The sequence below is a fragment of the Actinacidiphila sp. bgisy160 genome, assembly GCF_057707815.1.
Window position 1 is genome coordinate 1 of the sequence record NZ_JBYIQW010000007.1, and the last position, 56152, is coordinate 56152.

The following is a 56152-nucleotide window of genomic DNA, read 5'->3' on the forward strand; positions in this document are numbered from 1 at the left end:
CGTCAAGACCTCCTAGCGGGCACCCGGGCCGGGCCGGCCGGCCCGGACCACGTCCGGACGAGAACGCCCCGGGGGGCTACTGCGCCCCGGGGCGCACCAGTCCACTCTCGTACGCGTATACCGCCGCCTGCACCCGGTCGCGCAGCGCCAGCTTCGTCAGCACATGCCCCACATGGGTCTTCACCGTCGTCTCACTCACGAACAGCTCCGCGGCGATCTCCGCGTTCGACAGCCCCCGCGCCACCAGCTTCAGCACCTCGACCTCCCGTTCGGTGAGAGTGTGCAGCGCCTGCGGCACCGGCTCCTCCCCCGACGGCAGCCGCCCCGCGTACTTGTCCAGCAGCCGCCGCGTGATGCTCGGTGCGAGCATCGCCTCACCCGCCGCGACCACCCGGATCGCCTGCACCAGCTCGTGCGCCGGAGCGTCCTTCAGCAGGAAACCGCTCGCACCCGCACGCAGCGCCTCCACCACGTACTCGTCGAGATCGAACGTGGTCAGCACCAGCACCTTCGCCGGACCGTCCCGGCCCGGCCCGGTGATCTGCCGGGTCGCCTCCACCCCGTCCATCCGCGGCATGCGGATGTCCATCAGCACCACATCGGGCTGCAGCGCCCGCACCTGCTCCAGGGCCTGCTGGCCGTCCCCCGCCTCGCCGACCACCGCCAGATCGCCCTCGGCCTCCAGGATCATCCGGAAGCCCGTGCGCAGCAGCGGCTGGTCGTCCACCAACAGGACGCGAATAGCCACAAGATCTCCTTCGCCCTCAGGACTCCCCATTCTTCCCCACGACGGGCAGCGGATACGGTGGGGGAGTCCCCCCGAAAGAGGGGCACACCGCCTGGTGGTCGCACCAGTCGCACAAACGGCTCGGCCGCGGCCGCCAGTCACCCGACTCCGTCGCCCGCGTGATCGCCTCCCACAGCGCCTCCAGCTTCCGGGCCACCGCCCGCAGCTCACCCTCCGACGGGTCGTACGTCAGCACCTCACCGCTGCCCAGGTAGACCAGCTGCAGCCGGCGCGGCACCACGCCCCGCAGCCGCCACAGCACCAGCGCGTAGAACTTCATCTGGAACAGCGCCTCGTCCGCGTACTCCGGGCGCGGCGCCTTGCCGGTCTTGTAGTCCACCACGCGCAGGTCGCCCGAGGCCGGCGCGACGTCCAGACGGTCGATGTAACCGCGCAACGTCAGCCCGGACTCCAGCTCCGTCTCCACGTACAGCTCGCGCTCGGCCGGCTCCAGCCGCGTCGGGTCCTCCAGCGAGAACCACCGCTCGACCAGCCGGGCCGCCTCCTCCAGCCACTCCGCGAGCCCCGGCCCGTCAGCCGCGGTGAACAGCTCCGACAGCTCCGGACGCTCCTCCAGCAGCCGCTGCCACTGTCCCGGCACCATCCCCCGGGCCCGGTCTGCCGTCCGCTCCGCCGCCGGCACGTCGAAGAGACGCTCCAGCACCGCGTGCACCACGGTGCCCCGGGTGGCGGCCTGGCTCGGCTTCTCCGGCAACTTGTCGATCACCCGCAGCCGGTACAGCAGCGGGCAGCGCATGAAGTCGGCGGCGCGCGACGGCGAGAGGGATGACGGCGGCCTCGGAGGAACGGCTTCGGTGGTGGTGCCCATGGCAGGACCCTACGGGGTGGCACCGACAGCCGGTGTCGGGTCCCCGCAACCGGGCAATACCATCGACGTCGGAGCGTCAGCGACATGAGGGGAACCAGTGAGCGAGAGCCAGCAGCCGCCGCCGGGCGGCGCGAGGACTCCCGGACCCGACGACGGGCCCGCCAAACGTCCCCCGGGTCCCGGCGGCGGCATCCTCATGGGCCGCTTCTTCGGCGTGCCCGTCTACGTCGCGCCCAGCTGGTTCCTCGTCGCGGCCCTCATCACCTGGGTGTTCGGCGGGCAGCTCGACCGCGTCCTGCCCGGGCTCGGCGGCGCCCGCTACCTCGTCTCGCTCTTCTTCGCGGTCGCCTTCTACGCCTCCGTGCTCGTCCACGAACTCGCCCACACCGTCGCGGCACTCCGCTTCGACCTGCCCGTGCGCCGCATCCAGCTGCAGTTCTTCGGCGGCGTCTCCGAGATCGAGAAGGAGTCCGAGACCCCCGGGCGTGAATTCGTCCTCGCCTTCGTCGGCCCGCTGCTCTCCCTCGTCCTCGCGGGCGTCTTCTACCTCGGCATGTACGGCGTCGACCCCGACACCGTGCCCGGCGTCCTGCTCGCCGGACTCATGATCAGCAACCTGCTCGTGGCCGTCTTCAACCTGCTCCCCGGCCTCCCGCTCGACGGCGGCCGGATGCTCCGCGCCGTCATCTGGAAGCTCAGCGGCAAGGCCATGACCGGCACCATCGCCGCCGCCTGGACCGGCCGCGCCCTGGCCATCGCCGTCCTCGTCGGCCTGCCCCTGCTGTCCTACGCGGGCGGCATGAGCGACGGCGGCGAGGGCGCCACGGGCTTCGACTCCCTCACCGACGCGCTGCTCGCGGCCATCCTCGCCGCCATCATCTGGACCGGCGCCGGCAACAGCCTGCGCATGGCGCGCCTGCGCGAGCACCTGCCCGAACTGCAGGCCCGTACCCTCACCCGGCGCGCCCTCCCGGTGACCTCCGACACCCCGCTGTCCGAGGCCCTGCGCCGGGCCAACGAGGCCGGCGCCCGCGCCCTCGTCGTCGTCGACGGCCAGGGCGCCCCCACCGCGGTCGTCCGCGAGGCCGCCATCGTCGGCGTCCCCGAGCACCGCCGACCCTGGGTCGCCGTCTCCGGCCTCGCCCAGGACATCAAGCCCGGCATGAAGGTCTCCGCGGAACTCGCCGGCGAGGACCTCCTCGACACCCTGCGTGCCACCCCCGCCACGGAGTACCTCGTCATCGAGAACTCCGGCGAGGTCTACGGCGTCCTGTCCACCGCCGACGTCGAGAAGGCCTTCCTCGCAGCCATGGCCAGGCCTTCTTAAGGGCTCGGTTCGCCTCCGGGGCGCCCCTTTTTTCAAAGGCTCGGTTCGCCTCCGGGGCGCTCAAGACGGTGTCGACGGTCGACCGTGCTCGGTCACTCGTTCCTCGCGACCTCCGCGCTCCCCCGGCTACCGCCGGGCGGTGCCCCCACCCTTTCGACACCGTCCGCGCCCCTTCGGCTCACTCGCCGAGCAGCAACCGGATGTGCACCGGCGCGAATCGTTGGCGTCCGCGCTCGCCCGGTAGGCATGGACGGCGCCCACGCACGCCCCGCGAGTGAGCCGAAGGGGCGCGCGCCTGTCGAAAGGGAGAGCACGCGGACGCTCCGAGGGACGAGGAGCCGAGCATGGTCGACCTCCTCCCAGCCTGGCGGCTGGGAGGTGCCCCCGCAGGTGCAAGGGGCGCCCCGGAGACGAACCGAGCCCCTGAAAATGAACGGTAGGCTTAACGGCATGTCCGAACCGACCGGTGCCGCCCGCCGTCGCGGGCCCTTCAAGGTCGGGGACCAGGTCCAGCTCACCGATCCCAAGGGACGCCACTACACGTTCACGCTCGAGGCCGGGAAGAACTTCCACACCCACAAGGGTTCCTTCCCCCACGACGAGCTGATCGGCGCCCCCGAGGGCAGTGTGGTCCGTACCACGGGAAACGTCGCCTACCTCGCGCTGCGCCCCCTGCTCCCCGACTACGTCCTGTCCATGCCCCGCGGCGCCGCCGTGGTCTACCCCAAGGACGCCGGGCAGATCCTGTCGATGGCCGACATCTTCCCCGGCGCACGCGTCGTGGAGGCGGGCGTCGGCTCCGGCTCGCTCAGCATGTTCCTGCTGCGCGCCGTCGGCGACCAGGGGATGCTGCACTCCTACGAGCGCCGCGCCGACTTCGCCGAGATCGCCACCCAGAACGTGGAGCGGTACTTCGGCGGCCCGCACCCCGCGTGGCAGCTCACCGTCGGCGACCTGCAGGACAACCTCAGCGACACCGACGTCGACCGCGTCATCCTCGACATGCTCGCCCCCTGGGAATGCCTGGAGGCCGTCTCCAAGGCGCTGGTCCCCGGCGGCATCCTCTGCGCCTACGTGGCAACCACCACCCAGCTCGCCCGCACCGTCGAGGCGATCCGCGAGCACGGCACGTTCAACGAGCCGTCCGCCTGGGAGACCATGGTCCGCACCTGGCACATCGAGGGCCTGGCCGTACGCCCCGACCACCGCATGATCGGGCACACCGGCTTCCTGCTCACCGCCCGCCGTCTCGCCGACGGCGTCGAGCCCCCCGTGCGGCGCAGGCGCCCCGCGCCCGGCGCGTACGGCGAGGACTACACCGGCCCGGGCGGCGGAAAGCCGACCAACGGCGGAGCGTAACCACCCGACCCCGAAGCGCCGCCGCCGGACACACCGGCGGCGGCGCTTCGCCACACCCCGCGGACATCTCCCGAAACACGGGCCCCGGTCGTACCAACCGACCGTGACCTGTGGCACGATGCTGGCCACCCCGCTCGACCAACTCCACAGGAGACAGGCGCGTGCAGCCATCCGCAGGGCCGGCCCTCCCGCACACCCGAGCCCGCTCGGTGCACTGGATCACGACCGCCGCGGTGATCGCCGCCGTCATAGGCAGCGCCGCACTCGTGCAGCCCGCCGGAGCCTCCACGGGCAGGCCCGCCGCCGACGCCAAGGCCGGCAAGCCCACGCCCGCCGTCACGCCGCCCCCGGACGCCCGCGCCGCCCACTACCCTCTGGCATGCGCCGGGGCCCCCGTGGACGTCGTGGACCAGGCGTCGGGAGACCTCGACGGGGACGGCCGCCCCGAGACCGTCGCCGTCGTCCGCTGCCACTCCGAGACCGGCACCCCGCCCAGTGGCCTGTACGTGCTGTCCGCGGACCCGGGGGCCGCCGCCCCGCGCATCGTCGAGACGCTCGTCGACCCCAAGGAGCAGCGCAGTTTCAAGGGACTGCGGATCGACGGCCGCACCGTGCGGGCCACCGTCCTCGGCTACTCCACCGACGACGTCCCCCGGTGCTGCCCCGACCAGCAGCGTGACTACAGCTGGGAATGGCGGTCCGGCACCTACTACGAGATCCCCGGAGCGCTCGCGAACAGCGTGTGACAGATCACTCCGCGTCGGGTCCGTACAGCTCTACACTGTCCGAAACCCGACGCACATGAATACAGTCGCCAGGGCAGTCCCTGGCCGAATCCACCACATCGGTCAACAACGGCAGGGGAACCGGGACCGTGGCCCCGGGTTCCTGACGGAGTTCGGCGTCGTCGCCCTTCACGTAGGCGAGGCCGTCGATGTCCAGCTCGAAGACCTCGGGCGCGTACTGCACACAGATGCCGTCCCCGGTGCACAGGTCCTGATCGATCCAGACCTCAAGCGCCTCGACGACTTCCTCGCTCACCGGTACCTCGCCTGCCGTTCATCGTTCGGGAAGGGACAGCCCATGACGGGCGTTGACCGAACCGACGATACAACCGGCCGCTTTCGGATGGTGATGGCTGGGTATCTCCCTGGCGGGAGGACGTGCGCAAGGGTGAAGATCGGACACACCCAGGACGTCTTTGTGATCTAGGGGTTTCAACCCCTACTGGCCCAGGTAGGGTCTGGAAGCGTCCAGCTCCCCTTGGAGGAGGTGAGGACCGTGGCGGCCCACGACGACGACATCAACCGTGGCGGCCGACCCGCTCGTGGATCGGAAGACCCCATGAGCCAGGTCGCCTTTCTTGAGCAGGAGATCGCCGTCCTGCGACGTAAGCTCGCCGACTCTCCGCGGCACACGAGGATTCTCGAGGAGCGGATCGTCGAGCTGCAGACCAACCTGGCAGGCGTGTCCGCTCAGAACGAGCGGCTGGCGAACACCCTCCGCGAGGCCCGCGACCAGATCGTGGCCCTCAAGGAGGAGGTGGACCGCCTCGCGCAGCCCCCTGCCGGATTCGGTGTGTTCCTGCAGGCGAACGACGACGGAACGGCCGACATCTTCACCGGCGGCCGCAAGCTGCGGGTGAACGTCAGCCCGTCCGTCGAGCTGGACGACCTCCGGCGCGGCCAGGAAGTCATGCTCAACGAGGCGCTCAACGTGGTCGAGGCCATGGAGTTCGAGCGCATCGGAGACATCGTCACCCTCAAGGAGATCCTCGAGGACGGCGAGCGGGCCCTGGTCATCGGGCACACGGACGAGGAGCGGGTGGTGCGGCTCGCCGAGCCGCTGCTGGACGGCACCCTCCGCGCCGGCGACGCGCTGCTGCTCGAACCGCGCTCCGGATACGTCTACGAACGGGTCCCCAAGAGCGAGGTCGAAGAGCTCGTCCTCGAAGAGGTCCCCGACATCGACTACCGCCAGATCGGCGGCCTCAGCAACCAGATCGAGCAGATCCGCGACGCCGTCGAACTGCCCTACCTGCACGCCGAGCTGTTCAAGGAGTACGAGCTCCGCCCGCCCAAGGGCGTGCTCCTCTACGGCCCCCCCGGCTGCGGCAAGACGCTCATCGCCAAGGCCGTCGCCAACTCCCTTGCCAAGAAGGTCGCCGAAGTCACCGGACAGCCCCAGGGAAAAAGCTACTTCCTGAACATCAAGGGTCCCGAGCTGCTCAACAAGTACGTCGGCGAAACCGAGCGGCAGATCCGGCTGGTCTTCCAGCGCGCACGCGAGAAGGCCGGGGAGGGCACCCCCGTCATCGTCTTCTTCGACGAGATGGAATCCCTCTTCCGGACCCGCGGCTCCGGCGTCAGCTCGGACGTGGAGAACACCATCGTCCCCCAGCTGCTCGCCGAGATCGACGGCGTCGAAGGCCTGGAGAACGTCATCGTCATCGGCGCCTCCAACCGCGAGGACATGATCGACCCCGCGATCCTGCGGCCCGGCCGCCTGGACGTGAAGATCAAGATCGAGCGGCCGGACGCAGAGGCGGCCAAGGACATCTTCTCCAAGTACCTCGTGGACACCCTGCCGCTGCACGGCGAGGACCTCTCCGAGCACGGCGGATCGGCGGCGGCCACCGTCGACGCCATGATCCAGTCGGTCGTGGAGCGGATGTACTCGGAATCCGAGGAGAACCGCTTCCTGGAGGTCACCTACGCCAACGGTGACAAGGAAGTCCTCTACTTCAAGGACTTCAACTCCGGCGCCATGATCCAGAACATCGTGGACCGGGCCAAGAAGATGGCGATCAAGGCCTTCCTCGACCACAACCAGCGGGGCTTGCGCGTCTCCCACCTGCTCGCCGCCTGCGTGGACGAGTTCAAGGAGAACGAGGACCTGCCCAACACCACCAACCCGGACGACTGGGCCCGCATCTCCGGCAAGAAGGGCGAGCGGATCGTCTTCATCCGCACCCTCGTCACCGGCAAGCAGGGCGCCGACACCGGTCGCTCCATCGACACCGTCGCCAACACGGGCCAGTACCTGTAACACGCGACCACCCTCCGGCTGCGGGTGCCCACGCAGGGGCACCCGCAGCCGGAGCATTTCACCCCGGCACCACCCAGGAAACCGCGTAATGATCTCCCCACCACCGCCATCGCGTTCTAGGCTCAGCGGTATCGCACGAGGGCCAATCGCGAAGCGGTACTTGAGCGACCGGCCCAGCACGGGCCGCAGCCGGGCAAGGAGGGCCGCATGACCGTACGGCGAGTAATGGGCATCGAGACGGAGTACGGGATCTCCGTTCCGGGCCACCCGAACGCCAATGCCATGCTCACCTCGTCCCAGGTCGTCAACGCCTACGCGGCGGCGATGCACCGGGCGCGCCGCGCCCGCTGGGACTTCGAGGAGGAGAACCCACTGCGGGACGCCCGCGGCTTCGACCTCGCCCGAGAAGCCGCGGACTCCAGCCAGCTCACCGACGAGGACATCGGCCTGGCCAATGTCATCCTCACCAACGGAGCCAGGCTCTACGTCGACCACGCCCACCCCGAGTACAGCGCCCCGGAGGTCACCAACCCCCGCGACGCCGTCCTGTGGGACAAGGCCGGCGAGCGCATCATGGCCGAGGCCGCCGAGCGCGCCGCCCAGCTCCCCGGCGCCCAGCCCATCCACCTCTACAAGAACAACACCGACAACAAGGGCGCGTCCTACGGCACCCACGAGAACTACCTGATGAAGCGGGAGACCCCCTTCTCGGACATCGTGCGCCACCTCACGCCCTTCTTCGTCTCCCGCCAGGTCGTCACCGGCGCCGGCCGCGTCGGAATCGGCCAGGACGGCCACGAACACGGCTTCCAGATCAGCCAGCGCGCCGACTACTTCGAGGTCGAGGTCGGACTCGAGACCACCCTCAAACGGCCCATCATCAACACCCGCGACGAGCCCCACGCCGACGCCGAGAAGTACCGCCGGCTGCACGTGATCATCGGCGACGCGAACCTCTCCGAGATCTCCACCTACCTCAAGCTCGGCACCACCGCCCTGGTCCTGTCGATGATCGAGGACGGGTTCATCAACGTCGACCTCGCCGTCGACCAGCCCGTACGCACCCTCCACCAGGTCAGCCACGACCCCACGCTGCGCAGGCTGATCACCCTGCGCAGCGGCCGGACACTGACCGCCGTCCAGCTCCAGATGGAGTACTGCGAGCTGGCCCGCAAGTACGTCGAGGACCGCTTCGGCACCGACGCCGACGAGCAGACCAAGGACGTCCTCGGACGCTGGGAGGACGTACTCAACCGCCTCGAGAGCGACCCCATGAGCCTCGCCCGCGAACTGGACTGGATCGCCAAGCGCGAACTCCTCGAGGGCTACCGGCGCCGCGACTGCCTGGACTGGGACGCCGCGCGGCTCCACCTCGTCGACCTCCAGTACGCCGACGTGCGCCCCGAGAAGGGCCTCTACAACCGTCTGGAGGCCCGCGGCCGCATCCAGCGCCTGGTGACCGAGGACGAGGTCGTACGGGCCATGAGCAAGCCCCCGGAGGACACCCGGGCCTACTTCCGCGGCCGCTGCCTGGAGCAGTACGCGGACGACGTCGCGGCGGCCTCCTGGGACTCCGTGATCTTCGACCTCCCCGGCCGGGACTCCCTGCAGCGCGTCCCCACGCTGGAGCCGCTGCGGGGCACCCGCAACCACGTCAAGGAGCTGCTGGACCGCTGCCGCAGCGCGGAGGAGCTGGTGCGGATCCTGTCGGGCGGCTGATCAGGGCTGAAATCCGTCCGAACCGGGAATCATCGGGGTGGCCCCCGGACGTTGGGCAATACCGGGGGCCGAAGTCAGACCCTCCTTGTAGGGTCTGATCTTGTAGGACATGGACACCGAGCGGGGTGAGGGACACATGGCTACCAAGGACACCGGCGGCGGGCAGCAGAAGGCCACGCGTTCGACCGAGGAGGTCGAGGAGACCGCGCAGGACGCGCAGGAGGCCTCGGACCTCAAGGAGCGGCACGAGAAGCTGTCGGACGACGTGGACTCCGTGCTGGACGAGATCGACGACGTCCTCGAAGAGAATGCCGAGGATTTCGTCCGAAGCTTTGTTCAAAAAGGCGGCGAGTAGTCTCTAAATGTCCGAATTGCATCAAGCGAAAAAGTGCTCGCGATGCAAGCGGATGTTGCCGAGGGAAGCCTTCGCCGGCAATAAGTCCATGCGGGACGGGCTCCAGGCGTACTGCCGGGAGTGCTCAGCGGAGTACTACCGGCAGCGCCAGGAGGCCCTGGGGCGCACTGTTCGCGAGAAGCATGACGTGCCGTTGGGTCACAAGCGTTGTCCACGGTGCGGAGAGATCAAGCCGCACTCCGAGTGGACTCGCAATAGCAGTGCGGCTGACGGCTTGACCACGTACTGCAAGGCATGCCGGGCGGTGGAGGGCAGGGCGCGGCACCTCAGAAACAAGTACGGGATGACCGAGGCCCAGCGGGACGCCATGGTCAGTGAGCAGTTCGGTATCTGCTGTATTTGTCTGGACGCCCCGGCCGAACATGTGGATCACGACCACGGGACGGGTAGGGTCCGTGGCGTACTGTGCTTCAGCTGCAACGCCGCGCTGGGGCAGTTCAAGGATCGGCCCGACGTCATACGGCGGGCGGCCGCATACGTGGAAGGAAACGTGTGGAAGCCAACACTCGTAGCACCGGGCGTCTACCAGCTGCCTTCCTGACGCCTGGCTCGTCCTCGTTCGTGGACTTCCTGGGGGCGCACGCGCCGGAGATGCTCCCGGGCAATCGCACCCTGCCCGCCGTGAAGGGGGCCGTCGAGCTGCCGCACGGTACGACCATCGTGGCCGCTGCCTTCCCCGGCGGCGTGGTGCTCGCCGGTGACCGGCGGGCCACGATGGGCAATGTCATCGCGCAGCGGGACATCGAGAAGGTCTTCCCGGCCGACGAGTACTCGGCGGTCGGCATCGCGGGCACGGCGGGCCTGGCGGTGGAGATGGTGAAGCTGTTCCAGCTGGAGCTGGAGCACTACGAGAAGATCGAGGGCGCGACGCTCTCGCTGGAGGGCAAGGCGAACCGCCTGTCGACCATGATCCGGGGGAACCTGGGGATGGCGCTGCAGGGGCTGGCGGTGGTGCCGCTGTTCGCCGGCTACGACACGGACCGGGAGAAGGGGCGGATCTTCTCGTACGACGTGACGGGCGGCCGTTCCGAGGAGCACGGTTTCGCGGCGACCGGTTCGGGCTCGGTGTTCGCGCGGGGTTCGATGAAGAAGCTGTACAAGCCGGACCTCACGGAGTCGCAGACGGTGACCCTGGTGATCCAGGCGCTGTACGACGCGGCGGACGACGACTCGGCGACCGGTGGCCCGGATCTGGGGCGGCGGATCTACCCGATCGTGACGGTGATCACCGACGAGGGCTTCCGCAAGCTGACCGAGGCCGAGACGTCGGAGATCGTCCGGGCCGTCCACGAGCGGCGGCTGGAGCTGCCGGACGGCCCGCGGGCCGAGCTGCTGTGACACGGTCGTCCGAGATGCACTCGCTACTGACAGAAAGGGACGGATAGCCGGTGTCGACGCCGTTCTATGTCTCACCCCAGCAGGCCATGGCCGACCGTGCCGAGTTCGCCCGCAAGGGCATCGCGCGCGGGCGCAGCGTCGTCGTGCTGCAGTACACCGACGGCATCGTCTTCATCGCCGAGAACCCGTCCCGTGCCCTGCACAAGGTCAGTGAGATCTACGACCGGATCGCCTTCGCGGCGGTGGGGAAGTACAACGAGTTCGAGAATCTGCGGATCGGCGGGGTGCGCTATGCCGATCTGCGGGGTTACACCTATGACCGGGACGATGTGACGGCGCGCGGACTGGCGAACGTGTACGCGCAGACGCTCGGCACGATCTTCTCGAGTGTGGGGGAGAAGCCCTACGAGGTGGAGTTGATCGTCGCGGAGGTGGGTGCGGACTCCTCGGAGGACCAGATCTACCGGCTGCCGCACGATGGTTCGATCGTCGACGAGCATGGTGCGGTGGCGGTCGGTGGCAACTCGGATCAGATCGGCAGTTATCTGGATCAGCGGCATCGTGACGGTATGACGCTGGCGGAGGCGCTGAAGCTGGCGGTGGAGTCGTTGAGCCGCGACACCAACGGTGGTGACCGGCAGCTCACGGCGGAGCAGCTGGAGGTCGCGGTGCTGGACCGCACGCGGCCGCAGCAGCGTAAGTTCAAGCGGATCCTGGGCCGGCAGTTGTCGCGGTTGCTGGAGGCGGAGGGGGCTCCGCCCTCGGTGGAGAAGGCGGAGAAGCCGGCTTCGCCGGCTGCCGCGGCCGAGGGGGATGACGATCTTCCGGAGCTTGACGAGGACGTGTGACGGGTTCCGGCCCGTTCCCGACGCCTCGGTCGCCTTTCCGGCGGCCGGGGCGTCGGTTTTTTCAGGGGTGGCGTGGTGGGGCGGTGGAGCCGCGTACGACGAGGCGGACGGGGAGTTCGGTGCCGGTGGCGGGGTGGCCGGCGAGGGTGTCGAGGAGTGCGGTCATGCCGTGGGCGCCGACGGCGTCGGCGGGGAGGGCGACGGTGGTGAGTTCGGGTTCGACGGCGGTGGCGAGGGCGGAGTCGTCGTAGCCGGTGACGGAGATGTCGGTGGGGACGCGTAGTCCGTGGCGGCGCAGTGCCTTGCAGGCGCCGACGGCGAGGACGTCGTCGTCGCAGACGATGGCGGTGGGTGGGGTCCCGGGGCGGGCGAGGAGGCGTTCGGTGGCGTGGCGGGCGTCCTCGTAGGTGAGTGGGGAGCGTTCGGCGGGCGGGGTGGTGCCGAGGGTGCCGGTGAGGGACTGGGCGCGTTCGCGGAAGGTCCAGGTGTCGATGTCGGCGGCGAGGTGGGCGATGTCGCGGGGGTGGTGGCCGAGGCCGAGGAGGTGCCGGGCGATCTGGCGCATGCCGTCGGCGATGGCGAGGTTGACGGTGGCGGCGGGGCCCGGTTCCGCGGGGTCGGCGTCGAGCATGACGAGGGGGAGGCCGCCGTCGCCGATGGCGGCGAGGGCGTCGGCGGCCATGGAGGAGGCGATGATGCCGTCGAGGGCGGCGCGGGCGGAGCCGAAGGGGTCGCGGGCGGGGCCGACGCCTTCGGGGGAGGGGTAGAGGACGACGCCGAAGCCGTGGGCGTCGGCGACGCGGGCGGCGCCGGTGTAGACGCGGGCGAAGTATTCGTTGGTGATGGTCGGGACGACCAGGAGCGCGGTGCGGGTGCGGCCGAGGCGGAGGTTGCGGGCGGCGAGGTTGGGCCGGTAGCCGAGGGCGCGGGCGGCGGTGCGGACGGTGTCGGCGGTGCGTTCGGAGACGCGGCCGCGCCATTTGTCGCCGAGGACGAGGGAGACGGTGGCCTGGGAGACGCCGGCGGCGCGTGCGACGTCGCGTGAGGTCGGGCGCGCTGTGTCGGTCACCGTGGGCCTCTTTTCGGGTGGCTGGGCGGGTGGCGGCGCGGGGTGCGCGGCTGGACCGGTGGGCTGGGCTCATGGTACGTATGACCCACGACGTTATACGTACAACTGGCGAAGGGGCGGCCATGGGGACCGGTTACGGCGACCTGTTGCGGGCCCGGCACGCGGTGCGGCTGCTGTCCGGCACTCTGATCGGCCGGCTGCCGAACGCCACGGCGGCCCTGGGCATCGTGCTGCTCACCCGGGCGCAGGGCGGCGACTTCGCGCTCGCGGGGGCGCTGTCGGCCGTCTACGGCCTCGCCAACGCCGTGGGGCAGCCGCTGCTGGGCCGGGCGGTGGACCGCCTGGGGCAGCCGAGGGTGATGTTCCCGGCGGCGGTGGTCTCGGCCGCGGGCATGGCAGTCTTCGCCCTCTCCGGGCCCCGTCCGCTGCCGTTGGCGTACGCCGCGATGCTCGTGGCGGGTTTCTTCACCCCGCCGCTGGAGGGCGGGCTGCGGGCGCTGTGGCCGAGCGTGCTCAAGGGTGAGGACCGGATCCACGCCGCCTACGCGCTGGACGCGGCCGCGCAGGAGGTCATGTTCGCGGTCGGGCCGCTGCTGGTGACGCTGCTGGTGGCGGCGTTCTCGGAGTCGGCGGCGTTGCTGTGGATCGCGGCGGTGGGTGTGGCGGGCGCGCTGAGCGTGGTCACGGCGCCGCCGTCGAGGGCGTGGCGCACGCGGCCGCGTACTCCGGACTGGCTGGGGCCGCTGCGCGCGCCGGGCCTGCGGGCGCTGGTCGGTTCGTTCTTCTTCGTGGGGCTGGCGCTGGGCTCGATCGCGGTGGCGGCGGTGGCGTACGCCGACGAGTACGGCGGCGGGATGGTGTCCAGTTATGTGCTGTCGGGGATCGGCGCCGGGGCGCTGGCGGGCGGGGTGGTCTACGGGGCGCGGCAGTGGGGCGGGGTGCCGGAGCGGCGGCTGCGGCTGCTGATGGCGGGACTGGCCGTGTGCTACCTGCCGCTGGCGCTGGCGCCGGGTGTCGCGTTGATGTCCGGCCTCGCGGTGCTGGCGGGGCTGTTCCTCGCGCCCTCGCTGGCCTGCGCGTTCGTGGTGGTCGACCGGCACGCCCCGGTGGGCACGGTGACGGAGGCGTTCTCATGGATCGTCACGACGTTCGGGGTGGGCGCGGCGGTGGGGACGGCGGCCGCGGGGCCGGCCGCGCAGTACGGTGGGGCGGCGGCGGCCTTCGGCGTGGCGGGGGCCGGCGGGGTGGTGGCGCTGGTGGTCCTGCTGGCCAGTGGGCGCTACCTCACGCCACCGGAGCCGGCAACCGGGACGGAAAAAGATCGAATCGCCGTGGTCGAACCCGGTTTGAGGTCCACGCATCAGGCGTAAGGTCTCATCATGGACCGCCGCATTTTCGGGCTGGAGAACGAGTACGGTGTCACGTGCACGTTCAGGGGACAGCGGCGTCTGTCCCCTGACGAGGTGGCGCGGTACCTCTTCCGCCGTGTCGTGTCATGGGGTCGCAGCAGCAACGTCTTCCTCCGCAACGGCGCCCGTCTCTACCTCGACGTGGGTTCGCACCCGGAGTACGCCACTCCCGAGTGCGACAACGTGACGGAACTGGTCACCCACGACAAGGCGGGGGAGCGCATCCTCGAGGGCCTCCTGGTGGACGCCGAACGGCGCCTGCACGAGGAGGGCATCGCGGGCGACGTCTACCTCTTCAAGAACAACACCGACTCCGCCGGGAACTCCTACGGGTGCCACGAGAACTACCTCGTCGCCCGGCACGGGGAGTTCTCCCGCCTCGCGGACATCCTCATCCCGTTCCTGGTCACCCGGCAGCTGCTGTGCGGCGCCGGAAAGGTGCTGCAGACCCCGCGTGGCGCGGTCTACTGCGTCAGCCAGCGCGCGGAGCACATCTGGGAGGGCGTCAGTTCCGCGACGACCCGTTCCCGGCCGATCATCAACACCCGGGACGAGCCGCACGCGGACGCCGAGCGCTACCGGCGGCTGCACGTCATCGTGGGTGACTCCAACATGTCCGAGACGACCATGCTGCTGAAGGTCGGCGCGACCGACCTGGTGCTGCGCATGATCGAGGCGGGCACCGTGATGCGGGACCTGACGCTGGAGAACCCGATCCGGGCGATCCGCGAGGTGTCGCACGACATAACGGGCCAGCGCAAGGTCCGTCTCGCCTCGGGCCGGGAGGCCTCGGCCCTGGAGATCCAGGAGGAGTACTACTCCAAGGCGGTGGACTTCTGCGACCGGCGCGGCATCCGCAGCGGTGTCATCGAGCAGGTCCTCGAACTGTGGGGCCGGGCCCTGGAGTCGATCGCCAGCGGTGACCTGGACAAGATCGGCACCGAGATCGACTGGGTGATGAAGTACCGCCTGATCGAGCGTTACCGGGCGCGGGACAACATCACGATGTCGCACCCGCGCATCGCGCAGATAGACCTCGCGTACCACGACATCCACCGCCGCCGCGGGTTGTACTACCTGCTGGAGAAGCGGGGTCAGGCCAAGCGGATCTGCAACGACCTGAAGATCTTCGAGGCCAAGTCCGTGCCCCCGCAGACGACGCGGGCGCGGCTGCGCGGCGACTTCATCCGCCGCGCCCAGGAGCAGCGGCGCGACTTCACCGTCGACTGGGTGCACCTGAAGCTCAACGACCAGGCGCAGCGCACCGTGCTGTGCAAGGACCCGTTCCGGTCGGTGGACGACCGGGTGGAGAAGCTCATCGCCGGCATGTAGCGGCGGTGGCGTGGACGACGCGGGGGCCCCGTAGGTGTTCGTACCGGGCCCCGCGCACGCCGTAGAGTGGCGCGCACGCCCGACAACGCAAGATCGACCTGATGGGGATCCCCGTGCGCCGACGCTCTCTTCTCTTCGCCGTCCCTGCCGGCCTGCTCACCCTCGCCGGCTGCGGTGACGACAAGTCCGGCAAGTCCGCGACCAGCGTCAGCCCGTCGGGTTCCGCGTCCGCGTCGGTGAAGATCGTGGAGGGTCCGCTTCCGGACGTCACGGCCGGTACGAAGTTCGGCGAGAAGCCGACCGTCGCCAAGGGTCCGGGTCGGCCGAGCAAGGACCTGGCGGTCAAGACGCTGATCCAGGGCAACGGCGCCACCGTCGCCGCGGGTGACTACCTCCAGGCGAACTACCTCGGCCAGATCTGGGACACGGCCAAGGTCTTCGACAACTCCTGGGACCGGGGTGCGCCGGCCATCTTCCCGATCGGCGTCGGACGAGTCATCCCGGGCTGGGACAAGGCCCTGGTGGGCAAGAAGGTCGGCGACCGGGTCGAGCTGGCGATCCCCCCGAACCTGGGCTACGGCGAGCAGGGCCAGCCGGACGCCGGCATCAAGGGCACCGACACGCTGGTGTTCGTCGTCGACGTGGTCGACACCTTCAGCGCCAAGAGCTCCGCCAAGGGCAAGGCGGTCCCGCAGAACGACGCCAAGCTGCCCAAGGTCGGCACCAACACCGACGGCAAGGCGCCCTCCATCGAGGTGCCCAGGACGGCCGCCCCGGCGAAGCTGGTCGCCAACTACGTGCTGGAGGGCGACGGCGCGGCGGTCAAGCCCACCGACACCCTGCTGCTGCAGTACAAGGGCGTGGTGTGGGACGGCGGCAAGGAGTTCGACTCCAGCTACAAGAACGGCCAGTTGGCCCAGTTCCCGCTGCAGCAGCTGATCAAGGGCTGGCAGGAGGGACTCGTGGGCAAGAAGGTCGGCAGCCGCGTGATGCTCGTGGTGCCGCCGGACCTCGGCTACGGCGACAAGGCGCAGCCGGGCATCCCGGCCAAGTCCACGCTGGTGTTCAGCCTCGACATCCTCGCGGTGATGTAAGACTAGGCAGGTTGTCCGCACCTCTTTAGGAGCACGTACGTGAGCATCGAGAAGCCCGAGATCGACTTCCCCGGCGGCGAGCCGCCTGCCGAACTGGTGATCAGGGACATCTGGGAGGGCGAGGGCGCCGAGGCGAAGGCGGGCCAGAACGTCACCGTCCACTACGTCGGTGTCGCCTTCAGCACCGGCGAGGAGTTCGACGCGAGCTGGAACCGCAACTCGCCCTTCACCTTCCCGCTGGGTGGTGGCCGGGTCATCAAGGGCTGGGACCAGGGCGTGCAGGGCATGAGGGTCGGCGGTCGTCGCGAGCTGACCATCCCCGCGCACCTCGCCTACGGCAACCAGAGCCCGAGCCCGCTCATCAAGCCGGGCGAGACGCTGATCTTCGTGGTGGACCTGCTGTCCGTCTGACCGGCCCGTCCGGCCCGACCACGCCCCGGAGCCCCCGCCGACCGGCACCGCCGGCCCGGCGGGGGCTCCGTCGTGCCCGGGCCCGCGGGGGACCGGCACCGGAACCGGCCTTCGCTTCAGCCGCGCGGCCCGGCCGCGATAGGGTCTCGACGGAGAGCTGAACACGGAAGAAGGTTGCTTCGAGTGGCGATTGCCAAGGCCGAGCGGCTGATGAACCTGGCGCTGTGCCTGATGAACACCCGGCGCCCGGTCAGCAAGCGGGAGCTGCGCGCGTCCATCGAGGCGTACCACGAGATCGGCTCCGACGAGGCCTTCAACCGCATGTTCGAGCGGGACAAGGACGATCTGCGCGAGCTCGGCATGGTCATCGAGACGGTGGAGAGCCTCGACGGTGAGATCGGCTATCTCGCCCGCCGCGACCGCAACCGACTTCCCGAGATCGCCCTGGACGCCGAGGAGGCCGCGGCGCTGAGTCTGGCCGCGAAGGTGTGGCAGCAGGCGCGCTTCGCCGAGGCCGCCAGCGGCGCACTGCAGAAACTACGGGCCGCCGGCGTGCCCTTCCACGACGAGGGTGACGACGGCGTGCGGGAGGCGGCGGGGCACAGCGCCCTGGAGCCCCGCATCCCCACCCCCGAGCCGGCGTTCGAGCCGCTGATGGTCGCCGCCCGCGAGCGCCGCCCCGTCTCCTTCGACTACCGCAAGGCCAACGCGGTGCGCCCCGAGCCCCGCCAGGTCGAGCCCTGGGCGCTGGAGTGCTGGCGCGGCCACTGGTACCTGGCCGGCTGGGACCGCGACCGGTCCGCCGTGCGGGTCTTCCGGCTCTCCCGGATCACCGGCCGGGTCCGCAGCCGCGGCGGCGCCTTCACCACCGAGGTGCCCGACCACGTCGACGTGCGCGCCGCCGTCGCCAGCTGGGCCGGCGAGGGCGCGACCGCGACCGCCAGGATCCGGCTGCGCCGCGATTCGGGGTACCCGCTGCGGGCCCGGGCGGTGGAGACACTTCCGGTCGACGCCGACTGGGACGAGCTGGAGATCCCGTACGGGCACGGACTGGACGCCTGGCTGGTGGAGTTCGGCCCGGACGTGGTCGTACTGGGGCCCGACGAGCTGCGGGCCGACGTCGTGGACCGGCTGCGCGCCGTCGCCAAGGGCTGAGCGGGGGAGTACGGAGAGATGGCCAACGCGATCGACCAGACGCGCCGGATGCTGTCCCTGGTGACGTATCTGCGCGAGCGCCCCGGCGCCCGCGTGAGCGATGTGGCCCGCGCCTTCGGGGTGACCGAGGCCGAGCTGATCGGCGACCTGAACGTGCTGCCGTTGTGCGGCACGAGCTTCCGGGGCGGCGACCTGCTCGACATCGACACCGACGGCGAGCGGATCTGGTGGCACAACGTGGACGACGTCGCGCAGCCGCTGCGGCTGGCGGCCGACGAGGCCGCCGCGCTGCTGGTCGCCGCCCGCGCCGTCGCCAACCTGCCCGGGCTGCGGGACAGCGACCGGCAGGCGCTGCTGCGCGCCACCGCGAAGATCGAGGGCGCGGCCGGAGAGGCCGCCGGCGCCTCGTCCCGGCTGTCGGTCACCTTCGAGTCCGAGGGCAGCGTCTTCGCCGACGTCGACCGCGCCATCGCGGAGCGGCGCCGGCTGTGGATCCGCTACTACTCGCCGTCCCGGGACGAGCTCACCGAACGCGAGGTCGACCCGATCCGCCTGTTCGCGGTCGGCCACACCTACTTCGAGGGCTGGTGCTACCTGTCGGAGGACCGGCGCACCTTCCGGCTGGACCGGGTCGCCGAGATCCGGCTGCTGGACACGCCCAGCGACCCGCCGCGCGTCGAGCCGCGCGACCTGTCCCAGGGGCTGGTGCAGCCGGCCGGCGACGACCCCGAGGTCGTGATCGAGGTCGGCCCCGGCGGCCGCTGGGTGGCCGAGTACTACCCGCACGACCTCGCCGAGGAACTCCCCGACGGCGGGCTTCGGATCACTTTGCGCACCCCCGACCCCGGTTCGCTGCGCCGTCTCGCGCTGCGGCTCGGCCGCGACGGGCGGATCGTGTCCCCGGCCGATCTGGCCGGCAGCGCCCGCGACGCCGCCGCCCAGGCCCTCTCGGCCTACGGCGAGTGAGGGGAGCGCCGCCTTGGACGACCTCGACACCCTGGACAACCTGGACACCGTGGACACCTTTGGCACCGGCGGCGGCCCCGGCGCCCCGGCGACACCGCCCGAGGTGATCTTCAGGGCCTCCTGCCCGGAGTGCCGGACCAGCTTCGAGCTGTCGGCCGACGCCCTGAGGCTGGCCATCGGCGGCAGCCACCGGACGACCTTCTACTCCTTCACCTGCCCCGACTGTGGCTCCTCCGTCCGCAAGCCGGCCGGTGACCGCATCGTGGAGTTGCTCACCGACGGCGGGGTCCGCACGATGCGGCTGCACATCGGCTGAGCCGCTACGCTCGGCTGCCATGTGGTGGCTCTACCTGTACGTCGGCCTCGCGACCGCCGGCCTGCTCGTCCTTGGTGTCCTCGCCGTCCGCGTGTACGCCGAGGTGCGCGGCCTCGCCCGGCAGGTCGGGCGCAGCGGCGACCGGCTGCGGCAGGCTTCGCAGGAGCTGCGGCGCGCCGCGGAGCCACTGGCGCGCGGCGCCGGCGAGCTGTCGCGCTGAGGGCGCCGTCCCGCCGGCGGTGCCCCAAAACGCCGGGTAGGCGCCCTTCGGCGCACCCTCGTCCTCACCCGTCCGGGAAGGTACGCTGCTGACGCGGCCCCAGGAGAGCGCGGCGGGGGCGGCAACGGCAAGGACGCCGGGGGATTGCCAGGCGTTTACCCCCGCAGGTTACGATCGCTGGCAGAGCGGACACCGTGTCCACGGACCCGGAGCCCGCTGCTCAAGAACCCATGCCGCCTCGGTGAGAAGGTAAAGCTTATGTTCGGCAGGCTCGGCGCCCCTGAGATCATCCTCATCCTTGTCGTCGTTCTGCTGCTGTTCGGGGCCAAGCGTCTTCCGGACATGGCCCGCGGCCTTGGGAAGTCGATGCGCATCCTGAAGAGCGAGGCGAAGGCCATGAAGTCGGACGACGCGGCGGCCCCGCAGGCGCCGGCCGACGCGCCCGCCGACGCCCAGACCGCGCCGAAGACCATCCAGGCCGCGCCCGGTGACGTCAACAGCGCCCGCCCGGTCTCCGAGACCCAGCAGCCCCGCCAGACGCAGAGCTGACACGACGGCACAGGTACGGGCCGCCGGCGGGGACGCCGGCCACCGCGTGAGATGAGGACCTGGGTTGCTCAAGTCTGCCCGCAGTAAGCCGTCGAAGGACCCCGAGGGGCGTATGCCCCTCGTGGAGCACCTGCGCGAGCTGCGCAACCGGCTCGCCAAGAGTGTGCTCGCCATCGTCGTCGTGGCGATAGTGGCCGCCTTCTACAGCCAGCAACTCCTGGAGTTCCTGGCCTCCCCGGTACCCAAGTGCGGTCCGGGGGTCGTCAGCAGCGGCGGCAACTGCGCCATCGTCACGTTCGACTCGCTGACGGCGCCGTTCGCGCTCACGATGCAGGTCTGCTTCATGGCCGGCGTCATCGGCGCCAGCCCGGTCTGGCTGTACCAGCTGTGGGCCTTCATCGCCCCCGGCCTGCACCGGCACGAGCGCAAGTACACCTACATGTTCGTGGGCGCGGCGCTCCCGCTCTTCCTGGGCGGCGCCTTCCTCGCGTACAAGATCATGCCGGTCAGCATCAAGGTGCTGATCAGCTTCACGCCCGAGGGCTCCTCCAACCTCCTGAAGCTCGACGGGGTGCTGGACTTCACCATCCGCATGGTGCTGGTCTTCGGCCTCGCCTTCGAACTGCCACTGCTCCTGGTGATGCTCAACCTGGTCGGCATGGTCAGCGGCCGCCGCATGGCGGGCTGGTGGCGGGGCGTGGTCATGGGCGTCTTCGTCTTCGGCGCCGTCGCGACGCCGACCACCGACCCGGTCAGCATGATCGCCCTGTCCGGTCCCATCGTCGTCCTCTACTTCGGCGCGGTCGCCTTCTCCCTGGTCAACGACCGGCGCCGGCGCTGGCGCAACCCCGACGCCGACCTTTCCGACGACGAGGCCTCCGAGCTGGACCTCACCCCGGAATCGATCGACCCCGGCGAGCGCGTCTCGGCCTCCGTGCCCGAGCAGGCAGGACCCGTCGAGGACGGACGCCGCTCCGGCGACTTCGACGACGCGACCTGACGCCGCGGAACCCCGCCGCGGCCCCGCCCGGACCATCCGGGCGGGGCCCCGGCGTCATGGGGCGCAGGCGGCCGTCAGCCGTCGGAAACCCGTCCCGGGCCGGGATCCTTCCTGGCCGGGACGTGCCCTTCCGTAGGCCCGCAGGATGATCAGGACCCCTCGGGAAGAGGCGGTGCCGGTGATCTCGACGGCTCGGCTACCGCGCGGTAGGGTCCGCCCGTGACCAGCGAGATCACCCTCGTCGCCAACCCCACCGCGGGCCGCGGACGGGGCGCGCGCGCCGCGGGACCGGCCGCGGACGCGCTGCGCCGCGCGGGCTTCGGCGTGCGCACCGTCGTCGGCACCGACGCGGCGGACGCCCTCGCGCGGGCCCGCGAGGCCGTGGCGGACGGCACCGACGCGCTGGTCGCGGTCGGCGGCGACGGCATGGTGTCGCTGGCCCTGCAGGCCGTGGCCGGCACCGGCACGCCGCTCGGCGTCGTCGCCGTCGGGACGGGCAACGACTTCGCGCGGGCGACCGGACTGCCGATCCGCGAGCCAGCCGCGGCCGGGGAGGCCGTCGCGCGGGCACTGAAGGAGGGGCGCGTCCGCGAGATCGACCTCGGCCGCGTCGGCGGACGCTGGTTCGGCACGGTCCTCGCCTCCGGCTTCGACTCCCGGGTCAACGACCGCGGCAACCGGCTGCGCTGGCCCAGCGGGCGGCTCCGCTACGACGTGGCGATGCTGGCGGAACTGGCCGCCCTGCGCCCCATCCCGTACCGGATCACCCTCGACGACGGCGCCGAGACGGAGATCGAGGCGACCCTCGTCGCCGTCGGCAACGGCACCTCGTACGGCGGTGGCATGCGGATCTGCGCCGGAGCCGAACTCGACGACGGGCGCTTCGACGTCTGCGTGGTCGGCCCGTGCAGCCGCAGCACGCTGCTGCGCGTCTTCCCCCGGGTCTACCGCGGCACCCACCTCGGACACCCGGTGGTGACCGTGCACCGCGCCGCCGCGATCACCCTCGCCGCCGACGGCATCACCGGGTACGCCGACGGGGAGCCCCTCGGCCCCCTGCCCCTGACCGCGCGGACCGTACCGCGGGCGCTGCGGCTGCTCGTGCCGCGGTAGCGAGCGTCGAGCGCGTCGCGCCCACGCCGTCGCGCGCGGCGCGGCAGGCCGCCTCGGCCCCGGCGCACCGGGCAGGCGCGGTCGGCGGGCGGCCGGTCACCGGTTCGCAGCGGCTCTCCGCCCGCGCCCGGTGAGCCCCTCGATCGCGGCCGGTCGCCTGGCCCGGCACGACCCGCTCCCTGACGCCCGGGGATTCCCGCGGGCCCGCACTCCGGTGGTCGCGCTGGTCGGGGGGCCGTGGCGCGTCGGCCCAGGCCGGCCCGGCGGCGACCGTCCGCCTCCCTCACGCCCGGGGTACGCGTGGCACCCGCACCCCGGCGCGCGCAGCCGCGGGGTACGCACCCCGCTCGGCGGAGGCCGCCGGCATCGGTGACGGGGGGAGCCGAGGGGGGGGCTCAGGCGGCCCCGGCGGAGCGGAGGGCGTCGACGGCGAGGGCGAGGTCGACCAGCTCGCGCGGGTGCGTGAGGCGGCGGCCGGTGAGCAGTTCGAGGCGGCGCAGGCGGTTGAGGACCGTGTTGCGGTGGCAGCCCAAGCGCGCGGCGGCGGCGCGCGGGGAGCCGTCGCACCCCATCCACGTGGCGAAAGTACCCAGCAGGGACTCGCGTTCCTCGTCGGGCAGCCCCCGCAGCGGGCCGAGGACGCGCTCGGCCAGCTCGTCGGCGAGCTGCCGGTCAGCGGCGGCCACGACCGCCGGCATCCGCTCCTCCCACAGCGCCACCTCGCCGTCGCGAGAGCACGCGGGCAGCGCGAGTTCGGCCAGGGTCAGGGCCCGGTGAAGTCCGGCCAGGCCGTGTACGACCGGGCTGACGCCCGCCCGCAGTCCGGGCACGGCGCCCAGCAGCGCGGCGAGCGCCCCGGGGGAGCGGTCGCCGAGCAGGACGACCAGGACCTCGCCGACGCCGCGGGGCACCCGCAGCACCCGGCTGCCGACGCCCACCGGGAAGGCGTCGTCGCCGGGCGTGCCGCAGACCGAGGCGCGCACGCTGGTCACCGCGACGACGAAGCGGCCGTCGCCCGGCACGCCCAGGGCCTGGGCGGCGGCGCGTACGCCGAGGCTGTCGGTGCGTCCGTCGAGCAGCGCGTCCAGCACGCGGGCCGCCCGCCTGCCGTCGCCGGCCACGCCCTCGCCCAGCGTCGCGCGGTAGGCGTCGGCCAGGATCGCCGCCGTACGCTCGCGGAACCCCCACATCCGCGGGGCGATCCGCACCATGAGAGGGATGTCGCCGGGGCGGTGCGCGGCGACGGTGTCGACGAGCTCCTGCCACACGACCGCGCCACCGACGGCGAAGACGTGCGTCAGCAGTTCCAGCGGCATGCCCTGCCCGGCCTGGCGGCGGCCGGCCTCGCGCAGGTACCGGGCCGCGTCCGCGTCGCGCTCCGGGGCGACGAGCCGGTCCAGGTGCATGGTGATCATGGTCGCGAAGCCGTCGAGGGACCAGTCGGGGTCGTCGACGTGGTCCACGAAGCCGGGCGCCTCGGTGTGCAGCCGGGCCATGACCCGCTCCGACAGCTCGCCGACCCGGTCCTTCATCCGCAGCGCCGTGGTGCGCAGCAGTTCGCGGGTGGCTTCGTCCCGTGGCAGCGCCCGGTCCGTCATCGGGGAGTCCCGGGGATGTGTGCCGCGGTGACGCGTTCAGCGTCCAGGGCCAGTGCCAGGTGCACGACGTCGCGTGGTCGCGACGTGGAGCGGCCGGTGACTTCCTCCAGCCGGCGCAGTCGCCTGCGCACGGTGTTGGGGTGGCAGAACAGGGCGGCGGAGGCCTTCTCGGCGGAGCCGCTGGCGTCCAGCCAGGCCTCCAGGGTCTCCAGGAGCACGGCGGCCTCCGCGGCCTCCACGTCCCGCAGTGCGCCCAGGACGCCGGCGGCGACCTCGGTCGCGACGTCCGGACGGCGGGTGAGCAGCCCGGCCGGGTAGCGGCGGTCGAGGACGGCCACCTCGCCGTCGCGGGTGCAGGTGCGCAGCGCGAGCTCGGCGCGTTCCCTGGCGTGCCCGACCGCGCCCAGCCGGTCCACCTCCGGGCTCAGGCCCGCCCGTGTCCCGGCGGGCACCTCCAGCGCGGCGGCGAAGTCGCCGAGCGCCAGGTCGCCCAGGTCGGCCAGGAGCACCTCGCAGCCGACCGGGAAGGCCCGGTGCACCCGCACCCCGGCGGGCACCCCGGTCCGCCGCCGTACCGGCAGCGGGGACCCTGTCGCGCCGCGTACGACGGCGACCGCGAAGCGGCCGTACTCGGGCAGGCCGAGGGCGTCCGCCGCCTCCGCGAGGCCGGGTGTGTCCACTCGTCCGGCGAGCAGCCCCTCCAGTGCCCTGCGGCCGCGCTGCTGGTGGAACGTCACCTCGCCCCGGGCCCGCAGATAGGCGTCGGCCATCAGCCGGCTGTCCCGCTCGAACAGGTCCCAGACCTCCGCGGCGGCGCGGGCGATCAGTTGTGTCCCCCCGGGCCTCTGGGCCTCCCAGGCCCGGACCAGCGCCAGCCACAGCACGTCCCCGGCCGTACGGCAGGCGCCCATCATCGGCTCCAGCGGGAAGCCCTGCCACGCCCGGCGTTCCCCGACCCACGACAGGTACTCGGCGGACACCGCGGAACGCCCGGGGTCGGCGAGCGAGTCGAGGACGGCGGCAACGGACCCCTCGGTCTCCGCCAGGAACCCGGACGGAGCCAGCGCGGGCTCCCGGTAGGCCGGGTGCCGGTCCCGGATCCGCTCGACGATGTGCGCCGCCACCGGCGCCACCTGCCCGCGCACCTGCAGCGCGGCTGCCCTGAGCACCTCGCCGTGCTCTCGCCCGGTGGCGCCCGCGATGCCCGCGGTGCGCACCGCACGCGTCGTCGCGGGGGTGGCCATCGGTGTTCCTCTCGGCTCTCCGGGCGCCAAGCCCGGTGTGGGCACCGGTACGGGCATTCCTACCGGCTGGTAGCCCGGCCTTGGAAGACAGTTGACGTAAACGTGACCGCAATCCGGACAGAACCCACACATCACCGAACACGCGACCGTGCGGGAGGTGCCGGCGGTGCCACCGCACAGCCGGGGCCGGCGGCCGTTGGGAGCCGCGACCAGAAACGCCCCCGCCCCTCGCAGGACCGCCCGTCATCTCTTCCCATGGAGCTCCGCACCGCCGGCCCCGGACGGTGTGCCCCGGACGACGGCCCCCGGCCGACGCCCACGGCGGCCCCCCGCGGTCCCACCCCTCCAGGAGCAAGCACACCGTGACCCCGAAACAGCGCCTCAGGTCCGCCGTCGTCCTCACCGCCGCCCTGGCCTGCGTCCTCACGGCCTGCGGCGGGGACACGGGCAGTTCCGCGGGCGACGGCCCGGTCGACGCCAACGGCGTGCGGACCGGGCCCGGCGTGACCGACTCCACCATCACCCTGGGCGTCCTGACCGACCTGTCCGGCCCGTACGGCCCGCTGGGCCGCTCCGTGCTGCAGGCCGAGAGGCTCTACGCCGACCAGGTCAACGCCAGGGGAGGGGTGTGCGGCCGCAAGCTCAAGCTGCTCGTCCGCGACCACGGCTACGACGTCGAGACGGCCGTCGGCCAGTACCGGGAGATGGAGCCGAAGGTCGCCGCGATGCCGGGCCTCCTCGGCTCGACGATCATCAACGCCCTGCTCGACAGCATCGAGATCGACGACCTGATGACGACGTCGCTGGGCTACTCCTCGGCCCTGCTCGGTCAGCCCGCCCTGACGATCATCGACGCCACCTACGACGTCGACATGATCAACGGATTCTCGTACCTGGCGGACACCCAGGGCCTGCGGCGGGGCGACCGGATCGGCTTCATCTACCTCGAGGGCGACTACGGGAACAACGCACGGCGCGGGGCCAGGTTCGTCGCCGACGAGCGCGGCATGACCCTCGTCGAGAAGAAGGTCGGGCCGACCCGCAAGGACCTCTCCGAGGAGGTGCGGGAACTCGGCGAGGCCGGCGTGAAGGCCGTCCTGATCAGCACCAGCCCCCCGCAGACCGCGTCGGCGGTCGGCGCCGCGGCCGCGGGCGGGCTCGACGTGCCGTTCCTCGGCAGCGCCGTCGGCTACGACCCGCGGCTGCTGGAGACCCCCGCGGCGCCGGCGCTGCTGAAGATGCTGCAGCTCGTCGCCCCCACCCCGGCGATGACCAGCGACACCGCCGAGGTCAGGAAGCTCGTCGCCGACTACCGGCGCCGCTACCCGGGGGACCCGCTGGACCAGGGACTGGAGACCGGGCACAACACGATGGCCGTCGCCGTCCAGGACCTGAAGTCGGCCTGCGAGGCCAAGGACCTCAGCAGGGCGGGCATCATCGCGGCGCACCGCCGCCAGAAGCGGTTCGACCCCGGGCTGGGCCCGGTCCTGGACTTCTCCGACCCGTGGCGGCCGAGCGCGACCCAGAGCTACATCGTCAAGCCGGCGCAGGGCGTGCCCGGCGGTCTGGCCGGGGTGAGGGACGCCTTCAGGGCCCCGGTGCTGGAGAAGTACCTCGCCATCCTGTGAGGTCCCCGGCGCGTGGCACATCGCGGGTGGCACGGGGGCGGGCGGACGCGACACGCCCGGCCCCCGTGCCGTGGGTTTTGCTTCGGCAAAAAGATCATGTCGACTGTCAGCGCGGCCCGGTAGTCTCGTTTTCAAGATGAACGACGAGATGTCTCCCGCCGAGCGGTACGCCGCGTCCCGGCTCCGGGCCGCGGAGCAGGTCACCGCACTCGCGGGCTTTCGCGAGCTGTACGACTTCGGCCTGGACCCCTTCCAGATCGAGGCCTGTCAGGCCCTCGAGGCCGGCAAGGGCGTGCTGGTCGCGGCGCCCACCGGTTCCGGCAAGACCATCGTGGGCGAGTTCGCGGTCCACCTGGCCCTGCGCGAGGGCCGCAAGTGCTTCTACACCACCCCCATCAAGGCGCTGTCGAACCAGAAGTTCACCGACCTCGTCAAGCGCTACGGCGCCGAGCGGGTCGGCCTGCTGACCGGTGACAACAGCGTCAACGGTGACGCGCCGATCGTGGTCATGACCACCGAGGTGCTCCGCAACATGCTGTACGCGGGCTCCCAGGCGCTCGACGGCCTCGGCTACGTGGTCATGGACGAGGTGCACTACCTCTCCGACCGCTTCCGCGGCGCGGTCTGGGAGGAGGTCATCATCCACCTCCCGCAGTCCGTGACCCTGGTCTCGCTCTCCGCGACCGTCTCCAACGCCGAGGAGTTCGGCGACTGGCTCGACACCGTCCGCGGCGACACGCAGGTCATCGTCTCCGAGCACCGCCCGGTGCCGCTGTGGCAGCACGTCCTGGCCGGCCGCCGGATGCACGACCTGTTCGAGGAGGAGCAGGGGACGGGCCCGGGCACGCAGCGCGCCGTCAACCCCGACCTGGTGCGGCTGGCCCGCATGGAGAACCAGCGCGCCTTCAACGGCCGCGACCGGCGCGGCGGCAAGATGCGCGAGGCCGACCGCGAGCGGGAGCGCCGCCAGCAGCGCAGGATCTGGACGCCCAGCCGTGTCGAGGTCATCGAGCGGCTGGACGCGGAGGGGCTGCTGCCCGCGATCACGTTCATCTTCAGCCGGGCGGGCTGCGAGTCGGCGGTGCAGCAGTGCCTCTACGCGGGCCTGCGGCTCAACAACGACGAGAACCGGGCCAAGGTCCGCGCCATCGTCGAGGAGCGCACCAAGTCCATCCCCGACGAGGACCTGAACGTCCTCGGCTACTTCGAGTGGCTGGAGGGCCTGGAGCGGGGCATCGCCGCGCACCACGCCGGCATGCTGCCGACCTTCAAGGAGGTCGTCGAGGAGCTCTTCGTCAAGGGCCTGGTCAAGGCCGTCTTCGCCACCGAGACCCTGGCGCTGGGCATCAACATGCCCGCCCGCTCCGTGGTCCTGGAGAAGCTCGTCAAGTGGAACGGCGAGACCCACGCCGACGTCACCCCCGGCGAGTACACGCAGCTGACCGGCCGCGCCGGACGCCGGGGCATCGACGTCGAGGGCCACGCGGTCGTGCTGTGGCAGCGCGGCTTCGACCCGGCCCACCTGGCGGGCCTGGCGGGCACGCGCACCTATCCGCTGCGCTCCTCCTTCAAGCCCTCGTACAACATGGCCGTGAACCTCGTCGGCCAGTTCGGGCGGCACCGCTCCCGGGAGCTGCTGGAGACCTCGTTCGCGCAGTTCCAGGCCGACCGCTCGGTGGTCGGTATCTCCCGCCAGGTGCAGCGCAACGAGGAGGGCCTGGAGGGCTACCGGTCCTCCATGACCTGCCACCTCGGTGACTTCGACGAGTACATGTCGCTGCGCAGGCAGCTGAAGGACCGCGAGGCCGAGCTGTCCCGGCAGGGCGCGAACCAGCGCCGGGCGGCCGCCGCCGACGCGCTGGAGAAGCTCCGCCCGGGCGACATCATCCACGTCCCGGCGGGCAAGTTCGCGGGTCTGGCCCTCGTCCTCGACCCGGGCGTGCCCGCCGGCCGCAGTCCCGCCCACCACAACCGGCACGACCAGTTCCACCACGACGGCCCCCGCCCGCTGGTGCTCACCGCGGAGCGGCAGGTCAAGCGGCTCGCGCAGATCGACTTCCCGGTGCCGGTCGAGGCCCTGGACCGGATGCGCATCCCCAAGTCCTTCAACCCGCGCAGCCCCCAGTCCCGGCGGGACCTGGCCTCGGCCATGCGCTCCAAGGCCGGCACGGCCGGCATCGCGCCGCAGCGGCAGCGCCGCCAGCGCTCGGCCGCCGCGGACGACACCGAGATCGCCCGGCTGCGCACCGAGATCCGCGCGCACCCCTGCCACGGCTGCGACGACCGCGAGGACCACGCCCGCTGGGCCGAGCGCTACCAGCGGCTGCAGCGCGACACCAAGCAGCTCGAGCGCCGCATCGAAGGCCGCACCAACACCATCGCCCGCACCTTCGACCGCATCTGCGCCCTGCTGACCGACCTCGGCTACCTCAAGGGCGACCAGGTCACCGCCGACGGCCGCCGGCTGGCCCGGCTCTACGGCGAACTCGACCTCCTGGCCAGCGAGTGCCTGCGGGACGGCGTCTGGGACGGCCTCGGCCCCGCGGACCTCGCCGCCTGCGCGTCCGCGCTGGTCTACGAGTCCCGCTCCGCGGACGACGCCCTGCCGCCGCGGCTGCCCTCCGGCAACGCCAAGCAGGCGCTCGGCGAGATGGTCCGTATCTGGGGCCGCCTCGACGCACTGGAGGAGGACCACCGCATCAACCAGGCCGAAGGCGTCGGCCAGCGCGAACCCGACCTCGGTTTCGCCTGGGCGGCCCACCGCTGGGCCTCGGGGCACGGCCTGGACGCGGTGCTGCGCGACGCCGACATGCCGGCGGGTGACTTCGTGCGCTGGACGAAGCAACTCATCGACGTCCTCGGCCAGATCGCCGACGCCGCCCCCGACGCCAGCCCGGTGCGCCGCAACGCCCGCAAGGCCGTCGACGGACTGCTCCGCGGCGTCGTGGCCTACTCCTCGGTGGGCTGACCGCCGCGGCGCGCCCGGCCGGATCCCCCCGGAGGCCAAGGGGTGGGGGAGCGCGGCCGGGGCACGGCGGGGGCCGTCGGGGGAGTCGGGGAGTTCTCACACCTCGGTCTCCACGGTCGCGCCCCGCACGCGCCCTTGGGTCCGAACTCGAAGGGCGCGCCGGGGCGCGTCGCCGACGGCCGGCCCGGCGATCGCGCCCGCGGCCGATTCCCCATGGTGTGTCACTTCCCGTTCCCGATCCGGGACCCACGGCGAGGACGGTCCGGTGCGTCGAGGCGTCCTGTCTCTTTGTCGACGAATAGTGAATCGTCTCACACCCGACGCCTGACGGATTGTGACCATGTGCCGGTGAGCCGCACGCTTCCGTCATCTGTCGGTGGGATCGGGGGCGTTGATGGCGGAGTTGCGGTGCACGAACGAGTCGTGCGGGTCGACGCGGGTGCAGAGCCTGCAGCTGTTCGAGGCGACGGTCGAGCCGGGTTCACCGTTGAAGGCTGATCTCGGACGGCCGCCGAAGGCCGAGGGCGCCTTCGCTTGGCCGCTGGGACTGCTCCTGTCGGGGTTGGCGCTGCTCGTGTCCGGCGCGGTCCTCGCCGGGCTGCTGGTGGCCGTCGTCGGCGTCGTGTGGGGCCTGCGGGAGCGGGACAGGGTGGAGGCCGCGAAGCGCGCGGACGAGGAGTGGCAGCGGAAGATGATCTGCCTCGTGTGCAAGAAGTCGTTCGTTCCTGCGGCATAGCCCCGGGCGGCCGGGGAGATGACCTTGTCGGATGTCCGGCGGGGGCGCCGGGATGTTCACATCCCCGGCAGCTGTTCCTGCTCGACGTCGAAGCGTCCGATCCGTGGTGCCGTGTCGAGTCCGTGTTTCCGCCGGCAGCCGCGGCCCCGGCCCCACAGCCGGGCGTCGTGCGCGGTGAGAGGCCGGTGGCAGTCGGCGCAGAGCACGATCGGGCGCTCCTGCGGCGGCTGCCCGTCGGCCGACAGGCCGGGCAGGGGTGACGGCTCGGGCGCGGTTTCGGCCATACGGCCAGTGTGGCAGCGCCGAACACCGTGGCCGGTGGCCGGTGCCGCCTCATCCGCGGCGGCGCGCTGCTGCTGGTCGCGGTCGCCGCCGTCCGGCTGTCGACCTGGACCTTCCGCTCGTACCAGAAGTCCGTTTCGAGACCGGTCCGGTCCGGGCCGGACCCGGCCGGGACGGTACGACGGCGAGGTGTGACCCGGCGGCGGGGTCACGCCTCGCCGTCGTACGCGACGTCAGGAAGCGAGCGCCCGCGGCGTCTCCTGCTCCTCCTCGATGCGGCGGTTCCACTCGGGCTTGGAGGCCTGCCAGCCGTCCTCGTCGTGACCGGTGCGCCAGTAGCCCGAGATCGACAGCCGCTCGCGCGGTACGCCGAGTTCGACGCGCAGCAGGCGGCGGAGCTGCTTGACGAAGCCCGCCTCGCCGTGCACGAAGGCCTGTACGTCACCCGGCGGGAACTCCAGGCCGGCCACGAGGTGGACCAGGGCCTCGCCCACCCGGCCGGAGCCGCGGTGCACCCAGGTGACCTCCGCGTCGCCGGGAGTGGAGAGTTTCTGCTCCTCCTCCGGTCCGGAGACCTCGAGGAACACCCGGGCGGGAGCGCCCTCGGGCAGCCGCTCCAGCGAGGCGGCGATCGCCGGCAGCGCGCTCTCGTCGCCCACGAGCAGATGCCAGTCGGCCGTGGAGTCGGGGGCGTAGGCGCCGCCGGGGCCGAGGAAGAGCACCTCCTCGCCGGGCTGGACGCGCGCGGCCCACGGGCCGGCCAGGCCCTCGTCGCCGTGGTACACGAAGTCGACCGTCAGCTCGCGCGCCTCCGCGTTCCACCGGCGCACCGTGTACGTCCGGATACGCGGCCACTGCTCGCGGGGGAAATCGGCGCGGATCCGCTGGATGTCGAACGGCTCGGGGTAGCGCACGCCCTCGGCCGGGAAGAGCAGCTTGATGTAGTGGTCGCTGTACTCGCCCACGGGGAACCCCGTGAGGCCCTCACCGCCGAGCACCACGCGGATCATGTGCGGGGTCAGCCGTTCCACGTGCTGCACCCACGCCCGGTTGAGCTGCGGCTTCCTGCGCACCGGACGGTCTGCCATGAGCACACTCCTCGCATCAAGTTAGGCAAGCCTAACTCATCTGTCCCGTCCTGTGCAGCCTCGGTCTCGGAAAGATCACGAGATTCTCGAACACCGGTTCCGGTCCGCGGTTCTCCGATTTTGATGGGACGGACGTGATCAGACGCCACCCCGGAGGGCGCACATGGGACCCGACACCGACACCGCGATCGGCGCGGGACCCCGCGGGGTGCCGCTGCTGGGGAATCTCCCGCAGTTCGCCAAGGACCCGCTCGCCTTCTTCACCGCGCTCCGCGAACGCGGGACCGGACAGGTCACCTGGGCCATGGGCCGCACCCCCGCGCGCTTCCTCAATGATCCCGCACTCATCGGGGAACTGCTCTCGGCCCGCGAGTCCACCTTCTCCCTGCCCGACCTCGGCTGGTCCTTCCGCTACCTGATGGGCGAGGGGGTCGTGGTGGCCAAGGGCGCCGACTGGCGCCGCAAACGGTCCCTCGTCCAGCCCTCGGTACGGCCCAGGCAGGTGCGCGCGTACGCGGCGACCATGGCCGACTGCGCACGGGAGCTCGCCGGGCGCTGGAGCGGGGGCGAACGGATCGACATCCGCCGCGAGATGACCGGCCTCACCCAGCGCATCGCCGTGCGGACCGTGTTCGGCACCGACGCCGCCGTCCGCGAGGAGGTCATCGGCCGCTGCATGGACATCGCCCAGCAGCAGATGGGCGCCGAGTTCCGCGGACTGGGCGCGATGCTGCCCGACTGGTTCCGCACCCCGGGCCGGATCCGCTTCAAGGCCGCCGTCGACACCCTCGACGCCGAGGTCGCCCGGATCGTCGCCGCCCGCCGCGAGGCGGGCGCCGAACGCGACGACCTGCTCAGCCGGTTGCTGGCAGCCGTCGACGAAGAGGGCCTCCCGCTCACCGGCAAGGAGATCCGGGACGAGACCGTCACCCTCTACAACGCCGGCCATGAGACCACCGCCACCACCCTCACCTGGGCCTGGTACCTGCTGTCCCGCAACCCGCGGGCGCGCGCGGCCCTCACCGAGGAACTGGACCGGGTCCTCGGCGGCCGCACCCCCGGTTTCGACGACTACACGCAACTGCGCTGGACCGAGGCCGTCGTGAAGGAGACCCTGCGCGTGCGGCCCACGGTCTGGCTCAACCTGGCCGTCGCGGAGGAGGGCGCCACCCTGGGCGGCGAGCCCGTCCCGGCCGGCACCCAGGTCTGGATCAGCCCCTGGGCCACCCACCGCGACCCGCGCTGGTGGCCGGAGCCCGAGGAGTTCCGCCCCGAGCGCTGGCTGGACGGGGCGCCCGACGCGATCACCGACCACACCTGGTTCCCCTTCGGCGGGGGCACCCGGGCCTGCCTCGGGGCGCGCTTCGCTATGGTCGAGGCGGTGATCGTGCTGGCCACGCTCGGCAGCCGCTTCCACCTGGACACCGGCGACGAGGAGGTCCGCCCCACCGTCGGCCTCACCCTCCAGCCCGACCGCGACGTGCTCGCCGTCACCCGGCCCGTTCCGGCCCCAGCACACTGAGCAGCCGCTGCAGCGAGCCGCCCAGCCCCCAGCGCTCGGCCAGCGCGGCCAGCTCCTGCGGATGGCGCGGCTCGCCCGGCAGCTCCGGCCTGAACTCCGGCAGCGGCACGTCGGAGGCGACCCGTACCACCTTGGGCGCGACGGCCACGTAGGCCCCCGCCTCCTGCAGCCGCTTGCGCTGCGCCGGGGTGACCTTCGACGCGGGGTCGTGGGCGGCGGCCATGATCCCGGCGAGGTCGCCGTACGCCTCCAGCAGCTTCGCCGCCGTCTTCTCACCGATGCCCGGCACCCCCGGCAGGCCGTCGCTCGGGTCGCCGCGCAGCAGCGCCAGGTCCGCGTAGCCGGGGCCGTCCACGCCGTACTTGGCGCGCAGCCAGGCCTCGTCCACCGCGTCGAGCGCGCCCACGCCCTTGACCGGGTACAGCACCCGCACCCCGCGGGCATCGTCCACCAGCTGGAACAGGTCGCGGTCGCCCGTGACGATGTCCACCGGGCCCGGCGCCAGCCCCGTCAGGGTGCCGATCACGTCGTCCGCCTCGTACCCGGCGACACCCACCCGGGCGATGCCCAGCGCGTCCAGCACCGCCTCGATCACCGGGACCTGGGGCGACAGGGTGTCCGGGACCTCCTCGACGTCCGAGCCGCCGGGCACCTCCTCGGCGACGCGGTGCGCCTTGTACGAGGGGATCAGCTCCACCCGCCACTGCGGCCGCCAGTCCGCGTCCATGCAGGCCACCAGGTCGTCGGGGGAGTGGTCGGCGACCAGGCGGGCGATGAAGTCCAGCAGCCCGCGCACGGCGTTGACCGGCGTGCCGTCCGGCGCGCGCACCGAGTCGGGCACGCCGAAGTACGCGCGGAAGTAGAGGCTGGCGGTGTCCAGGAGCATCAGGCGTCGAGTCACAAGCCGATGATGCCGCACGCCGCCGACACCGTGACCTCCGTCACGGAACGGTTTGCTCCGCTTGGGTCGGGGCAGCCGCCGTCCCGGAGCGGGACAGGAGCGCTCCGCGACCTGCGTGCGGGGGCAGCCGGTCGTCCTCCCCACGACACGTGAGGTGTATGTGTACAGGCTGCAGGCAGAGCATCTGTACAAGGTGTTCGGTACCGACCCCGAGGACGGCGTGCGCCGTTTGCAGGCCGGAGCCGGACGCGACGAGCTGCGCGAGAGCGGTACGACCGCCGCGGTGATCGACGCGAGCTTCGACGTCCGCGAGGGCGAGATCTTCGTCGTCATGGGCCTGTCCGGATCGGGCAAGTCCACCCTGCTGCGCACGCTCAACGGACTCAATCCGCCCACCGCGGGACGGGTGCTCTTCGACGGCCGCGACCTCACCGCGCTCAGCCCCCGCGAGCTGCGCCGCGTGCGCTCGCACGGCATCAGCATGGTCTTCCAGCACTTCGCGCTCTTCCCACACCGCAGCGTGCTCCAGAACGCCGCCTACGGCCTGGAGGTGCAGGGCGTCGGCCGCAAGGAGCGCGAGCAGCGCGCCGCGCGGGCCCTGGAACTCACCGGCCTGTCCGGCTGGGGCGACTCCTGGCCCGACGAGCTCTCCGGCGGAATGCAGCAGCGCGTGGGCCTGGCCCGCGCGCTCGCCACCGACGCCGACGTGCTGCTCATGGACGAGTCCTTCAGCGCGCTCGACCCGCTGATCCGCCGCGACATGCAGGACCAGCTGCTCGAACTCCAGCGCAACCTGAAGAAGACCATCGTCTTCATCACCCACGACCTCAACGAGGCCATGCGCCTCGGCGACCGCGTCGCCGTCATGCGCGACGGCCGCATCGTCCAGACCGGGACCCCCGAGGACATCCTGCTGCGCCCGGCCGACGACTACGTCAGCTCCTTCGTGCACGACGTCGACCGCTCCCGCGTGCTGACCGCCGGAACCGTCATGGAGGCGCCGAGCCGCCCCGACGCGGGCGACTGCCGTTGCGAGACGGTCACCCCGCGCACCGCGCTCGCCGACGTCCTGCCGGTCAGTGCGCGGGTTCCGCACCCCGTCGCCGTCCGCGACAAGGCCGGGGACGTGGTCGGCGTCATCGCCAAGGACCGGCTGCTGGCCGCGCTCGGCGACCACGAAGGACCGGTGACGCCGTGCACCGAGGATACGGCCCGGGCCGTCGGCCCCGCGCCCGCGAAGGGCGCCGCGCCCAGGGTGCCGGGCCTGCCGCGGAAGGAGGCGGCGCGTGCCTAGGCTGCCTCTCGGCGACTGGACCGACGACGCCGTCACCTACCTGCGCGACCACTTCGGTCCGCTCTTCGACGTCATCAGCGCCGTCGTCTCCGGCATGTACGACGGCCTGGACGCCGTCCTGCGGGCCCCCGAGCCGCTGCTGCTCGCCGGCATCCTCGCGGTCCTGGCCCTGTGGCTGCGCGGCCTGACGGCGGGCGTGCTCGCCTTCGCGGGCCTGGCCCTCGTGGTCTGCGTGCAGCAGTGGGACGAGGCCATGGACACTTTGTCCCTGGTGCTGGTCGCCACCGTGATCACCATCGTGCTCGCCGTGCCGCTCGGCATCTGGTCGGCGCGCAACCGCACCGTCTCCGCCGCCCTGCGGCCGGTGCTCGACTTCATGCAGACGATGCCGGCCTTCGTCTATCTGATCCCCGGCATCTTCTTCTTCGGCGTCGGCCAGGTGCCCGGCATCATCGCCACCATCGTCTTCTCGCTGCCCCCGGGCGTCCGCATGACCGAGCTCGGCATCCGGCAGGTCGACGACGAACTGGTCGAGGCCGCGGAGGCCTTCGGCACCGCCCCGCGCAGCACCCTGCTGCGGGTGCAGTTGCCGCTCGCGCTCCCCACGATCATGGCGGGCGTCAACCAGGTCATCATGCTGGCCCTGTCCATGGTCGTCATCTCCGGCATGGTCGGCGGCGGCGGCCTCGGCGCCTCCGTCTTCACCGCCATCAGCCAGGTCGACATCGGCCTCGGCTTCGAGGCGGGCCTGTCCGTGGTCATCCTCGCCATGTACCTCGACCGTGTCACCGGCGCCCTCGGCACCCGGGTCTCCCCGCTGGGCCGCCGCGCCATGGCCGCGGCCGCCTCCCCGCGCGGCCTGCGGCTGTGGAAGTACCGCCCGCAGACCTCCGTCGCCGTCGTCGGCATCGTCGCCCTGGCCCTCGTCGCCGGCGGGATGGGCGTCTTCGCCGGCGGCGACGAGGGCGCCACCGTCCCCGGGGCCTACGACGTCGGCAAGGGCCGCCGGGTCGACATCGGCTACATCCCCTGGGACGAGGGCGTCGCCTCCACCTACCTGTGGAAGGAGCTGCTGGAGCGGCGCGGCTACCGGCCGAAGGTCACCCAGTACGACGTCGGCGCGCTGTACACCGGCATGTCCGCGGGACGGGTCGACTTCGAGACCGACTCCTGGCTGCCCGTCACGCACCGGTCGTACTGGGCGAAGTACAAGAACGAGCTGGACGACTACGGTTCCTGGTACGGCCCCACCTCGCTCGAACTGACGGTGCCGTCCTACGTCAAGGGCATCGACTCCCTGGCCGACCTCAAGGGCAAGGGCAGCCAGTTCGGCGGCCGGATCATCGGCATCGAGCCCGGCGCCGGGATGATGAAGATGCTCAACGACACCGTCCTGGAGAAGTACGGCCTGGAGGGCGAGTACAAGGTCACCACCGGCTCGACGGCGAGCATGCTCGCCCAGCTCGACCGCTCCATCAAGGCGAAGGATCCCGTCGTCGTCACCCTGTGGTCCCCGCACTGGGCCTACAGCGAACACAGCCTGAAGAAGCTGAAGGACCCGCTCGGCGCCTGGGGCAAGGGCGACGGCATCCACACTCTCGCCCGCCACGGCTTCGCCGGCGACGAGCCGAAGGTCGCCAAGTGGCTCGAGGACTTCCGGCTGAGCGAGAAGGAGCTGACGGGGCTGGAGGGCGCCGTGCACAAGGCCGGCCAGGGCCACGAACAGGACGGCGTCCGCGACTGGCTCGACGCCCACCCCGGGCTGACGGACCGGCTCGCCCCGGTCGGCTGACCGGCCTCCCGGCCCCGGACGGCGCGGCGCCCGGCATTTCCCCTCCCCCGGTGCCGGAGCCGCGCCGTCCGGCCCTCCCCGTCCGGCGGGATGGATACGGTGGGGGCATGACCCCTCGCGACTCCGGCCCCGCACGGCGTGTGGTCTCCCTCGTCCCCTCGCTCACCGAGGCGGTGGCGACCACCGCGCCCGCCCTGCTCGTGGGCGCGACTGACTGGTGCGAGCACCCGGCCGACCTGCGCGTCACGCGGGTGCGGGGCACGAAGAACCCCGACATCGCGGAGATCGTCCGGCTCGCGCCCGACCTGGTGATCGCCAACGAGGAGGAGAACCGCGGACCCGACCTCGCAGCGCTGCGCGCGGCGGGGCTGACGGTACTGGTCACGGAGGTGCGCAGCCTTCCGCAGGCCTTCCGGGAACTGCACCGCGTGGTCGTCGAGGCCTGCGGCCTGCCGCGCCCGGCCTGGCTCGACGCCGCGGAGAAGACCTGGGGGTCCCTGAGTCCCCCCGCCCACCCCCGCAAGGCCCTCGTGCCCGTCTGGCGCCGCCCCTGGATGGTGCTCGGCCGGGACACCTTCGCCGGCGACCTGCTCGCCCGGCTGGGTGTCGAGAACGTTTACGGGAACCACCAGGAGCGCTATCCCCGGGTGCCCATCGGCGAACTCACCGGCAGCGGGGCGGATCTCGTCGTGCTCCCGGACGAGCCGTACCGGTTCACGGCGGACGACGGGCCCGAGGCGTTCCCGGACATACCCGCGGCCCTGGTCAGCGGCCGTCACCTCACCTGGTACGGCCCGTCCCTGGCCGAGGCGCCGGCCGTACTCGCCGCCGCCCTCGCCCCACCGGCCCCGGCAGGACCCGGCTCCGTCCGGCGCGGCCGGTGACCGCGAGGCCCGCGTCGCGGACGCTCCCCGGCGCACGCGGGCCCGTGGCCGTCACGTACGCCGGGGAGGACCTGATCAGCCGCGCGGGACGGCCGTGAAGACGGTCCGGCCCGAACCGACCCGGTAGACCGCCCGGCCGTCCTGCACGCCCAGGTACGTGGCGTGGCTCCCGGCCGCGATGTAACGGCCGCCCGCCACCACGGGCAGCGCGACCGTCGCGGTCACGTTGACCGGCACCTCGACCGTCGTGTCCACCCCGTGCCGGTTCCGCCGCCAGTCGACGCCGACGGTGCCGCGCCCGGTCCACTGGCTGCCCGAGGCGCGGCGCACGCCGGCGTCCGCCGGGGCGATCCGCACCGTCGCTCCGCCCGGGCTGGTCACCGTGAGGCCGAGGACGCCCTCCAGCACCCCGACGACACCCGCGCCGCCCCAGCCGTGCGACATGCTCTCGCTGCTGCTCTGCGAGACCTGGCCGGGTGAGCAGTCACTGCTCGCGCAACCCGGCGTCCACTGCACCCACAGGAAGGTGCCGCCCTCGGCCAGGACCTGCGCGGGCCCGTCGGCGGCGGGATCGGTGAGGATCCGCACCAGGGTGTCCGGCCGGTCCGCGACCCGCAGCGCCTCCAGCAGGGTCCGCAGCGTCATCGGCCCCTGCCGCATCCCTTGCCGGGACAGCTCCGCGCCCAGCGCGGGGTACTCGGAGGGCCGCGCGACGCCGTAGGCGACCGGGAAGCTCTGCGCGTGCTCGCTCTGGTGCGCGATCAGGGCGCCGCCGGTGGACAGCCCGTCCGACCACAGCCCGGTGCCGCCGTCCCGCATCGCCGCCGTCAGCTTCGCCGCACGGTCTTCGTAGGCGTCCCGGGTGGCGTGGTCGCCGAGCGCGTCGGCGGCCTCGGCGACCGACCGCATCGCGCCGACGCCGAGGGCATTGACGACGGTGCGGTTCACATTGCCGTCGGTGACGTAGCCGTACCGCATCGGGGACGGCCAGTCGATGATGCCGTGCAGGTACGCGCCGCTGCCGCCGGGCAGTCGGCGGCCAGGCCTCGGTCGTCCACCGCCGAGGAGATGTAGTCGGCGACGTTGCGCATCACGGGCAGGGCCCGGCCGAGCAGTTCACGGTCGCCCGTCGTGCGCGTGCGGCACCCCACCCGCACGCCCAAAACCCCTTGGCCCCCGCGGGCGAGGCCCGCGATGCTCGGGGGATGACAGCCGCGTCCCGCACACCCCGGCCCCGCACACCCCGGCCCCGCGCACGCCTGCCCTGGGCGGCCCTGCCCCGCGAGCTCGCCGCCACCGTGGAGGCACGCCTGCGCGGCGGCCCCGTGGCCCGCGCCGAGGACCAGACGGGGGGCTTCTCCCCGGGCGTGGCCGTCCGCCTCACCCTCACCGACGGCCGCCGCGCTTTCGTCAAGGCCGTGAGCCCGGAGCAGAACCCGGATTCCCCGCACATCCATCGGGCCGAGGCGCGGATCGCCGCGGACCTGCCCGAGGACATCCCGGCACCGCGCCTGCTGCACTCCTTCGAGCAGGACGGATGGGTCGTGCTGGCCTTCGAGGACGTGCCCGGCCGTACCCCGGCCGATCCCTGGGACGCCGGGGAACTGCGCCGCGTCATGGACGCGCTGGACGACCTGGCCGTCCGGTTGACGCCGAGCCCGGTCGCGGCGCCCCCGGCCGCCGAGCGCCTCGCGGGGACCTTCGACTGCTGGGCGGAACTGGCCGCGGACCGGGACGCCGGGACCGACGACCTGCGTGACCTCGACCCCTGGGCGGCGGCGCATCTGGACGAGCTCGTCGCCCTGGAGTCGGGCTGGCTGCGGGCGCTGGCCGGCGACACGCTGGCCCACGGCGACCTGCGGGCGGACAACATCCTGCTGACCCCGGACGGCCGGGTCGTGTTCGTGGACTGGCCGTGGGCCTGCACGTCCACCCCGTGGTTCGACCTGCTCTGCATGCTGCCGAGCATCGTGATGCAGGGCGGCCCCGCACCGGAGGGGCTCTTCAAGGCACATCCGCCGGCGCGCGACGTGGACCCGGAGGCGGTGGACGCGGCGCTGGCGGCGCTCACCGGGATGTTCCTGGTCCACGCCCGCCGGCCGGCGCCCCCGGGTCTGCCCACCTTGCGGGCCTTCCAGCGGGCGCAGGGGGAGGCGGCCCTGTCGTGGCTGCGTACCAGGCTGCGTCCTAGGCTGCGGGCATGAGCGATGTCCACTTCCGCCCCGTCACCCGCACCGACATCCCCGCCGTCGTCGCGATGTTCGCCGACGACGGCCTCGGCCGGGGCCGTGAGACCCCGGACGACCTGGAGCCGTACTACGCGGCGTACGAACGCGTCGCCGCCGACCCCGGGCAGCACGTGGTCGTCGCGGAACGGGACGGCGCGCTCGTCGGGGTGCTGCAACTGTCGGTGATACCGGGGCTGTCACGGCGCGGGACGACGCGCTCGATCATCGAGGCCGTACGGGTGCACCGCGACGCCCGAGGCGGCGGCCTCGGGACGCTGATGATCGAGTGGGCGGTGGAGGAGTCACGCCGACTGGGGTGCACCCTGGTGCAGCTCACCTCGGACCGGGCCCGCGCCGACGCGCACCGCTTCTACGAGCGGCTCGGCTTCACCGCCTCGCACGTCGGGTTCAAGCTGCAGCTCTGATCAGCGCCCGCATCACCCGCTCGTCCTCGTCCATCTCCGGGTGCCACTGCACTCCCAGCACGAAATGGTCGCCGGGCAGCTCGACGGCCTCCGGCGTGCCGTCCTCGGCGTGGGCGCCGACCAGCAGTCCGCGGCCGAGGGCGTCGACCGCCTGGTGGTGGTAGGTGGGCACCTCCATCGCCTCCGGCACCGCGTCCGCGTAGCGCGTGCCGGGGACCGGCTTGACGGTGTGGCCGCCGAAGACGCCGCCGGCGGGGCCGCGGTGACCGTCGATGTGCTGCACCAGGGTGCCGCCGAGGGCGACGTTGAGCAGCTGCATGCCCCGGCAGATGCCGAGCAGGGGCACCCCGGCGGCGAGGGCGGCCTCGACGAGGGCGAGCTCCCAGGCGTCGCGCTCGCTCGCGGGCGGGTCGGTGCGCGGGTCGGGCTCGGCCCCGTACCGTACGGGCTCGACGTCAGGGCCGCCGGAGATCACCAGGCCGTCCAGCCGGGCCACGGCGTCCGCGGCGTGGGCGGGGTCGTCCGGCGGCAGCAGCGCGGCGAGGCCGCCGGAGCGCCGTACGAGCAGCGGATAGCCGGCCGGCAGCAGGGCGGCCGGCAGCTCCCAGCCGCCCCAGCGGGCCGAGTCGACCCAGTAGGTGCTGACACCGATCAGCGGACGGGCCACGGGAGCCTCCCAGCGACGCGCGGATTTCTTCCTGCACCGTACCCAACCGGGCCCCGGGCCCGTACTTTTGGATCACCTGTCGGCCGGTAGGAGAGGTGATCACCCGTGGTGCACCGAACAGCCCCGCTCAGCACCGACGACCTGCGACGGCGTGTCGACTCCGGAGAGATCGACACGGTGGTCGTCGCCTTCACCGACATGCAGGGGCGCCTCCAGGGCAAGCGCTTCGCCGCCCGGCACTTCCTCGACGACGTCCTGGAGCACGGCACCGAGGGCTGCAACTACCTGCTCGCCGTCGACGCCGACATGAACACCGTGGACGGCTACGCCCTGTCCTCCTGGGAGCGGGGCTACGGCGACTTCGCCATGCACCCCGACCTCGGCACCCTGCGGATCACCGCCTGGGACGCGGCCACCGCGCTCGTCATCGCCGACCTGCGGCTGCTCGACCACGGCTCGACCCCGGTCGCCCCCTCGCCGCGGCAGATCCTGCGCCGCCAGACCGAGCGGCTCGCCGAGCGCGGCTGGTCCGCGTACGCCGGTACCGAGCTGGAGTTCATCGTCTTCAAGGACACCTACGAGCAGGCCTGGACGAACGGCTACCGCGACCTGACCCCCGCCAACCAGTACAACGTCGACTACTCCCTGCTCGGCACCGGCCGCGTCGAGCCGCTGCTGCGCCGCATCCGCAACGAGATGGGCGCCGCCGGGATGCGCGTGGAGTCCGCCAAGGGCGAGTGCAACCTCGGCCAGCACGAGATCGCCTTCCGCTACGACGAGGCCCTGGTCACCTGCGACCAGCACAGCGTCTACAAGACCGGCGCCAAGACGATCGCCGCGCAGGAGGGCTACTCCCTGACGTTCATGGCGAAGTACAACGAACGCGAGGGCAACTCCTGCCACATCCACCTCTCGCTGCGCGACGAGGAGGGGCAGCCGGTCTTCGCGGGCGACGATCCCGGCGGCATGTCGGAGACGATGCGGCACTTCCTGGCCGGGCAGCTCGCCGCGCTGCGCGACTTCTCCCTGCTGTACGCGCCCAACATCAACTCCTACAAGCGGTTCCGCCCCGGCTCCTTCGCCCCCACCGCCGTCGCCTGGGGCCCGGACAACCGCACCTGCGCGCTGCGCGTGGTCGGGCACTCCCCGTCCGCGCTGCGCCTGGAGAACCGGGTGCCGGGCGGCGACGTCAACCCCTACCTCGCCGTCGCCGGGATGATCGCGGCCGGGCTGCACGGCGTCGAGCAGAAACTGACGCTTCCCGAGGCCGTCACGGGCAACGCCTACGTCAGCGACGGCGTGGACCATGTGCCGGCCACGCTGCGCGAGGCCGCCGGGCTGTGGGAGGCCAGCCCGATCGCCCGGGCGGCCTTCGGTGACGAGGTCGTCGAGCACTACCTGAACATGGCCCGCGTCGAACAGGACGCGTACGACACCGCCGTGACCGACTGGGAGCGCTACCGCTCCTTCGAACGCATGTGAGGCAGCGCGTGCCCGAAGCACCCGAACCGCTCGAAGCGCTGGACGTGCTCAACCCGGCCACCGAGGAGGTGATCGCCACCGTCCCCGCGGCGCGCCAGGAGGACGTCGACGCGGCCGTGGCCCGCGCGGCCCGTGCCCAGACCGCCTGGGCGGCACTGGCCCCGGCCGACCGGGCACGGCTGCTGCGCCGCTTCGCCTCCGCCGTGGACGCCCACGCCGGCGAACTGGCCGTCCTGGAGATGCGTGAGGCCGGGCACACCGTAGGCAACGCCCGCTGGGAGGCCGGCAACGTCCGCGACCTGCTCGACTACGCGGCGGGCGGCGTCGAACGGCTCAGCGGCCGGCAGATCCCGGTGCCCGGCGGCATCGACGTCACCTTCCTCGAACCGCTCGGTGTCGTCGGCGTCATCGCGCCCTGGAACTTCCCCATGCCCATTGCCGCCTGGGGGACCGCCCCGGCGCTCGCGGCGGGCAACGCGGTGATCCTCAAGCCCGCCGAGACCACCCCGCTGACCGCGCTGCGCCTGGCGGCTCTGGCGCTGGAGGCGGGGCTGCCCGAGCACCTCTTCCAGGTGCTGCCGGGCGAGGGCCCCGTCGCGGGGGCGGCCCTCGTCGAGCACCCGGGCGTGGCGAAGATCGTGTTCACCGGGTCGACCCGCGTCGGCAAGCAGATCATGGCCACCTGCGCCGGCACGCTCAAACGGGTCACCCTGGAACTCGGCGGCAAGTCGCCGAACATCGTCTTCGCCGACGCGGACCTCGAGAAGGCCGCGGCGACGGCCCCGATGGCCTTCCTGGACAACGCCGGGCAGGACTGCTGCGCCCGCACCCGCGTGCTGGTCCAGCGCCAGGCGTACGACCGTTTCATGGAACTGCTGGAGCCCGCCGTGCTGGCCGTCGGGGTCGGCGATCCCGCCGACCCCGCGACCGACATGGGCCCGCTCATCTCCGCCGTGCAGCGCGACCGCGTCCGCTCGTACGTGGCCCCCGGCGCGCCCGTCGCGATCCGTGGCACGGCCCCGGAGGGCAAGGGCTTCTGGTACCCGCCGACCGTGCTGACCCCCGCCGACCCGGCCGAACGCGTCGCGGTCGAGGAGGTCTTCGGCCCGGTCGCCGTCGTGCTGCCCTTCGAGGACGAGGCCGACGCGCTGCGCCTGGCCAACGCCACCCCGTACGGCCTGTCCGGCTCGATCTGGACCCGGGACGTCGGCCGCGCCCTGCGGCTGGCCCGGGGCACCGCCGCCGGCAACCTGTCGGTCAACTCCCATAGTTCGGTGCGCTACTGGACGCCGTTCGGCGGGTTCAAGCAGTCGGGGCTCGGCCGCGAGCTCGGCCCGGACGCGCTGGCCGCCTTCACCGAGACCAAGAACGTCTTCATCAGCACGGAGGAGTGATCCCGGCAATGACGCAAGCAGAAGCAGTGGTGTGCCGCCGCCTGGTGGGCCGGACGGCGGTGGTCACCGGCGCCGGCAGCGGCATCGGGCTCGCCGCGGCGCGGCGGCTCGCCTCCGAGGGCGCGAACGTCGTGTGCGCCGACATCGACGAGGCCGCGGGCAAGGCGGCCGCCGAGGAGGCCGGCGGCCTGTTCTTCGAGGTCGACGTGACCGACGCCGAACAGGTGGAGGCGCTGTTCCAGGCGGCGTACGACACCTACGGCTCGGTCGACGTCGCCTTCAACAACGCGGGCATCTCGCCCCCCGACGACGACTCGATCCTCACCACCGGCATCGACGCCTGGCGCCGCGTCCAGGAGGTCAACCTCACGTCGGTGTACCTGTGCTGCAAGGCGGCGCTGCCCTACATGCGGCGCCAGGGCAAGGGCTCGATCATCAACACCGCGAGCTTCGTGGCCGTCATGGGCGCGGCGACCTCGCAGATCTCGTACACGGCGTCCAAGGGCGGCGTGCTGGCGATGTCCCGCGAACTGGGCGTGCAGTTCGCCCGGGAGGGCATCCGCGTCAACGCGCTGTGCCCGGGGCCGGTGAACACCCCGCTGCTGCGGGAGCTGTTCGCCAAGGACCCGGAGCGCGCCGCGCGGCGCCTGGTCCACATCCCGGTGGGCCGCTTCGCGGAGGCGGAGGAGATCGCCGCGGCCGTCGCCTTCCTCGCCAGCGACGACGCGTCCTTCATCACAGGAGCGGAGTTCCTGGTGGACGGGGGCATCGCGGGGGCGTACGTGACCCCTCTGTGACCGGCTGACTGACGGGAATCTTAAGGCCCGGGCCTTAGGGTGACGCCGTGACCATGACGACCCCGCCCGGCTGGTACCCAGAACCCGGGCAGACAGGCAACGGGCCCGCTCTGGAGCGCTGGTGGGACGGGACCGAGTGGACCGAGTACACCCGCACCGCCCAGCCCCCCGCCCCCGCGTTCGGTGCGCCCGGCACGCCGGGCGCCCCGCCGTACCCCGCCGACGTCCTGTCCGGCGGGGGCGGCGGCGGGCGGCGCGGTGGTGTGATCGCGATAGCCGTCGTCGCCGCGCTCGTGGTGGTGGGCGCGGTGATCGGCGGCGTCGTCGCGCTGAACCGCGGCGGTGACGCGCCCGCGGCGGCCCCCGGCCCCTCGGCGTCCGCGCCCCACCCCGACTCCGGCGACGGCGGCCCGGACGGCGGTCCCGGCGGCGGCCCCTCCCCGGCGCCCGACAGCGAGCCGGGCTTCGCCGTGGACGCCCTCGACGGCATCAGCGTCCCGGTGCCGGACGGCTGGCAGGGCACGACGGACCGCTACGGCCGTGCCGCCCTGACCGTCGGCCCCTACGCCTGCCCCGGCGACTCCTCCCGCACCTGCGTGCGCGGCGGCGTCACCACGGAGCCCGCCTACGCCGCGGGCATCAAGGCGACCACCCCGAAGGCCGCCGCGACCGAGGACATCGCCAGGAACGCCGCGGAGTCCTACGGCGACGAGATCTACGGCGCCATCACCTCGCACGAGGTGACCGGCTCCGGCGCGGTCACCGTGGCCGGGCAGAAGGGCTACTACGTCCGCTGGAAGGTCGTGACGAAGAACGGCGACGACGGCCACGTGCAGTCGCTGGTCTTCCCCTCGCCCAAGGACCCCGGCAAGCTCGTGCTGGTCCGCTACGGCTTCGACGTCAACCCCAAGGCGCCCGGCCTCGCCGTGATGGACGAGATCACCAAGGGCATCAAGGCCTCGGGCTCCGCGGGCGGCACCGGCGTGTGACCCCCGTCCCCGCACGAGGGCGCCCCGGTCCGGTCCGCCGGCCGGGGTGCCCGCGCGTCAAAGGAACGTCTTGCCCTCGCCGCGGTAGGTCGGCACGGCCCGCACCACCCGGTCTCCCTCGATGAGTTGCAGCGTGTCGAAGCGCTCGCACAGTTCGCCGGCCTTGGCGTGCCGGAACCACACCTTGTCGCCGATCAGCAGGTCGTCGGCGGCCGTCCCGATCAGCGGCGTCTGCACCTCGCCCGGCCCCTCCTGGGGGTCGTAGCGCAGCCCCTCCGGCAGGTGCGGCACCGGTAGCCGGTCCCGGCCCGCCGCGCCCGAGGCCGGGTAGCCGCCGCCGAGGACGGTGACGACGCCCACGCCCGGGCGCCGCACCACGGGCTGCGCGAACAGCGCCGCCGGACGGCCCCGGAAGGAGGTGTAGTTGTCGAACAGCCGCGGCACGTACAGGCCCGACCCGGCGGCGATCTCGGTCACCGCGTCCTCGGCCGCCGTGCTCTGCACGCTGCCCGTACCGCCGCCGTTGACGAACTCCAGTCCGGGCGCCACCTCCCGCACCGCCCGTACGACCTCCGCGCGCCGCGCCGCCAGCTCCCGGCGGGCCGTCGCCTGCATCAGCCGCACCGCGCGCGAGCGCAGCGGCCGGCCGGTGACCGCGTCCCCGACGCCGGCCACATGGCCCTCGTACGCCATGATCCCCACCAGCCTGAACCCGGGCCGCCGGGACACCTCGCGGGCCAGCGCGGCCATCTGGTCCGGCTGGTGGAGCGGGGAGCGCAGCGCCCCGATGCGGAGCCGGCCCCCCAGCATCTTCAGCGAGGTGTCCAGTTCCAGGCAGACCCGGACGATCTCGGAGCCGCCCGCGCGCGAGGAGTCGATGAGGTCGAGCTGCGCCACGTCGTCGACCATGACCGTCACCGCGGCCGCCAGCTTCGGGTCCGCGGCCAGCTCCGCGTAGCAGGAACGATCCGCCGACGGGTACGCCAGCAGGACGTCGTCGAAGCCCGAGCGTGCCAGCCACAGCGACTCGGCGAGGGTGAACGACATGATCCCCTCGAAGCCGTCCCGCTCCAGCACCCGCTCCAGGAGCGCGCGGCAGCGCACCGACTTGGACGCGACCCGGACCGGTTTGCCGCCCGCCCTGCGGACCAGGTCGTCCGCGTTGGCGTCGAACGCCTCCAGGTCCACGATCGCCACCGGCGCGTCGAGGTGGGCGGTGGCCCGGTCGTACCGGGCGCGAGCTGCTCCGCGATCAGACATGCGCGAAGCTTGCCAGAATGCCCTTACCGAGCGGTAGGGGCAAGTGATCCGTACTGACACGTCGTGACGTCGCCGCGCCCAGTAGAGTGACGCCGCAGTCCATTGTGTGAACGGGCCGACCGCCGTGCGGCCGTGAGGGGGCACCGGGTGAGCGCCGGTTTCGACAGCGGGGGAGCGACCCCCCGGCCGAGCTGGTCCCCTCCGCGCCCGATACCGCCTCCCCCGGGCACCGCCCCGCACACCTCCGCCCCGGCCCACTGGGCCGCCACCGCCGCCCCCGGCAGGACGTCCGCGCCGTGGGCCGCCGCGGGCCCGCCCGCGGCCGGCGAACCGGAGGGCGGGCTGCCCCAGGAGCTGTACGGGACGCCCCCCATGCCGGCGCCCCCGCACCCGCGGCCCGCGGGCGAGCGGGGCCCCGTCGGCGTCGCCTACCCCGCCGGCCCCGTACCGCCCCCGCCGCCCGCCGCCGTTCCCGGGATGCCGCCCGCGCCCCGGCATGCGCCGGCCGCGGCCTGGTCCTCGCCCGCGCCGCCCTCCGCGCCGCCCCCGTACCCTCCCCGGCCGTCGCAGGCGCCCTCGCACGCCGCCCAGGTGCGGCCCCGGACGGCCGCCGCCGCCCTGTGCCTGGTGCTGGGCCTCGGCCTGCTCGGCGGCGCCGGTGCCGGGGTGTGGATCAACCACGACCCGGCCGCGCCCACCCCCACGGCGGCCGAGGCGAGCAGGCGCGACTTCGCGCTCGCCCGCGGACTGTGGCACAGCACGCCCGTCGACACGCTCTTCCCGCCCACCCTGCACGGCGAGGGCCTCGGCCCGGGAGGCGCCGAACGCACCTGGACGCGGATCGGCGTGGCTCCGGCCGGCGACTGCCGGGAGGCCTTCGACCCGCTGCTCGCGAGGGTGCTGCGCCCCGCGGGCTGCGTGAAGCTGCTGCGGGCCACCTACACCGACGCGACGTCGAGCGCCGTGACCACGGTCGGACTGCTCGTCACCAAGGCCGACGCCCCCACGATGCGCAAGCTGCGCGACCGCTGGAGAACCGAACGCCTCGGCGCCCGCGCCGATCTGATGCCCCGTCCGGTCGCCTTCCCGGGCACCGTCTCGGCCGGTTTCGGCAACCGCCAGCGCGCCAGCTGGACGGTCACGGTCGCCGCCGACCTGCCCGTCGTCGTGTACGCGGTGAGCGGCTTCGCCGACGACCGCGAGATCGCCGTTCCGCAGCCCGCCGCCTCGGCTGTCACCGCGGGCGCCACGGCCGCGCCCGCCCAGGCCGGACTGGGCCACGAGGCCGATGCCCTGGCCGACGCCGTCGACAGCCGGGCCCACAGCGCCGCGCGCTCGCTGACCGCCGGCCCGACGGGAGGTGCGGGATGAGGCGGCTGGCCACCGGCATGGCCGCCGCGGCCCTCGCCCTGCTGCCCGTCCTTCCGGCTCACGCCGACGCCGTACGCGACGCGGACTGGGCGCTTGACGCCCTGCACGCGCAGGAGGCGTGGCAGCGGACGAAGGGCGCGGGCGTCACCGTCGCCGTCCTCGACACCGGTGTGGACGGCACCCACCCGGATCTGACCGGGCAGGTCCTCGAGGGCAAGGACATGGTCGGCTTCGGGGCCCGCCGCGGTGACCCCGCCTGGGCCCGGCACGGCACCGGCATGGCCGGGATCATCGCCGGCCACGGCCACGGCCCCGGGGGTTCCGAGGGTGTGCTGGGCATCGCCCCGGAGGCCAGGATCCTGCCGGTGCGGGTGATCCTGGAGGACAAGGACCCGCAGCGGAAGAAGGCCCGCACCACGCGCGGCAGCGCGCTGGCCGACGGCATCCGCTGGGCCGCCGACCACGGCGCCGACGTCATCAACCTCTCCCTCGGCGACGACAGCCGCACCGCCCACCCCGAGGCGCAGGAGGACGAGGCGATCCAGTACGCCCTCCGCAAGGGCGTGGTCGTCGTCGCCTCCGCGGGCAACGGCGGCGAGCAGGGCAACCGGGTGTCCTATCCCGCGGCGTACCCGGGCGTCATCGCGGTGGCGGCCGTCGACCGCTACGGCTCCCGCGCCGCCTTCTCCACCCGCCGCTGGTACGCGACGGTCGCCGCGCCCGGTGTCGACGTCGTGATCGCCGACCCCAGCCGCCGTTACTACGAGGGCTGGGGCACCAGCACCGCCTCCGCCTATGCGTCGGGCACCGCCGCGCTCGTCCGCGCCGCCTACCCCCGGCTCAGCCCCGCCCAGGTGAAGCGGCTGCTGGAGGACACCGCCCGGGGCACCCCGGCGGGCGGCCGCGACGACGCCGTCGGTCACGGCCTGGTGGACCCCGAGGCCGCGCTGAAGGCGGCGGCGAAGCTCAAGCCCGAGGGCACCGTGCCCAGCGCCGTCCCCTACACGCGCAAGTACTTCGGTGCCGGTCCCGACGCGCCCAAGGCGGCCGCGGCCGCCGACGGCGACGCCCTGGGCGACGGCATCGCCGTGGCCTTCGTGATCGCCGGCACCGGACTGGTCGCGGCGGCGGCCCTGTTGTGGCTGCGGCCCCGGCTCAGGAACTCCCCGAGCGGCCAGCGGAGCGGCTGAACGCGTCCACCGCCGCGCGTCCGGCCCGTTCCACCAGCGTGATACCCGCGGCCTGGGTCGTACTGCCGCGCGACACCACGGCGACCGGGTAGGTCCGGCCGCCCGCCCGGACCCGCCCGACGCTGTTGATGTCCCACAGCCCGGTCGTACTCCGCTGCGGCCGGCCGAGGAAATCGCCGCCCGGCATCCCCGATACCCTCGGGAGGTGGCTCTCAAGAACATCCCCGACCCCGGCTTCTCCGACGACGACGGCACCGCCGACCCCCGGCTCACGGCGGCGCTCGCCGCGTACGACGCCGACCCGTCGGCCGAACCCGGCGTACTGGCGGCCCTTCCGGGCGCGCGCTTCCTGGTGCCGGTGGTGGCGCTGCTCGGCGAGGTCGAGGAGGGCCCGGACGGGCTGCGCCGCGAGAAGACCAGCGACATGGCGGTGCCCACCATCCAGGCGGCCGACGGGCGCAAGGCGCTGCCCGCGTTCACCTCCACCGAGGCCCTCGCGCGCTGGCGGCCGGACGCGCGGCCGGTCGCCGTGCCGCTGGGCCAGGCACTGCAGGCGCTGGCGCACGAGGAGGCCGACACCCTCCTGATCGACCTGGCCGGGCCCGTGCCGTACGCCCTGAACGGCGCCGCGCTGCGCGCCGTCGCCTCGGGCCGGGCGGGCGCGGACCCGCTGTCCGACCCCGCGGTCCGCGAGGCGCTGCGGGCCGCGGTCAGGACGGCGCCGGAGGTGGTCCGTGCGCACCTCGTCCCCTCCGCCGGCTCCGACGGCACCCTGGGACTGGTCCTGGACCCGGGCGCCGACGTGCGTCAGGTCGCGCAGCGCGTCTCGGCGACGCTCGCGGCGGACGAGGTGCTGCGCGGCGCGCTCGTACGCGGCATCGAGCTGGCGCTGCTCCCCGCTGACACCCGGCTCCCCGGCGAACCGCTCTTCACGCGCTGACGGCGCCGCCCGTCGGGGCGGCGCCGTCGCGGGGCGGGGTCCTAGCCGTGGACGGGGCCGGTGAACTTCTCGCCCGGGCCCTCGCCCGGCGCGTCGGGGACGACGGACTCCTCGCGGAAGGCGAGCTGCAGCGACTTCAGTCCGTCCCGCAGCGGAGCGGCGTGGTAGGAGCCGATCTCGGTCGCGCCGGCGGTGACCAGGCCGGCCAGCGCGGTGATCAGCTTGCGTGCCTCGTCGAGGTCCTTGTGCCGCTCGCCGTCCTCCGCGAGGCCGAGGTTCACCGCCGCCGCGCTCATCAGGTGCACCGCGACCGTGGTGATCACCTCGACCGCCGGGACGTCCGCGATGTCGCGGGTCAGCGTGTCGAAGTCGGGGCGGTCGGCGGAGGGGGACTCGTGCTGGGGGCTGGCGTCACTCATACCTCACACGATAGGGCCACGTCGGCCGATTACGGTCTGCGGGCGGAGACTGGTATGCTTGACGATCGACCGGCTGGACACCCCGTGGACGTCATGGAAACGGAGCGCTCCAGCCCACAAGTGGAGGCTCCGATCTCCCACCTAGCCGGCCCCAGCAGGCCGGCGGGTCACCGGTCAGGTGCCGTGTCCCCGGACGAGGACGCGGCTCCCGACGCGCCCCGCGGGAATTCCGCGGCGGTGCTCCCGGTTGTGAGGAGCATCCGCCTGTGACCCGTACGGGGCGTTTTTCACGCCTCCTCACGGGCCGGACCAAGTTTCAGACGTTACGCGGCTGTCAATCCAGTCAGTCGCGTGGTGCTACCGAGGAGGCCCCATCAGCGCCGAGCCCCGCATCAACGACCGGATTCGCGTCCCCGAGGTGCGACTCGTCGGTCCCAGTGGCGAGCAGGTCGGCATCGTGCCGCTTGCCAAGGCACTGGAGCTTGCGCAGGAGTACGACCTCGACCTGGTCGAGGTGGCGGCGACCGCACGTCCGCCGGTCTGCAAGCTCATGGACTACGGCAAGTTCAAGTACGAGTCGGCCATGAAGGCCCGTGAGGCGCGCAAGAACCAGGCGCACACGGTCATCAAGGAGATGAAGCTCCGGCCGAAGATCGATCCGCACGACTATGACACCAAGAAGGGTCATGTCGTCCGGTTCCTCAAGCAGGGCGACAAGGTCAAGATCACGATCATGTTCCGCGGTCGTGAGCAGTCGCGCCCGGAGCTGGGTTTCCGACTGCTGCAGCGGCTTGCCGACGACGTCCAGGACCTGGGCTTCGTGGAGTCCTCGCCGAAGCAGGACGGCCGCAACATGATCATGGTTCTCGGTCCGCACAAGAAGAAGACCGAGGCGATGGCCGAGGCCCGCGAGGCGCAGGCCGCCCGCAAGGCCGGTCGCCTGCCGAAGGACCCCGATGAGCAGGAGCAGGAGCACGAGCAGGACGCTCCCGCCGACGCCAGCTGACGCCGTCTGACGGCGTTGCCAGGACCCGGAGTCCCGCTCCGGGTAACGCAATGAAGGACTGACGCTCTCCGTCCGCTCCAGGGCGGACGGGAGGGCCAGCGACGAGGAGACTACGGCGCATGCCGAAGAACAAGACCCACAGCGGTGCGAGCAAGCGATTCAAGATCACCGGCTCCGGCAAGGTGATCCGCGAGCGCGCCGGCAAGCGCCACCTGCTTGAGCACAAGCCGTCGACGAAGACCCGTGCCCTCACCGGCACTGTCGTCCTGGCCAAGCCCGACGCCAAGAAGATCAAGAAGCTTCTCGGCAAGTGACGGCACGCCCCCTTCGACCAGGGGGCGCGATGCTGGACCGGGACCCATTCGTTTTCGGGCCGTGTGAGCACCCCCACGGCCCCCCAGAAGGAGTTATCTAGTGGCACGCGTCAAGCGGGCAGTCAACGCCCAGAAGAAGCGCCGGGCGATCCTCGAGCAGGCCAGCGGTTACCGCGGCCAGCGTTCCCGCCTGTACCGCAAGGCGAAGGAGCAGGTCACCCACTCCCTCGTCTACAACTACAACGACCGCAAGAAGCGCAAGGGCGACTTCCGTCAGCTGTGGATCCAGCGCATCAACGCCGCTGCCCGCGCCAACGGCATCACCTACAACCGCTTCATCCAGGGTCTGAAGGCCGCCAACGTCGAGGTGGACCGCAAGATCCTTGCCGAGCTGGCCGTGAACGACGCCAACGCGTTCGCCGCGCTGGTCGAGGTGGCCCAGAAGGCCCTGCCGAGCGACGTCAACGCCCCCAAGGCGGCCTGACCCACGCTCTTCCGGACCCGCAGGCCCGTGTGCCTGCGGGTCCGTGCTGTGTTCCGGAGCGCCGCGCCGCGCGTCCGGCCGGACCCCGACCGAAGTGAGTGCACCCCCATGCCCGGCCCCGAGCTGACCTCCCTGCGATCCCCCCGCGTCGTGGCCGCCCGGCGGCTGGCCAGGCGCAGCTTCCGCGGCAAGGAGCGGCGCTTCCTCGCCGAGGGCCCGCAGGCCGTGCGCGAGGCCATGGCCCACCTGGTCGAGGTCTACGTCACCCCCGAGGCCGCCGCCCGGCACGCCGACATCGTCGCCGCGGCCCGCGCCGCCCGGGTGCCCGTGTTCACCGCGACCGACGAGGTCGTCGCCGAGATGTCGGACACCGTCACCCCGCAGGGTGTCATCGGCCTGTGCCGCTTCCTGGACACCCCGTTCGAGGAGGTCCTGCGCGCCCGGCCGAAGCTCGTCGCCGTGCTGGCCCACGTGCGCGACCCCGGCAACGCCGGCACCGTGCTGCGCTGCGCGGACGCCGCCGGGGCGGAGGCGGTCGTCCTCACCGACGCCTCCGTCGACCTGTACAACCCCAAGGCCGTCCGGGCGTCCGTCGGCAGTCTCTTCCACCTTCCCGTCGCCGTCGGCGTCCCCATGGAGACCGTGGTCGACGGCCTGCGCGGGGCCGGCGTACGGCTGCTCGCCGCCGACGGCGCGGGGGAGCGCGACCTGGACGCCGAACTGGACGAGGGCACGATGGGCGGCCCCACCGCCTGGATCTTCGGCAACGAGGCCTGGGGCCTGCCGGAGGAGACCCGCGCACTCGCGGACGAGGTGGTGCGCGTGCCCATCCACGGTCGTGCCGAGAGCCTCAACCTCGCCACGGCAGCCGCCGTGTGCCTCTACGCCTCCGCCCGCGCGCAGCGCGCTCCCGGAGGGTGCCGCACGGTAACCATGAGCTAGTAATGTGACGCCCTCGGGGACCGCCCTGGAGAGGGGGTTACGGGGATGGACGTCAGGACGACCGGCGGCACGCCGCCGAGCGCGCCGGAGGGCTGGCCGACTGTCCTGACCCACTTCGGCATCACACCCGACGAGCTCCCGGACGGCCTCGTCGTCGCCGACGAGCACGGCCTCGTGCTCTGCTTCAACGCGGCCGCCGCCCGGATCACCGCGCTCGACCCCGCCGACGTCGTCGGCCGCCCCATCGAGCAGGCACTTCCCCTGGAGGACCTGGACGGACGCCGCTGGTGGCAGCTCACCGACCCCTACGAGGGCCTGGCCACCCGCACCGGGCAGCCCGAGCGTAACCTGCTGCTCCCCGGCGGCCGCGAGGTGCTGGTCTCCGCCAGGTACGTCCGCGACGACCCCACCGGCCCGGTGCGCCGGCTGGTCGTCGCGCTGCGCGGCACCGAGGCGCGGCGGCGCACCGAGCGCAGCCATGCCGAGCTGATCGCCACCGTCGCGCACGAGCTGCGCTCCCCGCTCACCTCCGTGAAGGGCTTCACCGCCACCCTGCTGGCAAAGTGGGAACGCTTCACCGAGGACCAGAAGAAGCTCATGCTGGAGACCGTGCACGCCGACGCGGGCCGCGTCACCCGGCTGATCGCCGAGCTGCTCGACATCTCCCGCATCGACTCCGGCCGCCTGGAGGTACGCCGCCAGCCGGTCGACATCGCCGCCGCGGTGCGGCGCCACGTGGACGCCCTCGTCGCCGCCGGACAGCCCGCGGACCGCTTCGCCGTACGGGTGACGCAGTCACTGCCCTCGCTGTGGGCCGACCCCGACAAGGTCGACCAGATCCTGGGCAACCTGCTGGAAAACGCCGTGCGCCACGGCGAGGGAACTGTCACCATTGACGTAGCACCCTCGTCGTCGCCGCGCGAGCGCGGATGGTCCGGAACGGCAGTGACCGTGAGCGACGAGGGCCCCGGCATCCCGGAGGAGTCCATGAACCGCGTCTTCACCCGCTTCTGGCGGGGCAGCAAACGCGGTGGCACGGGCCTGGGGCTGTACATCGTCAAGGGCATCGTCGAGGCCCACGGCGGCACGATCACCGTGGGCCGCGCGCCCGGCAAGGGCGCCCAGTTCCGATTTATCCTGCCCGTCGGGGCGCCGGCCTTCACGGCCTGAGCATCGCGTGGTGATCCACCGGCCCCGACGGGCGTGACCAGCCGCTCCCCGTGGCCCCGATAGACTCGACCCTTGGCATTCAGCGGTCGGGCAGGCAGGTCGGCCACGCCATCACCCACATCGGAACGGGAAGAAATGTCGGCACCGAACAAGTCGTACGACCCTGTCGAGGTCGAGGCACTGAAACCGGAAGAGATCGAGCGCCGGCGCGACGAGGCGCTCGCCGCGATCGCCGAGGCCGCCGACCTTGACGCGCTGCGCGAGGTCAAGGTGGCCCACACCGGGGACCGCTCGCCGCTCGCCCTGGCCAACCGTGAGATCGGCGCGCTGCCGCCGCACGCGAAGGCGGAGGCCGGCAAGCGCGTCGGCCAGGCCCGCGGCGCGGTCAACCAGGCGCTCAAGGCCCGGCAGGAGGTGCTGGAGAACGAGCGCGACGAGCGTGTGCTGGTCGAGGAGGCGGTGGACGTCACCCTGCCGTACGACCGCGCCCCGCGCGGCGCCCGGCACCCGCTGACCACGCTCTCCGAGCGCATCGAGGACATCTTCGTGGCCATGGGCTACGAGGTGGCCGAGGGCCCCGAGGTCGAGGCCGAGTGGTTCAACTTCGACGCCCTCAACATCTGGGCGGACCACCCGGCCCGCACCATGCAGGACACGTTCTTCGTCGAGGGCGACAAGCCCGCCGGCTCCGCCCCGGAGGAGAGCGGTGTCGTGCTGCGCACGCACACCTCCCCGGTGCAGATCCGCTCGCTGCTCGACCGCGAGCCGCCGGTCTACGTGATCTGCCCCGGCCGGGTCTACCGCTCGGACGAGCTGGACGCCACGCACACCCC

General features: G+C 72.6%; 56 protein-coding genes (1 of these 56 cut by a window edge). 42 read left to right on the top strand and 14 right to left on the bottom strand.

Going from position 1 to position 56152, the window contains the following annotated elements; translation table 11 throughout:
* Positions 1 to 76: 76 nt before the first annotated feature.
* Complete coding sequence (locus AC3EUJ_RS08705) at positions 77 to 748, bottom strand: response regulator (protein ID WP_431960453.1); 672 nt, start codon at positions 746 to 748, stop codon at positions 77 to 79.
* A 16-nt stretch (positions 749 to 764) separates the two neighbouring features.
* Positions 765 to 1616, bottom strand: coding sequence for a RecB family exonuclease (locus AC3EUJ_RS08710; RefSeq protein ID WP_431960454.1), 852 nt, complete (start codon positions 1614 to 1616; stop codon positions 765 to 767).
* Between the two features lie 97 nt (positions 1617 to 1713).
* Between AC3EUJ_RS08710 and AC3EUJ_RS08715 the strand changes: the two genes are divergently transcribed.
* The 3 genes from AC3EUJ_RS08715 to AC3EUJ_RS08725 all read left to right on the top strand — a co-directional run bounded on the left by AC3EUJ_RS08715 (position 1714) and on the right by AC3EUJ_RS08725 (position 5048).
* Positions 1714 to 2943 (top strand): site-2 protease family protein, encoded by a 1230-nt coding sequence (locus AC3EUJ_RS08715; RefSeq protein ID WP_431960455.1) that lies wholly within the window; start codon positions 1714 to 1716, stop codon positions 2941 to 2943.
* A 450-nt stretch (positions 2944 to 3393) separates the two neighbouring features.
* Positions 3394 to 4302, top strand: coding sequence for a tRNA (adenine-N1)-methyltransferase (locus tag AC3EUJ_RS08720; protein ID WP_431960456.1), 909 nt, complete (start codon positions 3394 to 3396; stop codon positions 4300 to 4302).
* A gap of 161 nt (positions 4303 to 4463) precedes the next feature.
* Entirely contained in the window at positions 4464 to 5048 is a 585-nt protein-coding gene (locus tag AC3EUJ_RS08725) for a hypothetical protein (protein ID WP_431960457.1), read from the top strand.
* A 4-nt stretch (positions 5049 to 5052) separates the two neighbouring features.
* On the opposite strand, the gene AC3EUJ_RS08730 is transcribed toward AC3EUJ_RS08725, so the two are convergent.
* Complete coding sequence (locus AC3EUJ_RS08730) at positions 5053 to 5343, bottom strand: ferredoxin (protein WP_431952179.1); 291 nt, start codon at positions 5341 to 5343, stop codon at positions 5053 to 5055.
* Positions 5344 to 5583: 240 nt separating this feature from the next.
* Here AC3EUJ_RS08730 and arc point away from each other — a divergent pair, with 240 nt between their 5' ends.
* The 6 genes from arc to prcA all read left to right on the top strand — a co-directional run bounded on the left by arc (position 5584) and on the right by prcA (position 11670).
* Positions 5584 to 7350, top strand: a complete 1767-nt coding sequence (arc, locus tag AC3EUJ_RS08735) for a proteasome ATPase (protein WP_431960458.1) — start codon at positions 5584 to 5586, stop codon at positions 7348 to 7350.
* Positions 7351 to 7557: 207 nt separating this feature from the next.
* Complete coding sequence (gene dop / locus AC3EUJ_RS08740) at positions 7558 to 9069, top strand: depupylase/deamidase Dop (RefSeq protein ID WP_431960459.1); 1512 nt, start codon at positions 7558 to 7560, stop codon at positions 9067 to 9069.
* 136 nt (positions 9070 to 9205) lie between these two features.
* Positions 9206 to 9424: a ubiquitin-like protein Pup gene (locus AC3EUJ_RS08745; RefSeq protein WP_319133659.1), complete on the top strand. Its 219-nt coding sequence runs from the start codon at positions 9206 to 9208 to the stop codon at positions 9422 to 9424.
* Between the two features lie 367 nt (positions 9425 to 9791).
* Positions 9792 to 10025, top strand: coding sequence for an endonuclease VII domain-containing protein (locus AC3EUJ_RS08750; RefSeq protein WP_431960630.1), 234 nt, complete (start codon positions 9792 to 9794; stop codon positions 10023 to 10025).
* Positions 9977 to 10822: a proteasome subunit beta gene (gene prcB / locus AC3EUJ_RS08755; RefSeq protein WP_431960460.1), complete on the top strand. Its 846-nt coding sequence runs from the start codon at positions 9977 to 9979 to the stop codon at positions 10820 to 10822. Before AC3EUJ_RS08750 ends, prcB begins: the two co-directional genes overlap by 49 nt.
* A 50-nt stretch (positions 10823 to 10872) precedes the next feature.
* Positions 10873 to 11670 (top strand): proteasome subunit alpha, encoded by a 798-nt coding sequence (prcA, locus tag AC3EUJ_RS08760; RefSeq protein WP_431960461.1) that lies wholly within the window; start codon positions 10873 to 10875, stop codon positions 11668 to 11670.
* Positions 11671 to 11731: 61 nt separating this feature from the next.
* Here prcA and AC3EUJ_RS08765 read toward each other — a convergent pair whose 3' ends face one another.
* On the bottom strand, positions 11732 to 12739 hold the full coding sequence (locus AC3EUJ_RS08765) for a LacI family DNA-binding transcriptional regulator (RefSeq protein ID WP_431960462.1): 1008 nt from the start codon (positions 12737 to 12739) through the stop codon (positions 11732 to 11734).
* A gap of 122 nt (positions 12740 to 12861) precedes the next feature.
* Here AC3EUJ_RS08765 and AC3EUJ_RS08770 point away from each other — a divergent pair, with 122 nt between their 5' ends.
* From AC3EUJ_RS08770 to AC3EUJ_RS08820, 11 genes are all read left to right on the top strand, one after another.
* Entirely contained in the window at positions 12862 to 14109 is a 1248-nt protein-coding gene (locus tag AC3EUJ_RS08770) for an MFS transporter (RefSeq protein WP_431960463.1), read from the top strand.
* Positions 14110 to 14118: 9 nt separating this feature from the next.
* A complete protein-coding gene (gene pafA / locus AC3EUJ_RS08775) occupies positions 14119 to 15480 on the top strand; it encodes a Pup--protein ligase (RefSeq protein WP_431960464.1) in 1362 nt (453 codons plus the stop codon).
* Between the two features lie 113 nt (positions 15481 to 15593).
* Positions 15594 to 16574 carry an FKBP-type peptidyl-prolyl cis-trans isomerase gene (locus tag AC3EUJ_RS08780; protein ID WP_431960631.1) on the top strand — a complete coding sequence of 327 codons (981 nt, stop codon included), beginning with the start codon at positions 15594 to 15596 and terminating at the stop codon, positions 16572 to 16574.
* Between the two features lie 39 nt (positions 16575 to 16613).
* Complete coding sequence (locus AC3EUJ_RS08785; protein WP_431960465.1) at positions 16614 to 16985, top strand: FKBP-type peptidyl-prolyl cis-trans isomerase; 372 nt, start codon at positions 16614 to 16616, stop codon at positions 16983 to 16985.
* Positions 16986 to 17168: 183 nt separating this feature from the next.
* The gene (locus AC3EUJ_RS08790; protein WP_431960466.1) at positions 17169 to 18140 is read left to right on the top strand and encodes a helix-turn-helix transcriptional regulator; all 972 of its coding nucleotides are present in this window, start codon (positions 17169 to 17171) and stop codon (positions 18138 to 18140) included.
* Positions 18141 to 18158: 18 nt separating this feature from the next.
* On the top strand, positions 18159 to 19106 hold the full coding sequence (locus tag AC3EUJ_RS08795) for a helix-turn-helix transcriptional regulator (protein WP_431960467.1): 948 nt from the start codon (positions 18159 to 18161) through the stop codon (positions 19104 to 19106).
* Between the two features lie 49 nt (positions 19107 to 19155).
* Positions 19156 to 19422, top strand: a complete 267-nt coding sequence (locus AC3EUJ_RS08800) for a hypothetical protein (RefSeq protein ID WP_431960632.1) — start codon at positions 19156 to 19158, stop codon at positions 19420 to 19422.
* 19 nt (positions 19423 to 19441) lie between these two features.
* Positions 19442 to 19642 carry a hypothetical protein gene (locus AC3EUJ_RS08805; protein WP_431960468.1) on the top strand — a complete coding sequence of 67 codons (201 nt, stop codon included), beginning with the start codon at positions 19442 to 19444 and terminating at the stop codon, positions 19640 to 19642.
* A gap of 258 nt (positions 19643 to 19900) precedes the next feature.
* Complete coding sequence (tatA, locus tag AC3EUJ_RS08810; RefSeq protein WP_431960469.1) at positions 19901 to 20191, top strand: Sec-independent protein translocase subunit TatA; 291 nt, start codon at positions 19901 to 19903, stop codon at positions 20189 to 20191.
* Positions 20192 to 20303: 112 nt separating this feature from the next.
* A complete protein-coding gene (tatC, locus tag AC3EUJ_RS08815) occupies positions 20304 to 21191 on the top strand; it encodes a twin-arginine translocase subunit TatC (RefSeq protein WP_431960470.1) in 888 nt (295 codons plus the stop codon).
* Between the two features lie 219 nt (positions 21192 to 21410).
* Entirely contained in the window at positions 21411 to 22304 is an 894-nt protein-coding gene (locus AC3EUJ_RS08820; RefSeq protein WP_431960471.1) for a diacylglycerol kinase, read from the top strand.
* A gap of 395 nt (positions 22305 to 22699) precedes the next feature.
* Here the strand turns inward: AC3EUJ_RS08820 and AC3EUJ_RS08825 are convergent, their stop codons facing one another.
* Positions 22700 to 23902 carry a PucR family transcriptional regulator gene (locus AC3EUJ_RS08825; RefSeq protein WP_431960472.1) on the bottom strand — a complete coding sequence of 401 codons (1203 nt, stop codon included), beginning with the start codon at positions 23900 to 23902 and terminating at the stop codon, positions 22700 to 22702.
* The gene (locus AC3EUJ_RS08830; RefSeq protein WP_431960473.1) at positions 23899 to 25146 is read right to left on the bottom strand and encodes a helix-turn-helix domain-containing protein; all 1248 of its coding nucleotides are present in this window, start codon (positions 25144 to 25146) and stop codon (positions 23899 to 23901) included. The genes AC3EUJ_RS08825 and AC3EUJ_RS08830 overlap by 4 nt, the downstream gene beginning before the upstream one ends.
* A 362-nt stretch (positions 25147 to 25508) precedes the next feature.
* Here AC3EUJ_RS08830 and AC3EUJ_RS08835 point away from each other — a divergent pair, with 362 nt between their 5' ends.
* The 3 genes from AC3EUJ_RS08835 to AC3EUJ_RS08845 all read left to right on the top strand — a co-directional run bounded on the left by AC3EUJ_RS08835 (position 25509) and on the right by AC3EUJ_RS08845 (position 30478).
* Positions 25509 to 26774 carry an ABC transporter substrate-binding protein gene (locus tag AC3EUJ_RS08835; protein WP_431960474.1) on the top strand — a complete coding sequence of 422 codons (1266 nt, stop codon included), beginning with the start codon at positions 25509 to 25511 and terminating at the stop codon, positions 26772 to 26774.
* Positions 26775 to 26910: 136 nt separating this feature from the next.
* Positions 26911 to 29742: a DEAD/DEAH box helicase gene (locus tag AC3EUJ_RS08840; RefSeq protein WP_431960475.1), complete on the top strand. Its 2832-nt coding sequence runs from the start codon at positions 26911 to 26913 to the stop codon at positions 29740 to 29742.
* A gap of 394 nt (positions 29743 to 30136) precedes the next feature.
* Entirely contained in the window at positions 30137 to 30478 is a 342-nt protein-coding gene (locus tag AC3EUJ_RS08845; protein ID WP_488180951.1) for a hypothetical protein, read from the top strand.
* A gap of 56 nt (positions 30479 to 30534) precedes the next feature.
* Here the strand turns inward: AC3EUJ_RS08845 and AC3EUJ_RS08850 are convergent, their stop codons facing one another.
* Together AC3EUJ_RS08850 and AC3EUJ_RS08855 are read right to left on the bottom strand one after the other, a co-directional pair.
* Entirely contained in the window at positions 30535 to 30762 is a 228-nt protein-coding gene (locus AC3EUJ_RS08850; protein WP_431960477.1) for a DUF6011 domain-containing protein, read from the bottom strand.
* 231 nt (positions 30763 to 30993) lie between these two features.
* Positions 30994 to 31848 (bottom strand): siderophore-interacting protein, encoded by an 855-nt coding sequence (locus AC3EUJ_RS08855; protein ID WP_431960479.1) that lies wholly within the window; start codon positions 31846 to 31848, stop codon positions 30994 to 30996.
* Between the two features lie 163 nt (positions 31849 to 32011).
* Between AC3EUJ_RS08855 and AC3EUJ_RS08860 the strand changes: the two genes are divergently transcribed.
* The gene (locus AC3EUJ_RS08860; protein ID WP_431960480.1) at positions 32012 to 33370 is read left to right on the top strand and encodes a cytochrome P450; all 1359 of its coding nucleotides are present in this window, start codon (positions 32012 to 32014) and stop codon (positions 33368 to 33370) included.
* Here the strand turns inward: AC3EUJ_RS08860 and AC3EUJ_RS08865 are convergent.
* Positions 33339 to 34256, bottom strand: coding sequence for a 5'-3' exonuclease (locus tag AC3EUJ_RS08865; RefSeq protein WP_431960633.1), 918 nt, complete (start codon positions 34254 to 34256; stop codon positions 33339 to 33341). The two genes, AC3EUJ_RS08860 and AC3EUJ_RS08865, sit on opposite strands and share 32 nt — an antisense overlap.
* Positions 34257 to 34431: 175 nt before the next feature.
* Here AC3EUJ_RS08865 and AC3EUJ_RS08870 point away from each other — a divergent pair, with 175 nt between their 5' ends.
* The 3 genes from AC3EUJ_RS08870 (at position 34432) to AC3EUJ_RS08880 (ending at position 38241) form a co-directional block, all read left to right on the top strand.
* On the top strand, positions 34432 to 35565 hold the full coding sequence (locus tag AC3EUJ_RS08870) for a quaternary amine ABC transporter ATP-binding protein (RefSeq protein ID WP_431960481.1): 1134 nt from the start codon (positions 34432 to 34434) through the stop codon (positions 35563 to 35565).
* Positions 35558 to 37357, top strand: coding sequence for an ABC transporter permease/substrate binding protein (locus AC3EUJ_RS08875; protein ID WP_431960482.1), 1800 nt, complete (start codon positions 35558 to 35560; stop codon positions 37355 to 37357). Before AC3EUJ_RS08870 ends, AC3EUJ_RS08875 begins: the two co-directional genes overlap by 8 nt.
* A gap of 107 nt (positions 37358 to 37464) precedes the next feature.
* Entirely contained in the window at positions 37465 to 38241 is a 777-nt protein-coding gene (locus AC3EUJ_RS08880; RefSeq protein WP_431960483.1) for a helical backbone metal receptor, read from the top strand.
* 75 nt (positions 38242 to 38316) lie between these two features.
* Here the strand turns inward: AC3EUJ_RS08880 and AC3EUJ_RS08885 are convergent, their stop codons facing one another.
* The gene (locus AC3EUJ_RS08885; RefSeq protein WP_431960634.1) at positions 38317 to 39273 is read right to left on the bottom strand and encodes an alpha-L-rhamnosidase C-terminal domain-containing protein; all 957 of its coding nucleotides are present in this window, start codon (positions 39271 to 39273) and stop codon (positions 38317 to 38319) included.
* Positions 39274 to 39446: 173 nt separating this feature from the next.
* Between AC3EUJ_RS08885 and AC3EUJ_RS08890 the strand changes: the two genes are divergently transcribed.
* Complete coding sequence (locus tag AC3EUJ_RS08890; RefSeq protein WP_431960484.1) at positions 39447 to 40445, top strand: aminoglycoside phosphotransferase family protein; 999 nt, start codon at positions 39447 to 39449, stop codon at positions 40443 to 40445.
* On the top strand, positions 40442 to 40894 hold the full coding sequence (locus tag AC3EUJ_RS08895; RefSeq protein ID WP_431960485.1) for a GNAT family N-acetyltransferase: 453 nt from the start codon (positions 40442 to 40444) through the stop codon (positions 40892 to 40894). The genes AC3EUJ_RS08890 and AC3EUJ_RS08895 overlap by 4 nt, the downstream gene beginning before the upstream one ends.
* Here AC3EUJ_RS08895 and AC3EUJ_RS08900 read toward each other — a convergent pair.
* Complete coding sequence (locus AC3EUJ_RS08900) at positions 40878 to 41561, bottom strand: gamma-glutamyl-gamma-aminobutyrate hydrolase family protein (protein WP_431960486.1); 684 nt, start codon at positions 41559 to 41561, stop codon at positions 40878 to 40880. The genes AC3EUJ_RS08895 and AC3EUJ_RS08900 overlap by 17 nt on opposite strands.
* A 105-nt stretch (positions 41562 to 41666) precedes the next feature.
* On the opposite strand from AC3EUJ_RS08900, the gene AC3EUJ_RS08905 reads away from it, so the two are divergent.
* From AC3EUJ_RS08905 to AC3EUJ_RS08920, 4 genes are read left to right on the top strand one after another with little or no spacing between them, the layout of a single operon-like run.
* Positions 41667 to 43043, top strand: coding sequence for a glutamine synthetase family protein (locus tag AC3EUJ_RS08905; RefSeq protein ID WP_431960487.1), 1377 nt, complete (start codon positions 41667 to 41669; stop codon positions 43041 to 43043).
* Positions 43044 to 43051: 8 nt separating this feature from the next.
* Positions 43052 to 44437, top strand: coding sequence for an aldehyde dehydrogenase family protein (locus tag AC3EUJ_RS08910; protein ID WP_431960488.1), 1386 nt, complete (start codon positions 43052 to 43054; stop codon positions 44435 to 44437).
* Positions 44438 to 44445: 8 nt separating this feature from the next.
* Positions 44446 to 45234 (top strand): 3-oxoacyl-ACP reductase, encoded by a 789-nt coding sequence (locus AC3EUJ_RS08915; protein WP_431960489.1) that lies wholly within the window; start codon positions 44446 to 44448, stop codon positions 45232 to 45234.
* A 53-nt stretch (positions 45235 to 45287) separates the two neighbouring features.
* Complete coding sequence (locus AC3EUJ_RS08920; RefSeq protein WP_431960635.1) at positions 45288 to 46223, top strand: DUF2510 domain-containing protein; 936 nt, start codon at positions 45288 to 45290, stop codon at positions 46221 to 46223.
* A 57-nt stretch (positions 46224 to 46280) separates the two neighbouring features.
* On the opposite strand, the gene AC3EUJ_RS08925 is transcribed toward AC3EUJ_RS08920, so the two are convergent.
* Complete coding sequence (locus tag AC3EUJ_RS08925; protein WP_431960490.1) at positions 46281 to 47483, bottom strand: amino acid deaminase/aldolase; 1203 nt, start codon at positions 47481 to 47483, stop codon at positions 46281 to 46283.
* A 147-nt stretch (positions 47484 to 47630) separates the two neighbouring features.
* Between AC3EUJ_RS08925 and AC3EUJ_RS08930 the strand changes: the two genes are divergently transcribed.
* Positions 47631 to 48854: a hypothetical protein gene (locus AC3EUJ_RS08930; protein WP_431960491.1), complete on the top strand. Its 1224-nt coding sequence runs from the start codon at positions 47631 to 47633 to the stop codon at positions 48852 to 48854.
* Positions 48851 to 50044: a type VII secretion-associated serine protease mycosin gene (mycP, locus tag AC3EUJ_RS08935; RefSeq protein WP_431960492.1), complete on the top strand. Its 1194-nt coding sequence runs from the start codon at positions 48851 to 48853 to the stop codon at positions 50042 to 50044. The genes AC3EUJ_RS08930 and mycP overlap by 4 nt, the downstream gene beginning before the upstream one ends.
* On the opposite strand, the gene AC3EUJ_RS08940 is transcribed toward mycP, so the two are convergent.
* Complete coding sequence (locus tag AC3EUJ_RS08940) at positions 50010 to 50231, bottom strand: hypothetical protein (RefSeq protein ID WP_431960493.1); 222 nt, start codon at positions 50229 to 50231, stop codon at positions 50010 to 50012. The two genes, mycP and AC3EUJ_RS08940, sit on opposite strands and share 35 nt — an antisense overlap.
* Positions 50232 to 50249: 18 nt before the next feature.
* On the opposite strand from AC3EUJ_RS08940, the gene AC3EUJ_RS08945 reads away from it, so the two are divergent.
* A complete protein-coding gene (locus AC3EUJ_RS08945; protein ID WP_431960494.1) occupies positions 50250 to 50984 on the top strand; it encodes an SseB family protein in 735 nt (244 codons plus the stop codon).
* Between the two features lie 41 nt (positions 50985 to 51025).
* Here the strand turns inward: AC3EUJ_RS08945 and AC3EUJ_RS08950 are convergent, their stop codons facing one another.
* On the bottom strand, positions 51026 to 51403 hold the full coding sequence (locus AC3EUJ_RS08950; protein ID WP_431960495.1) for a DUF1844 domain-containing protein: 378 nt from the start codon (positions 51401 to 51403) through the stop codon (positions 51026 to 51028).
* A 337-nt stretch (positions 51404 to 51740) separates the two neighbouring features.
* On the opposite strand from AC3EUJ_RS08950, the gene infC reads away from it, so the two are divergent.
* From infC to pheS, 6 genes are all read left to right on the top strand, one after another.
* The gene (gene infC, locus AC3EUJ_RS08955; protein WP_431960636.1) at positions 51741 to 52409 is read left to right on the top strand and encodes a translation initiation factor IF-3; all 669 of its coding nucleotides are present in this window, start codon (positions 51741 to 51743) and stop codon (positions 52407 to 52409) included.
* 119 nt (positions 52410 to 52528) lie between these two features.
* The gene (gene rpmI, locus AC3EUJ_RS08960; protein WP_018564306.1) at positions 52529 to 52723 is read left to right on the top strand and encodes a 50S ribosomal protein L35; all 195 of its coding nucleotides are present in this window, start codon (positions 52529 to 52531) and stop codon (positions 52721 to 52723) included.
* Positions 52724 to 52823: 100 nt separating this feature from the next.
* A complete protein-coding gene (gene rplT, locus AC3EUJ_RS08965; RefSeq protein ID WP_018564305.1) occupies positions 52824 to 53207 on the top strand; it encodes a 50S ribosomal protein L20 in 384 nt (127 codons plus the stop codon).
* Positions 53208 to 53315: 108 nt separating this feature from the next.
* Complete coding sequence (locus tag AC3EUJ_RS08970) at positions 53316 to 54149, top strand: TrmH family RNA methyltransferase (protein WP_431960496.1); 834 nt, start codon at positions 53316 to 53318, stop codon at positions 54147 to 54149.
* A gap of 45 nt (positions 54150 to 54194) precedes the next feature.
* A complete protein-coding gene (locus AC3EUJ_RS08975; RefSeq protein WP_431960498.1) occupies positions 54195 to 55319 on the top strand; it encodes a sensor histidine kinase in 1125 nt (374 codons plus the stop codon).
* Between the two features lie 135 nt (positions 55320 to 55454).
* On the top strand, positions 55455 to 56152 hold the 5' portion of the coding sequence (gene pheS, locus AC3EUJ_RS08980; protein WP_431960499.1) for a phenylalanine--tRNA ligase subunit alpha. The gene runs 436 nt beyond the window's last position; the window shows 698 of its 1134 coding nt (coding positions 1-698); it begins with the start codon at positions 55455 to 55457; its stop codon lies beyond the right edge, outside the window.

Bases quoted from the DNA above. Each gene is read 5' to 3' on its own strand.
- AC3EUJ_RS08880 (WP_431960483.1), top strand. From the start codon at position 37,465: ATGACCCCTCGCGACTCCGGCCCCGCACGGCGTGTGGTCTCCCTCGTC.
- AC3EUJ_RS08865 (WP_431960633.1), bottom strand. From the start codon at position 34,256: ATGCTCCTGGACACCGCCAGCCTCTACTTCCGCGCGTACTTCGGCGTG.
- AC3EUJ_RS08825 (WP_431960472.1), bottom strand. From the start codon at position 23,902: ATGACGGACCGGGCGCTGCCACGGGACGAAGCCACCCGCGAACTGCTG.
- mycP (WP_431960492.1), top strand. From the start codon at position 48,851: ATGAGGCGGCTGGCCACCGGCATGGCCGCCGCGGCCCTCGCCCTGCTG.
- AC3EUJ_RS08710 (WP_431960454.1), bottom strand. From the start codon at position 1,616: ATGGGCACCACCACCGAAGCCGTTCCTCCGAGGCCGCCGTCATCCCTC.
- AC3EUJ_RS08770 (WP_431960463.1), top strand. From the start codon at position 12,862: ATGGGGACCGGTTACGGCGACCTGTTGCGGGCCCGGCACGCGGTGCGG.
- AC3EUJ_RS08745 (WP_319133659.1), top strand. From the start codon at position 9,206: ATGGCTACCAAGGACACCGGCGGCGGGCAGCAGAAGGCCACGCGTTCG.
- pafA (WP_431960464.1), top strand. From the start codon at position 14,119: ATGGACCGCCGCATTTTCGGGCTGGAGAACGAGTACGGTGTCACGTGC.
- AC3EUJ_RS08970 (WP_431960496.1), top strand. From the start codon at position 53,316: ATGCCCGGCCCCGAGCTGACCTCCCTGCGATCCCCCCGCGTCGTGGCC.
- AC3EUJ_RS08975 (WP_431960498.1), top strand. From the start codon at position 54,195: ATGGACGTCAGGACGACCGGCGGCACGCCGCCGAGCGCGCCGGAGGGC.
- AC3EUJ_RS08850 (WP_431960477.1), bottom strand. From the start codon at position 30,762: ATGGCCGAAACCGCGCCCGAGCCGTCACCCCTGCCCGGCCTGTCGGCC.
- AC3EUJ_RS08915 (WP_431960489.1), top strand. From the start codon at position 44,446: ATGACGCAAGCAGAAGCAGTGGTGTGCCGCCGCCTGGTGGGCCGGACG.
- tatC (WP_431960470.1), top strand. From the start codon at position 20,304: ATGCCCCTCGTGGAGCACCTGCGCGAGCTGCGCAACCGGCTCGCCAAG.
- AC3EUJ_RS08925 (WP_431960490.1), bottom strand. From the start codon at position 47,483: ATGTCTGATCGCGGAGCAGCTCGCGCCCGGTACGACCGGGCCACCGCC.
- AC3EUJ_RS08845 (WP_488180951.1), top strand. From the start codon at position 30,137: ATGGCGGAGTTGCGGTGCACGAACGAGTCGTGCGGGTCGACGCGGGTG.
- rpmI (WP_018564306.1), top strand. From the start codon at position 52,529: ATGCCGAAGAACAAGACCCACAGCGGTGCGAGCAAGCGATTCAAGATC.
- AC3EUJ_RS08720 (WP_431960456.1), top strand. From the start codon at position 3,394: ATGTCCGAACCGACCGGTGCCGCCCGCCGTCGCGGGCCCTTCAAGGTC.
- AC3EUJ_RS08895 (WP_431960485.1), top strand. From the start codon at position 40,442: ATGAGCGATGTCCACTTCCGCCCCGTCACCCGCACCGACATCCCCGCC.
- tatA (WP_431960469.1), top strand. From the start codon at position 19,901: ATGTTCGGCAGGCTCGGCGCCCCTGAGATCATCCTCATCCTTGTCGTC.
- dop (WP_431960459.1), top strand. From the start codon at position 7,558: ATGACCGTACGGCGAGTAATGGGCATCGAGACGGAGTACGGGATCTCC.
- AC3EUJ_RS08840 (WP_431960475.1), top strand. From the start codon at position 26,911: ATGAACGACGAGATGTCTCCCGCCGAGCGGTACGCCGCGTCCCGGCTC.
- AC3EUJ_RS08830 (WP_431960473.1), bottom strand. From the start codon at position 25,146: ATGGCCACCCCCGCGACGACGCGTGCGGTGCGCACCGCGGGCATCGCG.
- AC3EUJ_RS08805 (WP_431960468.1), top strand. From the start codon at position 19,442: ATGTGGTGGCTCTACCTGTACGTCGGCCTCGCGACCGCCGGCCTGCTC.
- AC3EUJ_RS08920 (WP_431960635.1), top strand. From the start codon at position 45,288: ATGACGACCCCGCCCGGCTGGTACCCAGAACCCGGGCAGACAGGCAAC.
- AC3EUJ_RS08940 (WP_431960493.1), bottom strand. From the start codon at position 50,231: ATGCCGGGCGGCGATTTCCTCGGCCGGCCGCAGCGGAGTACGACCGGG.
- AC3EUJ_RS08890 (WP_431960484.1), top strand. From the start codon at position 39,447: ATGACAGCCGCGTCCCGCACACCCCGGCCCCGCACACCCCGGCCCCGC.
- AC3EUJ_RS08795 (WP_431960467.1), top strand. From the start codon at position 18,159: ATGGCCAACGCGATCGACCAGACGCGCCGGATGCTGTCCCTGGTGACG.
- AC3EUJ_RS08855 (WP_431960479.1), bottom strand. From the start codon at position 31,848: ATGGCAGACCGTCCGGTGCGCAGGAAGCCGCAGCTCAACCGGGCGTGG.
- AC3EUJ_RS08950 (WP_431960495.1), bottom strand. From the start codon at position 51,403: ATGAGTGACGCCAGCCCCCAGCACGAGTCCCCCTCCGCCGACCGCCCC.
- AC3EUJ_RS08750 (WP_431960630.1), top strand. From the start codon at position 9,792: ATGGTCAGTGAGCAGTTCGGTATCTGCTGTATTTGTCTGGACGCCCCG.
- AC3EUJ_RS08860 (WP_431960480.1), top strand. From the start codon at position 32,012: ATGGGACCCGACACCGACACCGCGATCGGCGCGGGACCCCGCGGGGTG.